Genomic DNA, 53,388 nt, shown 5'->3' on the forward strand with positions numbered 1-53,388 from the left:
CGTCGGACCGCTCCTCGCCGGTTTCGATGGCCTCGGCCTTGCGCAGCGCAATGTCGATATCCTCCACCGTGACCAGGCCCTTGCGCACCAGCACCTGATTGATCGAGGCGACGGCCATCAGCAGGCCTTCGAGTTGCAGATTGGCGACGTTCATGGCTGTTGCTCCCATTTGGCTCACGCTCAACGCATGAGCCGCTGTTACGATCCGGACGGGGATGAAAGCGATAGGCGTCGGCCGACCTGCGCTACTCTTCCATCCAGCGGCGGCCATATTCGGCCCACAGCGCCTTGACCTCCCGGCTGCCGAGGCGCGGGGCCGAGCCGTCGCCATAGGCGATCGAAACGCCGCTGATGTCGTAATGGGGATGGGCGTCGATGACGAAGCGGATCGCCTCGCCGAGCGGCCTTCTGCCGATGACCGGATCGGCCTGGCCTTGGCCGACGCTGCGAACGCCCGAAACAGTGGCTGGCGCTTGCCGCATCCTGAACACGGATGCCATGGCTGGTTTGTCCATCCCGCTCTCCCCCGAGTTGGGGTGGAATGATTCCATAAGAGCCAGCTAATGACCAGTCGCTAGACGGCCTGTCGAAGGCTGCGTCTTGTATCCTGCAGCCGGTTGAAGGACTGTTCAGGCCAGCGGATCCGCCGCCGGCGGCCTGGCGGGAAGGCCGAGCCTTGTCCGCTCGCCGTCGGCAAACTCCTCGGCCGCTTCCTGGGCCATGAACAGATGCTGGGTCACCGTGCCATTCTCGGCAACCAGCACCGCCCATTGGCGGCGGTCGACACGTTCCACCCGAACGTCATTGGGCTCTCCGGCCACCACGATCGTCCTCCAGCAGGCGTACGGCACGGAGGGGGCGTGCCTTTACGCCTTGGTCTTGCTCTTGGCCGGTGCCTTGGCGGCCGGGGTCTCGGGTGTCCTGATGCCGAGCCCGAACTCCTTTGCCAGCTCCGATCGTTTGGCGGCGTAGCTGGGCGCCGTCATCGGATAGTCGCCGGGCAGGTCCCATTTGGCGCGATAGGCTTCCGGCGTCATGCCATGGGCGGAGCCGAGATGACGCCGCAGCGACCTGAACTTCTTGCCATCCTCGAGGCAGTAAATGAAATTCGGCGTTACCGAGCGCTTGCGGTTGACCGCGGGCTCAGGCGCAGGTTGCGGCGGAGCAACGGGATTGTCCACGGCCGCGAGCGCTGCATTGACGCTCTCGATCAACGCCGGCAGGCTATCTGGAGGCACTGAATTGTTGCGCACGAATGCCGCGACGATATCGGCGGTCAGATTTATATTTCGGATTTTGTCCTCAGACATGGCTTCTTTTGCCCCCTTGATGCCAAAGGGCAAATTATCAGACAACATCCGCCGACGGCATGGCACTTTAGAACATATGCATATGACTTGACGCCGGATGTGGTAGCGCTAGCATCGCCGAGTCTCCGATCGATGTCGATGTAGGAATTCTTTCCTGACATATCTTGACCGGTGAGGGCAGCTATGCTATGATCTGTTCACGGTGCTGATTTGCGCCAGCAACCCGCCGCCGAGGCGGGTTATTGTTTTAGGCCGGCTTGGAAGCGATGACGGCCAGTGACGCGAGTTTTCCCTCGCTCAGGCTGCTTATGTAGTTTTTTCGCCGATGCACGAACTCGGCGCCGAGCACGATCTCATTGGCCTGCTGCTGGGCGGGCGAGGGCACGATGCCGGAATTTGCCCGTTTCAACGCCAGCTCGACATGATCGCCGGTTTCGTCGATGACATCGTCGACCCGGAATCCGGCTGAAGCAAACAGGGCCTTCAGGGTTTCGCGGTCGACGAGATGGCTGGCCACAGGCGACACCGCCCAAGGCAAGGGATAGTGAGGCTCGCCGTCCGCCAGCACCGCCTCGGTCCAGACAAGCCTGGCCTTCGGCTTCAGTACGCGCCACGCTTGCCCGATGACCGCCGCCTTGTCGGCGATATTCATGCCGACATAGAAACAGATCGCCGCGTCGAATGTGTCGTCCGCAAAAGGCAGCCTTGTCGCATCGGCCTCATGGAAACGCACTTTGTCGCCGAGGCCGCAGAGCTCGGTCAATCGGCGGGATGCCTCGACGAACGCCTGCGTCAGGTCGACGCCGTCGACGCTGCACCCATAGGTCTCGGCAAGGAACCGGGCTGGGCCGCCAATGCCGCTGCCGATGTCCAGAACCCGATCGCCGGCGGAGGGCGCAAGACGCGCGGCATGGTCCTGCGTGGCGATCAGCTCGCGGCCATGAAGCTGGTCGAACGGATAGAGTTGTTCGGCCGCGAGGCTGCCGGCCCTGGCGTCCGGCACAGCCGACAGGATGCGCTCGACGATGCCGCCGCTGCCATAGTGACTGGTCACATTGCTCATTGCGCTCTCCGACGAGACGCAGCATCCCATCGATGCTGCCCTTGCGCAATGCGCGGCCGCGCCAAGACGCGGCTTTGACCGAAGTAGGAATTATTTCCTTTTTTGCATTGACGGGTGAGGGCAGCTTTGCTATGATTTGTCCATGGTGCTGATTTGCGCCACCGACCCGCCCACGAGGCGGGTTTTGTTTTCCTGATGCCCACAACGTGCGGATATCGGATGTCGGCGGGACAGCACCCCCCTCTGGCCTGCCGGCCATCTCCCCCTCAAAGGGGGAGATCGGACTGCCGCCTTGCTTTCGCCAATCGTCGGCGCTGCAAATTGGTCGCGACCCTGGAGCTGCCAATCTCCCCCCTTGAGGGGGAGATGTCCGGCAGGACAGAGGGGGGCGTGAAGGAACGCTATCCTCGGTTCATTCTGCCTTATCCGCGAGGCCTCCCTTGTCCAACCGCTATGCCACCATCATCACCGACGATGACGGCCGCGAGGTCGTCAGCGCCATTGGCGTGTTCGAGGGCGCTGCCCCGCAGGCGCGCATCGGCCGTATGGAGCCGGTCGTGCCGGGCGTGCTGATCGGCATGGTTCGCGGTGGTCCTGTCGATGCCATCGGCGGCTTCGGCTTTCCGCGCGGCGCGCACGACGCAAGGGCGATCGCCAGGGCAAGCCTGAAAGCCGCGTCTGCCGGAAAGCGCCACGCGCCGGCCGCTGATGCAGCCCGCAAGGCCGCCCCAAAACGGTCAGGGCCAAAATCGGCACGGCGCAAGTCCGGCAAGATCAAGTCCGGCAAGATCAAGGGGCCGGCGAAGCAGGCAGCGACTGCCGAGCCCGCCGGGATCTCGGATCATGGCTGACCGGACGGCGCCGCGTGCGCGCCCTGACCGCAAGGCGCCTGCCGCCGCCGCTGCCAAGCCGAAGCGGACGAAGAAGACGCTTGGCGATGATTTCCTCGACGCGGTGCGCGCCGACTTCCGCGCCCATGGAGCCGGCGTCATTGCCGCGGTCCGGGCCGACAAGCCCGACCAGTATCTGAAGATCGTGCAATCGGTGCTGCCCAAGGATCTGGCCAAGGATTTGCATGTTTCATCTGACAATCTGGAAGCCCTGAGCGATGACGAGATCCGCCGCCGCATCCGCGGCCTCGAAGCCGTCCTCGGGCCGTTTGGCGACCAGCCTGAAGGCGCGCCGCCACTATCTGGCGCTGCTGCAGGAGCTGGACCGCAGGCGCAGGACTAACCAGCTTGCCGCCTACCGGCCTTATCCCAGGCAGGCGCGGTTTCACGCCGCCGGCGCGCAGAACCGGGAACGTCTGTTCATGGCCGGCAACCAGCTCGGCAAGACCAGGGCCGGCGGCGCCGAATGGGCCATGCATCTCACCGGCCGCTACCCCGCGTGGTGGCAGGGCAAGACCTTCGACACCCCCGTCAGGCTATGGGCTGCCGGCGTGACGGGGGAGGGCACGCGCGACAACCCGCAGCGCGTGCTGGTCGGCCCGCCGCAGCAGCAGGCGGCATGGGGCACCGGCATGATCCCGGCCAACGCCATCCTGCACACGACCATGGGCCGCGGCGCCCCGGGCGCGCTCGACAGCATCGTGGTGCGCTGGGGCGGCGGCGGCGACGTGCAGGCCGATGAATCGGTGCTTTCGTTCAAGAGCTATGAGAAGGGCCGCGAAAAGTGGCAGGGCGAAACCCTGCACGGCGTCTGGTTCGACGAGGAGCCGCCGCTCGATATCTATTCCGAAGGCCTGACCCGCACCAACGCGACGGGCGGCATCACCATCGTGACGTTCACGCCGCTGCTGGGCATGAGCGACGTGGTGCTGCGTTTTTTGTCGGGTGAGGTGCGCGCTCTTCCTCCCCCCCTTGTGGGAGAAGGTGGATCGGCGCGATAGCGCCGAGACGGATGAGGGGTGTTCCAGCGGAGTGACGCGTCGGCGTTCCCTGGAACACCCCTCATCCGTCGCCTTCGGCGACACCTTCTCCCACAAGGGGAGAAGGGAAGACCCGCCGCGTCCGGCCCAAAAATATCGTGCGCGAACAAAGCCATATCACGGCATCCCGAATCAATCCGGCAGGCCCCATGACCCGTCACGTCACCTTCATGACCATCGATGACGCCGAACATTATTCGCCGGACGAGCGAGCCGCGATCATTGCCGCCTATCCCGAGCATGAGCGCGAGGCGCGGGGCGCGCGGCGTTCCGGTGCTGGGCTCCGGCCGCATCTTTCCGATTGCCGAGGAGCTGATCGCCTGCGAGCCGTTCCGGCTGCCGCGCTACTGGCCGCGGATAGGCGCGCTCGATTTCGGCTGGGATCATCCGTCGGCCGCCGTCGAGCTTGCCTGGGATACGGAGGCCGATGTCGTCTATATCTCCAAGGCTGCCCGCGCCTCGCAGCAGACGCCGGCCATGCAGGTGCTGGCGCTGAAGCCGTGGGGCAAATGGCTGCCCTGGGCATGGCCGCGCGATGGCCGCCGCGAGACGCTGGAAGGCGCGGGCACCGCGCTTGCCAGACAATACGCCGCGCACGGGCTGAACATGCTGTCGGGCCACGCCCGCTTCGCCGACGGCTCGGTCTCGGTCGAGGCCGGGCTGATGGAGATGCTCGACCGCATGCAGTCCGGCCGCTTCAAGGTGTTCTCGTCGCTGCTGCCCTGGTTCGAGGAATTTCGGCTTTACCATCGCAAGGACGGCAAGGTGGTGAAACTGCGCGACGATTTGATGGCCGCGACGCGCTACCGCAAGCTGACGCTCGCCTATGTCAGTGGCGCCGGCACTTTGCCGACGACGGCCAACGGCATCTGGCTGATGTTCGACCGGGCCGGCGACAGAGGCGCCGACGGGACGGGAGTAGGAGATTTTTTGGGGCCTGCGTCTTCGGCAACCGACAATATTGTCACTTTCGCGGGCACGACGGGCAAGGTGGGGAAGGATAGTGGGATCGCGGTGTCCAGCCTGGCGCCGAAGGCCAGCCCGACATTTACCGGAACGCCAACGGGGCCGACCGCAGCGCCTGGAACGAATACCACGCAATTGGCTACAACGGGGTTCGTCAAGGCTGGGTTTGATCTGAAACTTGATAGCCGACCCAACCTTGGTGTCGTCGCGCAGACGATCACCGATTGGAACAACGCCCTGGACAATGGCTGGTATGTGGCCTCGGCGGCGGCTAATGCGCCAGACGGCGTAAACTGGTTCCTGGGGTTTGTGGAAGCGCACGGAAGCACTGGCTACCGGACGCAGACGGTGCATGATTTCGTCAACGACACTACGGCGGCAGACCAAAAGCTATGGCGGCGCAGGCAGGCTGGCGGTGCCTGGGGAGGATGGATCAAGCTGCAATGGTCGCAGGCCGAACAGGATGCACGCTATGTCCAGTCGTCCGCGGCGTTGCTTCAGAAGTGTTATGAAAGCCCGCAACAGACCATCACATCCGGCGGGTCGCTGACGTTGGCTCATGGGCTGGGGGTGAAGCCGAAGCTCTATGCGGCCTTCATTCAATGTACTACGGCTAATTCGGGGTATTCGGTTGGTGACGAGATTCCCATTAACCCATCTCTCAATACAACTGATGCGACCGCTCAAGCTATTAGCATCGTGCCAGATGCCACCAATTTGAATGTACGGATTGGTAATGCTGCTGGCGCACTTAAAGTCCTCAACAAGGCTGGAACAGGTTTTAACGACATAACAAACGCTAGCTGGAAACTCGTTTTGAGAGCGTGGGCCTAGCTTGCGAAATGTGAGCAACGGTCTAAACGTTGGAACATGCATATTACTATTGCAGTGCAAGGCAAAATTCCCTGTCGAGGCTACGGCGGCACCCAGCGGCAAATCGATTGGCTCGCCAGCGCACTCGCATCTCTCGGACATAAAATCACACTGATTGCCGGAGTGGGCTCCACCCATCCGCGTTGCGAGGTCCGGCAGGCCGCGTCAGTAGTGGAATGTCTGGGGGCGATCCCTATCAATACTGACATCGTGCATTTCAACGGCTGGTATGATGTAGAAAGCCCGTATCGTGCGCTTTACACTCTGCACGGCTATGTTCCAAACGCCCCGAGAAAGGGGCAAAATTACAGCTTCGTCAGCGCCAGTCACGCGCATCATCATGATCGAGAAACGTTTGTTTACAACGGTTTCCCTGTGGATGCCTACCGGCTGGCAGATCGGAAAGGTGAGCGGCTGTTGTTTTTGGGCGGTATCGCGAGGGCCGGGAAGGGCCTCAACCGGGCCGTCGATCTGGCGAAGAAATTTAACTTCGAACTCGATATCGCGGGTGGCTCGAGGTGGAAGTTGCTCGGGCGCAGCCAAACCCGGAAAGAGTCTCTGTTCTTCAAGAGCTTATCGCCGCGCTACCGCTTCCACGGCACTGTCGATGGCGAGGAAAAGCTCCGATTGCTCGGCGAGGCGTACGCCTTCCTTAACCCGATCTCCTGGGCAGAGCCGTTCGGCATGGCGGCGGTCGAAGCAATGCTGTGCGGAACGCCTGTGCTGACCACTCCGTGCGGTGCGCTTGCCGAAACGGTCGATGCAGACAGCGGGCGTTTCTTCGAAACCGATGACGAGTTTGCTCACGGTCTCAATGAGATCAACAGCATTTCCGCGCGAACATGCCGTGAATCGGCAGCCGAAAGATTTCCGATCCAGAAAGCCGCAACGGCCTATCTGGAACTCTATAAACGCATCCTTGACGGCGAAGTGCTTCCGTGAGCCCGCTTTAGCCGCTCCATCCAAAATTCCTCTCCCGTGAGGAAGCGTTATAGCCGGCCAACCGACATGCCGTCGGCACAGTCAGGATCAACAGGACACTCGTCTCCTGTGCGTGATCTGTGACTGGCTAAAGTCTCCGAGCTAAATTCCACAATCTCCTGAGGTTACCCATGGACCGCAACTTCGCGCGGGCGCTTGCGCTCGTCCTCAAATCGGAAGGCGGCTGGTCCGACAATCCGGCCGATCCCGGCGGCGCAACCATGAAGGGCGTGACGCTGGCCAATTTCCGCCGCTACGTGAAGGCGGATGCGACGAAGGACGACCTTCGCCATATCACGGATGCTCAGGTGGCGACGGTCTATCGCCGCTTCTATTGGGATGCCACTGCGGGCGCCGAGCTTCCCGGCGGTGTCGACTATGCCGTCTTCGACTTCGCCGTGAACAGTGGGCCGGGCAGGGCGGCTAAATATCTGCAGGCGGCAGTTGGCACCGCACAGGACGGCAGGATCGGCCCGGCCACGCTCAAAGCTGTCGGCGCCAGGCCACCGGGCGCAGTCATCGACGATCTTTGCGATGCCCGCCTGGCATTCCTGCGGCGGCTGCCGACCTGGCGGGTTTTCGGCAAGGGTTGGAGCGATCGCATCCGGTCGGTCCGTTCCCAGGCGCTGTTGATGTCGGCACTACAGCCCGCGGCACCTTTGCCGGGCACCCCGCCCCAGCCATCAGCGCTCTCGCCGAAGCCCGGCAGTGCGATGCCGCCGGTGTCTACCGGCGGGCGCGTCAGTCCCGTCGAACGCCTGCCGTTCTGGCGTGCGCTGCTTCAAATCCTGAAATCGATTTTCGCAAGGAGTTCGACATGATCGCCGTCTTCATCCGCATCGGCTTGCGGTACGGCGCCGGTGTTCTGGTCGCGCGTGGCCTGCTCGGCGCCGACGACGCGGCGGCATTTTCTTCCGACCCCGACATTCAAGCTGGTCTGGAGATCGCCGCCGGTCTCGCCATCGCCTCGGTCACCGAGACCTGGCACTGGCTGGCCCGCAAATCCGGCTGGGAGCACTGACATGGAAGGGTTTCAACAACTGCTCATCGCCTATCTCGAAGCCGCGAAACCCTATGCTATCGGCTTTGCCGCCGGGCTTGTCGCCGGGTGGCTGCTGTGAGCGCGCTCCTCGCCGTCCTGCTTGGCAACAAAGCGCTGCTGGGCTTCCTGGCATCGGTCATCGCCGCCCTTTGCTGGGGCGCTCACCAGCGGCTGGCCGGCGCCAGGGCCGAGCGCGGCAAACTGGCGGCCGCTGAGGCCGCGGCGCGCGCGGTCGCTGAGCAGGTGCAGAACGACGTCGGCGCATTGCCGGCGGACGCTGTTCGAAAGGAGCTGAAATCATGGGCAAGGGACTGATGGTTGCGCTGCTTGTGGCGCTTGCCGGGTGCACGACTGCTTCGGGCGGCTTCTGCGCGATTTCGAGCCCGCTGCGCCTGTCGGCCAAAGCCGTCGACGTCCTGTCGCACGCCGAGGCGAGAGCGCTCTTGGCGCACAACCGCAAGGGACAAAAGCTCTGCGGATGGAGGCCTTAGCCGATGCACGACCTCTTCGACATGCTCGGCATCAAGGGGCCGGTCGTCGCCGCCGGGCTAGCCGGCGGCGTGCTGAGAGCACTGTCGCGCCATCGCTACAAGCTGCGCGAGATGATTGCCTCGCCGATCTGCGGGGCGCTGGCGGCTGCGTATCTGACGCTGCCTGCCGTCGCCTGGTTCAGGGCAACCGGCATGCCTATCCCCGATCCGGCCGACGACACCACGACGCTCGCCGCCGCCTTTTTGATCGGCGTCTCGGCCATGTGGATTTCCGACATCGTCTTCGAGGTCATCGTGCGGCGGTTCGGCTCGGCCGGCAACGAGTGATGCACTTGAGATGCTGGAAGAAGCCAGCGACAATGCCTACCTAAGGAGCAATCCAATGGAGGTATGATATGGCGACGTCTACCGAACGTGCAGTCCTTGCCGGCGGCTGTTTCTGGGGCATGCAGGATTTGATCCGGCGCTATCCCGGCGTGATCTCTACCCGCGTCGGCTATAGCGGTGGCGATGTGCCCAACGCCACGTATCGCAACCACGGCAGCCATGCCGAAGCCATCGAGATCGTTTTCGATCCGGCCAGGATCAGCTTTCGCACATTGCTCGAATCCTTTTTCCAGATCCACGATCCGACCACCAGGAACCGCCAGGGCAACGATGTCGGAATGAGCTATCGCTCGGCGATCTTCTACACCAGCGACGAGCAGAAGCGCGTCGCCGAAGACACCATCGCCGATGTCGATGCCTCTGGACTGTGGCCGGGCAAGGTCGTCACGGAGCTTGCGCCGGTGGGCGATTTCTGGGAGGCGGAGCCAGAGCATCAGGACTATCTCGAGAAATACCCCAACGGCTATACCTGCCACTTTGTCAGGCCGGGCTGGAAGCTTCCGGTCCGCGAAAAGGCTGTTTCGTAGCGCAGCCTCTATCGTCTGCTTATCTGGCGGTCGAACTATTCTTCCGCGCGATCGGTATGCCGGCCGCCTTGTTGAGGTGGCCGTGCTCGGGCTGCCCATAGATGAACGCGCCGCGGACGGTTTTGCCATCGACCTCAGAGCCTGAGAACGCGACGGCCTCGATCTTCTTTGTTCCGGTCAGGCTCTGGTTTCGAAGATAGGCGAAGGTTCGCACCGCTTCTCCGACAATTCGATCGAGAAATGGTTTTGGCCGCCTCCCGGGCCGTCGCACGAGGCTTGGAAAGCGCTCTCGTCCCGAAACAAAATGGTGCTGTGCGCAAAGCGCCGGCATGATCTGATAGATTCGATTGAGCGAGCAGGTCATGAATCCTGGGTGAAAAAGAACGAAGTCGACCTCTCCTCTCAGATGCATGGTCCTGCGCAGCAATCTTTGCGCTGCCGATCTGGAGATGACATAGCCTGCGGCGCCCGCGTGCAGGCCATAAAGTCTGGCAAGCGAAAACCCATCATCGAGAGCGACTTCCTTGCGTCCGACCCTCACTTTGGCAAAATGCGTTTCCAGCTTGATCACATCGGCATCGCGCGGCACCCATCGATCAGAAGCAAGCAGCGAGCCGGCGCCCGCGCCGAAAACGACGTCGTCCTCGAAAACCGCGCCATATTGATCCGCGGCGTTCGCAACGATCTCCCAACACGAGCGGTGGCTCAGGAAACAGCAAACCTCAGCAGCGCTCAGCGGGCTTTTGGCGACAGAGCAGCAATCGGGGCAATCAATGGCGGAGACACGCTCAAATGGTACTCCGATCCTGCCGAACTCGGACGCGACATGCGCCAGCCGATCGCGAGAACGATCAAGATTGATCACCAGACACCTCATCAGCGCCCCCCTTTGTCCGGTGATCAGTGAATATCACGTTCCCGTGATTGCACAAAATTTGCTTACGTGCGGGGCAGTGGGTAGCGGCGTACGGTGCCCCGGTTGATTTTGGAGGTTGGGTGGACATTGACGGCGTCCCCCGCGTGGCGCGAGCCTTTACCGTGCGCGCCTAGACGAGTCGCCCTAGAAGCCGAAGAATTGCCGACCGATCACGTATCCGAGCGCGACGACCACAAGGGGAAACAGGGCGGGCGTCAGCCGACCAAGAGCGGAGGTCTTTGGCTGTTGTCTGGAGATGGTCCTGGGTGCATTGCCGAGATTCTTGGTCATCCGGTATAGTAGCAAGCGCTGATTAACGATTCCGTAACCCGATCGAGGCCGCCGCGGCTTTTCGCGTTTCTGGCGCGACCTTGACAATGCCCAGCTCATGACGCAACTGGGCCGTCTTTGAGAGCATTGTGAGGCAAGGTCAATGCGGCTGATTCAACGTCATGTCGATTTGGTTTGCATCGGCGCTGGTTCGGTTGCCGGCACCGGTCGCCCACAGGACGAAGTCCTGCACGCTTCGGTCGGTCCCGAAATGCCTCGGGTCCATTTTCCCGCGACCCCTACACACCGCATCCTTGGCGGCGAAGCGCTTCCTTGACGACCGGCGATCCAATCCTCTTCGTCGGCTTCCCCGCGGTCGGCGACTTCGTCCGTTGCCATTCCGCCATCCAGATCATCGCTGCGCGATTTCCTGATCGCCCCATAGATGTCGTCACCTCGCCCGTTGCAGCGCCGCTGGCGCGCCTGATGCCGCATGTCAGGAAGGGCTGGGCGCTTGCCAAGCGTCATCAGCGCCCCGGTTTTGGCGAGCGCAGCCGCCTGGTTGGCGAGTTGCGCAAGGAAAATTACCGTACGGCCTATCTGATGACCAGCAGCACCAAGGCGGCGCTGATGGCGTTCATGGCCGGAATAGAGGAGCGCATCGGCTATCCGCAGGAGTTGCAATTCGGCCTCCTCAATCGCTTCCCCGCCGGCTGGTTGGCCCATCTATGGGCCTTCGGACCCCGCAAGACGCGGCTGTTCGAGGAGGTCTGCTCGATTGCCTCGCTTGGCGAAAAGCCGGCTGCGGGCGCAGAGTGGCCGGCGCCCCGGCTTGTGGTCGATCCGGCCGAACTGGACGAATGGCGCCAGCACAAGAAGATCGATGCCGACGGACCGGCACTGGCGCTCTATACTGCCGACATTGAGAATTTCCGCTCATGGCCCGTCGAGCGCTTCATTTCGATCGCCAGAGACCATCATGATCGCGGCTGGGCAATCTGGATTGTGGGCGGACCGCGCGAGCACGCCGGTGCCGCAAAAATCCGCGCCGCCATTCCTGAGGCAATCGACTTCACCTCGACCCCGTCGATTGCTGACGCGATGTGCCAGATCGCTGCGTCAACCATGTTCCTCGGGGTTGATGGCGGGATTTCCCACGCCGCCGCTGCCCTGAACGTCCCATGCGCGCTCATCTACGGGCTGAATCGCCCCTATGTGCATGGGCCCGTAAACAACCATGTTCGCTTTATCGAACCGCCGCTTTCGACGCCCAGCTGGGTCAAGGACACGCGCGGCGTCAGCGAAACTCGGGTGAGGGAGGTTCTGGCTGACCTCTCAGCCGGTATTGCCAACTGACCGGTGGCCTCGCCGGCCCCAAGCGTCTGATCAAACGCTCCGTGGGGCAACCATAGCCCCGTTTCGGGTTTACCCCTTGACACTACCCCTTGGCCCTGCGGTTTTCGGGCTCGTGATTGCCGACCCAGTGGGCACGGATGCGGTCGCTGGCTTCAAGGTAGGCCATGTCGATGAGGTAGGTCAGAAGCTTCTCGCCGTCGGCTTCGGCTTTCTGCCGAAGCTCCCGCAGCATCCCTTGCGCGAACTGCAGGTTCTCCATTTTGCTCGGCTGGTCCATTGGTGCCCCCCAATGTCTGCGCATGAACTTTGCGCTGACTATGCTTGCATGAAGATTGCCGTGAAGTGGATATTGCACGTGCGGACCGCGATCCTGCGAAGGCGCTGGCTGCATGAAAACCGCTCCATCCGGCTTCAAGATTCGCTACACTAGGTGACGGAAACAAAATAAACAAAGCGTTCTTTTGTACAAGACAGGAAGGTTCCTTCAGTTCACACCACGAGATACTTGGACAGCATAGTTGACGTAACGATATTGCATGGTCTTAAGCTCTCGTTTCCAAACAAAACGTAGCATCGTTGCAACCACAAGACGAATTCCAGCTGACCGGGCCGCTACGTAGTCAATCGCCGGTTACAAACGGCACCGGGTCTCAGCCCAGGGCTTTGGCCAGCCCATCGTTCCACGGCAGCGCAGGCCGGATGATCTACCGCCCGCCTTGGCTTGACGCCAAGGCGGGCTTTTTGCGTTTGGCTTCTACCGGGTGAAATGTTGTCGGACCCGGTCCTGTCGGCATCGGGCGGTTTCGAGAACGATTTCCTGCCCGCCGGCTGTCTGCGCCGCTCGCGCTAGGCCGACTTGCGTTGCGGCAAGCTAGACGGCGTCTCGACACCGTCAGAAATTGGTTCGGCTGTCCGGTTTGTCGGCTCCTCATCGACCCGGTCGTGCTCGAATTGCCGGGCAGCAGGCAAGGGTTGCAACCAGTGCTCACGGCGATTGACCCAGAGTTCATAGCTGGGCTCCAGCCCTTCGGTGGGCACCTCATCGAGGCTGCCAATTGTCACTTCCACCTCATTCTCCCGAACCAAAGGCACCCGGCCGCCGCAGGTGGGACAAAAACTTCTGTCGCCGTAGCTGTTGACGATACCCGTCGTTTCGAACGCCTCGAGCGGCCACACTCCAAACGTCGAAAAAGCCGACCCGCTAGCCTTGCGGCAGTCCTTGCAATGGCAAAGGCCAATCCGAAAGGGATCTCCCGTCACCGAAAACTGGATGCCGCCGCACAGGCAGCTGCCGCTCCGCCTTGTATCATTGGGCATGACCGCTCCTCCATCTGGTTGGGCATCACACCGCTACATCTTGCAGCGCCATGCGCACAATCAATTCACGCGCGGCGCAACGGTTCCATGTCGCCTCGCGCAATGCATTGTCTGGACCCGGCAGCGCCATGGCGACGACCGCCGCAAGGCTGCTGGATATGTCAGTTCGGGAAATCGAATACCGGTTCCCGGCACGAATAGACACGGCACTGGCCATCACGTGTCGGAACGGAGGCAGCGACCGGCACCTCCGGCCAGTCGCACTCGTTGCCGTATTGGCGGACATAGCGATCATAAGTATTCCGGCCGGTCGTCAACACCGCCGAGTGATGGCTCTGGATGAGGCGCTGCGTCTCCTCGCAGGTCATCGAACGCGTGTCGGGTCGGGCGTAGGCCGTGCTTGTTGCGGCAAACAACGCCGTTCCGATGATCCATGCGATTGTTTGGGATGTCATGGCGACCCTTATCCTAAAATACGGCCAGGTATTTCAACAGCGAAATGATGCCGATAATGATGACAACGATCTGCGCGATCTGCCTCGTGCGGCCATCGAGCGGCAGACGCTGGACGAGATAGAGCACCAGGATGATCACCAGGAAAGTGATCAGAATGCCGATAAGTACCGATGAAGCCATGTCCCTCACTCCGTCTGGCTACGTCTGAGAAGAGTACGCAGCGGCAAACGCTCTGGCCCTTGATTGGTTCCTGTCGATGCGAAGCCATCGGCGCAGCGTAAAGGCCGCGAAACAACGTTCCGCGGCCTTTGAAGCTGGATGCCGATCAGGGCCTGTTTGCCGCAATGTTGTCGTTTGCCGTCGGCGACACGGTTTCCAGGCGACTTGTTGCTGGCGTCAGGCTGGGCTAACGGGAGAACCGCCTCGGGTTGACGAGCTTCCGACAAATACGGCCTGAGTTGCGCTTCGTTGTCGACATTTGCGCGAGCCCTGAGATCCGGCGCCGCCCGGCGGGTGATCACCTTTTCGCAGGAGAACAATTGCCGTCCCAAGGGGACGACGGGAACCGAAACCTCGCACGTGCATCTCAGCTACCGCGGAACGGGCAAATCGAGCAGGTGAGGAATTTGGGGTAGGGGAATACGTCATCCAACATGCGGGGATTGGAATCCCAGGTGTCGGGCCCGCCAGTTTGTTGGGAGCGTTGCCCGTTGCAGCCTACACCATCGACACACGGGGCCGCATCACGTTCTACAACGAGGCCGCCGAACCTGAGTGGGACGACGCGCCGCGGTTTTGGCTCCGTCGTCCTCCAGCGGGTTGCACCACAAGCGCTTAGCGGCACCGGACAACTGGAATTTGGGGAACAAGGCGTCGTCTGGACGCTCCAGGCGCCGCTGCGCTCAGTCCAAATCTCTCTCGCGGATTTTGTCGATTGAAAGAGCGGGTCGCGCCTTAGGACAATCCCAGCAGGGGAGCGGTTTGGCCGCCTGTGGTGTCGGAATTGCCGATGCCAGGCAGTTCGTGCTTATCGTCGGCAAGCGAAGTCAATCTCCCCGCCTCGACGGAGGTCAGTCCGTCCAACTCCATCACCGCGCCGTAGAGTTGGGCCGTCTGCATCACGAGCCGCTCGACGTCTTCAAGGGCGACGTTCTCGTCCAGGTTACGCAATCGTATGTCCTCGGCAACCACCGCAATATTGACCATTCCGCGCGAGCGCAGCGCGCCCAGGACCCGTGAATTGAGATCCTCTCGTAGCCGAGCCGAATATCCGTAGCGCATGGAAACCTTCCTTTCAGGAGCCGGTTGTCCCGTCGTGATCAAGATGCGCCAACGACCTTCAGATGGCAAGAAGAATATTAAATATTATCAAGTAAATCAACATGTTAGCAGACTGCGCGGGTTGTGCTATCGGCGTGTCTTCCTCATCGTTGGTCTTGTATGTGAGTCACCCATCAGCCTCTCTTGACGCGCTGCACGGGGACCCCTAGCTATACTGCAATTGAGACACATACTAACTCACCATATTTTTGGTCTTGACGGTTGGAGGCGCGAATGGCCGAGCTGGAACGACCCGAGCGACTGCAGATCATGCTGACAGCCGAGGAATTGGCTGCCTTGGAAAACTGGCGCTTCGAAAAGCGCATGCCAAGCCGGTCCGCGGCAGTGCGGGAACTGCTGCGGCGCGGCCTGGATGCGGATGGATTCCTGACTGCGGGACAAGGAACAAAGTCTCAGGACTTTGGAATTCTGGGCAGCAGTGTGACTGGCGACGGCCAGTCGGGCGAGTAATTCGACGGCGGTTAGCCAACAATCGCTTTTTCTGGAAGTGCCGCTACCAATTTATTGCGGTGGCGGAAACGCAAAGCGGGTCGGCTCTCGGCAGGGTACTGGTCTCAGCAGGGTACTCTTGGCGTATGGTTGCAAAGCCCGCTCCGGTTCGCCGGAGCGGGCTTTTTGCGTTTTCCCGACAGGAAATAGTCGCGATCGCTTCAGACACGCTCAAGGTTCTCTTCGCACCCCATGCACGCGACGCTGTGACCGGGGCAACTGAGCCGGTGTGTTCCTCCGGGGCAGCAATGGCCGTTCGAGCTGGCCCACCGGGCACAGACAAACACCTTGCGGGTTCCGTGGCATTGTGGACATTCCATCGGACGCGCCAGCAGAGCCTCGTTCTCCGAGACACGGCATTCCCTCTCAAGAACCTGGACCATCTGAAACCCCAAGGCCGAAATATGGCTAAGCTATCCATACCCGGAAAGCCTAAATTAGAATTAAATTACATACGCCACGAGAGCCTTCCGAGGGGAAGTTCGCGGATGGCAATCTCAGGCCACCGGCAGTCCGCCGCGCGTGTCTCATTCCCAATCTCGGCCGTCTCAAGATCAAGCTCCGGTTGCTCCCGGCATCGGTCAACCCGCGATTTTGCCCACCGATTTTCGCATTCGGATCGTTATAGGCTTTCGCTTTGCTGGAGCGGCGTTAAAGCTGCCCGGCAAATGCCCGAGCGGGAACAGTCCGTTCCTGCGTCGGTTCGTTTGGACAAGGATGTCTGCCAATGACATTGATGGGCGCAGCGGCACTTTTGATCCTTGTCCTGACTTATGCCGGCGTCGCAATCGGGCGTATTCCAGGCCTCCGTCTCGACCGGGCTGGGATCGCCTTGCTGGGGGGGGCGGCGATGATCGCCATCGGCGCACTCAGTATGGAAGATGCCTATCGCGCCATCAATTTCGACACCATTACGCTGCTGCTCGGCATGATGATCGTGGTGGCGCATCTGAAGGTGTCCGGCGCCTTCCGGGCGCTTGGCGCCTACGCTATCGAGCATGCGCACGCGCCTTTCGTGCTGCTGGTGATGGTGACGCTGTTGACCGGCGTGTTGTCGGCGTTCCTGGTCAACGACGCCATCTGCCTGGTCATGGCGCCGATCATCGTCCACGTCACCCGTGTCATCAATCGCAATCCCATTCCCTATCTGATCGCCACCGCCACCGCGTCCAACTGCGGCAGCGTCGCCACCATCACCGGCAACCCGCAGAACATGGTCATCGGCGCGCTGTCGGGAATTTCCTACCCGGCTTTTTCGGCCGCCCTGGCGCCGGTTGCCCTCTTCGGCCTCGTCGCGGTCGTCGTCATCGTGCGCATCGTCTACCGCGCCGAATTCGCCCGCACCGCCGATCTCAACCCGGAAGTCTATCGCGGCCGCATGCTGCCGGGACAGGTGCTGAAGGCGGTGGTTGTCTGCATTGGCCTGGCCATCGCCTTCTTCGCCGGCGTACCGGTTGCCAAGGCAGCGCTCATCGGCGGCGCCATCCTGCTGCTCACCCGCGCCATCAAGCCGGCACGCATTTACCGCGAGATCGACGGCCCGCTGCTGTTCATGTTCGCCGGCCTGTTCATCGTTGTCGCCGGCGCCGAAAAGACGCTGCTGACGCCCGACATCATCGCCTCGGCCAAGAACCTCGAGCTGGACGACGTCTGGCGTCTATCGGGCTTCACCGCGGTGCTCTCCAACATCATGAGCAATGTTCCGGCCGTGCTGGCGCTGCGGCCATTCATACCCGGCCTTGAAAACCCCGGGCGTGCCTGGCTGGTGGTGGCGATGAGCTCGACGCTGGCCGGCAACTTCACCTTGCTTGGCTCGGTCGCCAACCTGATCGTCGCCGAACAGGCGCGGGCGGCCGGCACGCAGCTGTCCTTCTCAGCCTTCTTCAAGGTCGGCCTGCCACTGACGCTGCTCACCCTTGCCGTCGGCACGGCATGGCTGGCGGCTGGATTCTAGAGCAACTCCACGAAAAGTGTGAAGCGGTTTTCCGTCCGGATTGCGTCAAAACAAAGAGATAGAGTGTTTCGCCGTCTCCATTAGACGGTGAAACGCTCTAGCGGATAGTCGCCGATCCTAACCTTGCCCGAACCAGCGTTGCAGCGGCATGTCCGGCCGCCTCGACATAGTCGGGGTTGCGGTGGATCAGCATGATCGAGAACGCGCCGTCCATCAAAAGCACGATTTCGCGCGCCAGGGTCCGCGGCTCGTCGACGCCGTGGCCTGAGAGTTCGCCGGCCAACCAGGTCTCGAAATTCTGCTTATGCCGCGCCCCCGCTTTAACGGCGGGGTGTCCGGGCATGGAAGCGAGTTCGGCTGCCGTGCGCAGGAAGCCGCAGCCTCTCCATTTCGGGTGCTTCGCCACGCGCGCCAGATTGGTGAAAATCGCCTCGACCTTGCGCTCGACATCGCCTTCGGCCATCTCGAACCAGCCGGCCATCTGCTTGAGGTTCGGCTGGTCGCGACCGTCGAGATAGGCCGCGATCAAATCGTCCTTGCTCTTGAAATGATAGTAGAGCGTGCGCTTGGTCAGCCCGGCTTTTTCCGCCACTGCATCGACGCTGACGCGGCCGATCCCCTCGGCATAGAACAGCTTCGTTGCGGCATCGACAATGCGTTTGCGGGTAGGGCTCGGTGCTTCGCTCATACGCAAGTATACCGACCAGTGAATATACATACAACCGAAAGCCTGATCCTCTCCGTCGACAAACACACGGAAGGAAAAGACATGACCGAGCTTGTGCTCACCGAGGCCCGCAACGGGATCGCCATCCTCACACTTAATCGGCCGGAAAAGCTCAACGCCTTGAACTATGCGCTGATTGATCGCCTGCTTGCGCTCCTCGATGCCGCCGAGACCGACGGTGCCATCCGCGCCGTCATCCTCACTGGAGCAGGAGAGCGCGCCTTCTCCGCCGGCGGCGACATCCATGAATTCTCAGGCAGCGTGGCCATCGGCGTCGACGTTGCCCTGCGCGACTTCGTCATGCGCGGACAGCGGCTGACGGCAAGGCTGGAGGCATTCCGCAAGCCCGTCATCGCCGCCGTCAACGGCATCGCCTTCGGCGGCGGCTGCGAGATCACCGAAGCCGTGCCGCTCGCTATCGCCAGCGACCGCGCCTTGTTCGCCAAGCCTGAGATCAACCTTGCAATGCCGCCTACTTTCGGCGGCACGCAGCGGCTTCCGAGACTGGCAGGGCGCAAGAGGGCGCTCGAGCTGCTGTTGACCGGCGATTGTTTCCCGCCGCCGCGCGCCGTCGAACTCGGCCTCGTCAACCAGGTGGTGCCGCATGAGGAGCTGATGCCCGCCGCAATTGATCTTGCCCGGCGCATGACCAGACATTCTCCTGCAGCAATTGCCTCGATCCTCACAGCAGTGGCGCGGGGCCTGAACCAGAGCATCGCGGAAGGCTTGGCTGTCGAGGCCGAGCAGTTCGCCCGCATGGCACCGACCGCTGATCTGCGCGAAGGGCTGGATGCCTGGATCGCACGGCGCCAGCCGGGCTGTGACGGCTCGTGGACACACATCACCCGGCCGGATGAAGCCAGGCGAGCCTCAACGCAGCAGGACGGGCTTGCGGACCGGGATCAAGGCGCCGTCACGGCCACATGACCTTTCATGTTGGGGTGGAAGCGGCAGAAATATTCGACCGCTTCCGCCTTCCGCAGGTTCAGGCTCGCTGTTGTCTTCGGCGGGATCATCACTTCCCAGCCACCCTTGACGGTAGCCGTATGTGCGAACACGTCCTTGTTCACCCACTTGATCGTGTCGCCGACCTTCGCGTCGACGGTGGCCGGCGAAAAGACAAGTTTGTCGATGGTGACCTGGATGGTTTCGGCCTGCACGGGTGAGGTCCCGAAGACCAGCGCCAGTGCAATCCACAGCTGCCGTTTCGACATGGCCTGGTCCTTACTTCAGCATACCTGCAACATGCTCGGCGTGCTGTTCATGGCCCTGGAAAATCTTCAGGCCGGTCTCCAGCAGGCTCTTCAACTCGGTATTACTGGCCGATGGGATCAAAAGGGTTTCAAGCGCGCCGTCGACCTGTTTGTGGTAGGCGATCTCGTTGTCGACATAGGCTTTGTCAAAGGCTGCGCCGTCGAGTTTGGCGAGCTTCGCCCGCTCCTCGGCCGCAGCCTTGGTCAGCGCCTGGCTGGTTGCGTTGTCTTCCGGCGTCACCTTCAGCTTCTTTACCAGTTCCAGTGCCTGCGCGTTGACCGCTTCGTGGTCGCGCACCATGTCGTTGGCGAAATCCACGACCTCCTTGGTCTTCGATTTCTTGATCGCCTGCTTGGCGGCTTCCACATCGATGACGCCTGCCGTGTAGGCGATGTGGGCGATCTGCGGGTCCGTCGGCTTGTCGGCGGCTTGCGCGAGCGGGGCAGCGCCAAGCAGCAGCAAGGCAGCGAGGGCGGCGGTGTGTCGGGTAACCATGGCATCTCCTTCGCCCGGACGCGGGATCGCGCCGGGCCGTGTTTTTCAGTTGACGGTCATTGGATGCGCAGCGGCGGCAAACGTTCCCGGGGAAATCGGCCAAATCAGCCGATGATCAGCTCTCCAGGCCGAGCCGCTGCATGACGGCGCTGGTCAGCCTGTCGCAGCGCCGGCCGGCAAACGGGAAGGCGTCGAGCAGCACCGGCCCGATCTGGTCGTCGAGTGCCTTGCGTACCAGGGCGCGGGCGCGGTGTAGCCTTGTCTTGACGGTTTCCGGCCGCACGCCAAGCAGCTCGGCGGTCTCCTCGATACTGAGCCCCTCGATAACCCGCGCCACGAACACCGTCCGATAAACATCGGGTAGGCTGTCGGTCGCCCGTTCCACCAACTCGAGGATCTGCCGCTGCGCCATCGTCCGCTCCGGATCGTCGCTGGGATTGAGGGGGAACTGGATGATTTCGGCTTGCGGGTTTTTCGCCACCGTCCGCCGCCTTTTGCGCAGACGACCGAGCGCCTCGTTGATGACGATGCGCGACAGCCAGGTGGCCAATGAGGACTCCCCGCGAAAGGCATCGAGATGGGCAAAGGCTCTGACATAGGCCTCCTGGACGATGTCCTCGGCTTCAGCATCGTTGCGCACCACCCCGCGAGCGATGCGATAGAGCCGCTGATTATGGGTCTTCATGATGATGCGGAAGGCGTTGCCTTCGCGTGCCAGCGCGCGGCGCACGAGAAGCATCTCGCTTGAGGCAGCAGTGGGCATTGGTAGAGACATAGCAGGCATGGCCAGTTCCTCGATCCAATCCCCGTTCGAAACCTCGATCAAGACATTGGATGACATCGCCGGCAAAAGGTTCCCGGCCATTTTCGCCCGGCTCCGACGGCGCCTAGAATACTGCTTCCGCCAGCGGCTTGTCAGCAGCCTGCGCTCGTGCCGTTGCCGCAAGCAGATCGGTCTGCGTGATCAGGCCAAGGATGCGGCTGTCCCCGTCCACGATCATGACTGCATGGGTGCGGCCGTCGGTGAGCACCGGTAGCAGGGCCATGGCGGGCGTACCGGCGGCGGCGGTCGACGCTGTCGACGTAACGCTTCCGACGGCTTCGTCGGCTCGCGCCAATTCCCTCAATCCAACGGTGCCGACCAGCCTGGCGTCCTTGTCTACAACCGGCAGCGTGCGGATATTGTGGTCGAGCAGCAGATGACGCGCCCGATCGGCGGACGCGTGTTCATCGACCGAAATCACGTCGCGCGACATGATGTCCTCGCACAACATGGTTCGGTGTGCGCGCATCGTCGCTTGCAGTTCGACCTGTCGCAGCAGCTGTTCGAGATCGTTGCGGTCGATGTCGAAGGTCTCGTCGAGCGCAGCCAGCGCGGCATCGATGTCCTCGGCCCGGAAGCCGATGCGCTCCTGAGCCGGCGGATCGCTGGTTCCGTGCGTGCTTTTCGGGGCAGGGGCCGGCACATGCGGGTAGCTGCGTCGCGACAGCCTGTGGAAAGCATAGCCGAGCGCGACCAGCATCATGGAGTTCAGCGCCACCGGCACGAACGGAAACAGGAAGCCGGCACCGATCACGGCCGGCCCGCCGAGCACGGCGGTCAGTGCGGCGGCTCCGCCCGGCGGATGCAGGCAGCGCGAGAACGACATGGCGGCGATCGCCATCGCCACGGCAATGCCCGTGGCGAGAACGGGCTGATGGACGAAATGGGCCACGATCACGCCGACCAGCGCCGATATTGTATTGCCGCCGATGATCGACCATGGCTGCGCCAGCGGGCTTGCAGGCACCGCGAACAGCAGCACCGCCGACGCCCCCATCGGCGCCACCAGCAGCGGCACATGCGGGCCATTGCCAAGCACCAGCGCGCCGATCGCGCCGGTCAGCGCAATGCCGATCATCGCCCCGATGCAGGCGATGAGGCGCTCGCGCAGCGTCGCGCCGGCGAGAATGGGGACAAAGAGACGAAAGGCCATGGCAAGCTCAGTCCGGCTGGAATTGTGCGCGCAGCGCCTGCAATGGCGTTGGACCGACGATTTTGAAAGTCAAACCGATCCGAAAAAGCGCGCATTGGGGAAATAACATTGCGCTTGGCCGACCCATGAGCGGCTTTGCGACGTCGATCGCCTGCGAAAGTCGCTCGCCAATCCTTTCAACGGGTTGGGCGGACCAGCGGAATCAGCTTCGCAAGTTTGCTGGTCTCATGCCGCAGCGGCCGCTTCCAGCCCGCGCAGGATATCGGCCTTGAGGTCCTCGACATCCTCGAGTCCGATCTGCAGCCGGATCAGCGGGCCGTCATAGGGGCCCTTGGCGACGGTACGGTCGCCGAGGAAGACCGGCACGGCAAGGCTCTCATAGCCGCCCCAGGAATAGCCGAGACCGAAGATTTTCAACGCATCGAGGAAGGCATGCTGCTGTCTCTGGCCGCCGCCTTTGAGCACGATGGAAAAGATGCCGCTCGAGCCGGAAAAATCACGCTTCCACACCGCGTAGTCGGGGTGGCTGGGAAGCGCCGGGTGCAGCACGCGGGCCACGCCGGGCTGGCCTTCAATCCAGGTGGCAATCGAAAGCGCGCTCTTTTGATGGTGATCCAGCCGAACGCCCATCGTGCGCAGGCCGCGCAGGACTTGGTAGACGTCGTCGGGGCCGGCGCAGCAGCCCATCGTGTAGAACGTCTCGCAAAGCTGCTTCCAGCAGTTGGCATTGGCAGACACTGTGCCCAGCAGCACGTCCGAATGCCCGGCCGGATATTTCGTCGCCGCATGGATCGAGATATCGACGCCGTGGTCGAGCGGACGGAAATAGAGCGGCGTTGCCCAGGTGTTGTCCATCATGACGATGGCGCCCGTTTCATGCGCCGCCTTGGCGATCGCCGGAACGTCCTGCACCTCGAAGGTGTTGGAGGCCGGTGATTCCGTAAACACGACTTTGGTGTTCGGCTTGATCAAGCTGGCGATGCCGGCGCTGGCATGCGGATCGTAATACTCGACCTCGACACCCAGCCGCTTCAGCATCGTGTCGGCGAAATTGCGGGTCGGATGGTAGACGGAATCGACAATCAGGATGTGATCGCCTGCCGAGAGAAACGCCAGCAACGGGACGGTCACCGCCGCCAGGCCCGACGGCACGATTATTGTGCCGGCGGAGCCTTCCAGCGCGTCGATCGCATGCGCCAACGCATCGGTGGTCGGCGTGCCGCGTGTGCCATAGGTGTATTTCTGGCTGCGCGCCGCCATCACCGACGCATTGGGATAGAGCACGGTCGAGGCATGCACGATCGGCGGATTGACGAAGCCGAAATAGTCGTGCGGATTGTTGCCCGAATGGGCAAGCCGCGTGTTGATACCCATTTCGTTGCCGTCAGTCGCCATTGCTCTTCGCCTTGTGGTGAAAGCGCTAGCCATAGAGCGGCGGCATTGGCCGTGCAACAGCGGGCGCCCGCCACGCGGTGCCCTTTGCATAGGCCAATTCCCCCATGAATAGTCTGGAACGCGTGGCAATCCAGAGCCGCGGATTTCATGAGTGGATGTGGATTAGCGTCGACGGACTTTGCCGTTTTTGTTTGCGGGGCTTGCTGCTTTCCTGAGGGTGTTGTCCGCAATTCAGGCATTTGCGGCAATTGGTTTTCAAAGCTGTCGTGAAACGGTCATTTCCCTTGACCTCACAGAGATAATCGCCTTCGATGCAGTTCGTGAATGGGAGGGGCCGGGCGTCGATTACGATGCGAGGTTCCGGAATGAGCCGGATGGGAGCCGGGTTCACGCGGGAAAAGATCAGGATTTGCCTGAGGATCAGGGTTTACCTGAAAACAGAAAAGGGTCTGTGGGTTATGAAACATATTGCAATTGGCATTCTCGGTGCCGCTGCGCTTGGATGGATGGCTTCGGCCGCGTCGGCGACAACGCTCGATACCGTCAAGGCGAAGGGCTTCATCCAGTGCGGTGTCTCGACGGGCCTGGCCGGCTTCTCGGCGCCTGACGACAAAGGCGATTGGAAAGGCATCGACGCGGATTTCTGCCGCGCTGTCGCTGGTGCAGTCTTCGGCGATGCCTCCAAGGTCAAGTTCACGCCGCTCAGCGCCAAGGAGCGCTTCACCGCGTTGCAGTCGGGCGAGATCGATCTCCTGTCGCGCAACACCACATGGACCATCAATCGCGATACCGCGCTTGGCCTGAACTTCATCGGCGTCACCTATTATGACGGCCAGGGTTTCATGATCAACGCCAAGAAACTGCCTGGCGTCAATTCGGCTCTGCAGCTTTCAGGTGCGGCAGTCTGCGTGCAGAGCGGCACCACCACCGAGCTCAACCTCGCCGATTACTTCAAGGCGAACAAGATGGAGTACAACCCGGTCGTCTTCGAAAAGCTGGAAGAGGTCAACGCTGCCTATGACGCCGGCCGCTGCGACGTCTACACCACCGACCAATCCGGCCTCTATGGCATCCGCCTGACGCTGAGTGCGCCGGCCGACCATGTCGTGCTGCCCGAGATCATCTCCAAAGAGCCGCTCGGCCCTGCCGTACGCCAGGGGGACGACCAGTGGTACCACATCGTCAAGTGGACCTACTTCGCCCTGTTGCAGGCAGAGGAACTGGGCATCACCCAGGCCAATGTCGAAGAGATGAAGACCTCGGATAATCCGGAGATCAAGCGCGTGCTCGGTCAGGAAGCCGAAACCAAGATCGGAACCGACCTTGGCGTGAGCAATGACTGGGTCGTCAACATCGTCAAGGCAGTCGGCAATTACGGTGAGATGTTCGAGCGCAATGTCGGCACCGGCAGCCCGCTGAAGATCGCGCGCGGCATCAATGCGCTGTGGACCAAGGGCGGCCTGCAATACGCACCGCCGATCCGCTGATCGAAATGTGATCCGGAAGGCAGATCATCTGCCTTCCGGTTTCTCTTTCCAGGGGATGAGCAATGGCGTCGCAGGAAGTTCTTCGCGAGGAGCCGAGCCGCGGTTCCTTCATCAACGATCCGAAAGTCCGCGGGTTTTTCTTCCAGGCGGTGGTTGTCATCTTGCTGGTGGCGGGCGTCTGGTGGATCGTCCACAACGTCATCGTCAACCTGCAGCGCCTGCATATTACTTCCGGTTTTGGCTTCCTGAACAACCGAGCAGGCTTTGACATTCCAGTCAGGCCCATCGCTTATGATTCCGATTCGACCTATGGCCAGGCCATTGTCGTCGGGCTTATCAACACCATTATCGTCGCCGTTGCCGGGATTATCACCGCGACCATCATTGGCTTCATTGTCGGCGTCGGCCGGTTATCGCGCAACTGGCTGGTTCGCAAGATTTGCACGGTCTATGTCGAGGTGTTCCGCAATATCCCGCCGCTGCTGGTGATCTTCTTCTGGTATTCAGGCGTGCTCGCGGTACTGCCGGCGCCTCGCGACAGTTTCAATTTGCCGTTCGGCTCTTTCCTCAACCAACGCGGTTTCTATTTTCCGCGCGCTATCTGGGGCGACGGCTCCTGGCTGATGTTTGTCGCCTTGCTTGTCGGCATCGCCATGGCTTTTTTTGTCGCGCGCACGGCACGCCAGCGGCAAATGGCAACCGGCCAGCAGTTTCCCGTATTCTGGACTTCGGCGGCGCTGATCGTCGGCCTTCCGCTCCTGGCCTATGCGCTGAGCGGCTTTCCCTTGAGCTTCGACTTTCCAAAACAATCGACCTTCAACCTGACCGGAGGCTTTCAGATCGGGCCGGAGTTCCTGTCTCTCTATTTGGCGCTGTCCTGTTACACGGCCTCCTTCATCGCCGAGATCGTGCGCGCCGGCATTCTCGGCGTCAGCAAGGGTCAGACCGAAGCGGCTGGCGCCCTGGGGCTGCGGCCGGGATCTATCCTGCGGCTTGTCGTCGTTCCCCAAGCCATGCGGATCGTCATCCCGCCGCTGACCAGCCAGTATCTCAACCTGACCAAGAACTCGTCGCTGGCCATTGCCATCGGTTACCCCGACCTGACGGCGATCGCCGGCACAGTGCTGAATCAGACCGGTCAAGCGGTCGAGGGTGTGCTGATCATGATGGTCGTCTATCTCATCATCAGCCTGGTGACGTCGGCGGTGATGAATGTGGTCAACGCCAGGATGGCGCTGGTGGAGAGGTAAGGCCATGCAGGAACATGATACCTCCTGGGTGCGGACCGAAATGGCACTCGCTCAACAAGCCCCGGCCGGCGTGCGGGGGCCTTTGGCCTGGGTTCGCAAGAACCTGATCGGTTCGGTGGGCGACGTCATCCTGACTGTAGTGGCTATTGCGCTGGTGGTGATGATCGTGCCGCCCATCGTCAACTGGGCCTTCATCAACGCCCAGTGGACGGGGGCGGACCGGACTGTATGCGCCACGGTGGCGCAAGGCGGCATCCAGCCGGACGGCTGGTCAGGCGCCTGCTGGGCCTTCGTCAACGCGAAGTTCGGGCAGTTGATGCTTGGCCGCTATCCCCTGGAAGAGCGCTGGCGGCCGATCCTGGTCGCCGTCCTGTTCGTGGCGCTGCTGGTGCCGTTGCTGATGCCACGTGTGCCGCGCAAGGGGTTGAACGCCATTCTTCTATTCCTGGCACTGCCGATCATCGCGTTCGTGCTCCTGGTCGGCGGCATCTTCGGCCTGCCGCATGTGGAGACCCAGCTATGGGGCGGGCTGCTGGTGACGCTGAGCCTGTCCTTTGTCGGCATTGCCGTGTCGCTGCCGATGGGCATCGTGCTGGCGCTCGGCCGGCGCTCCAAGATGCCGATCGTCAAGACACTGTGCGTGGTCTTCATCGAGTTCGTTCGCGGCATCCCGCTGATCACCGTTCTGTTCTTTGCCAGCGTCATGCTGCCGCTGTTTCTGCCCGCCGGGGTTTCGTTCGACAAATATCTCAGGGCGCTGATCGGCGTCTCGCTGTTTGCCGCCGCCTATATGGCCGAAGTGGTGCGCGGCGGCCTGCAGGCGATCCCCAAGGGCCAGTATGAGGGTGCGGATTCGCTTGGCCTGGGCTACTGGCAGAAGATGGTGCTGATCGTGCTGCCGCAGGCACTGAAGCTGGTCATCCCCGGCATCGTCAATACCTTCATCGGTATGTTCAAGGACACAAGCCTCGTCATCATCATCTCGATGTTTGACCTGCTTGGCGTCGTCAAGCAGAACTTCTCGGACGCCAATTGGGCGACGCCACAGACCGCGAGATCCGGTCTCATCTTTGCAGCCTTCGTCTTCTGGCTGTTCTGCTTCGGCATGTCGCGCTATTCGATGTACACGGAACGCCGGCTCGACACCGGCCACAAACGTTGATGCATGTCGCCCAAAAGTGTTTAGCGGTTTTGGGACAACGGCATGCATCATAGCTAAAAGACAGAACAAAAAGGGGAACCTGCCATGGTCATAGAAAACGCCGTCAGCGCCGAAGAGATCAAGGTCGATGCCAAGAAGATGCACATCTCGACCACCGATGTCGCCATCGACATCATCGGCATGCACAAATGGTATGGCGAGTTCCATGTGCTGAAGGACATCAACCTCAAGGTGATGCGCGGCGAGCGCATCGTCATCTGCGGTCCTTCGGGCTCGGGCAAGTCGACCATGATCCGCTGCATCAACCGGCTGGAAGAGCACCAGAAGGGCAAGATCATCGTCGACGGCAAGGAACTCACCAACGATCTCAAGAAGATCGACGAGGTGCGCCGCGAGGTCGGCATGGTGTTCCAGCACTTCAACCTGTTCCCGCATCTGACCATCCTGGAGAACTGCACGCTGGCGCCGATCTGGGTGCGCAAGACGCCGAAGAAGCAGGCCGAGGAAATCGCCATGCACTTCCTCAAGCGTGTCAAGATCCCCGAACAGGCCAACAAATATCCGGGCCAGCTGTCGGGCGGCCAGCAGCAGCGCGTGGCGATAGCGCGTTCGCTGTGCATGAACCCGCGCATCATGCTGTTCGATGAGCCGACCTCGGCGCTCGATCCAGAAATGATCAAGGAAGTGCTGGAGACGATGGTGGGCCTGGCCGAGGAAGGCATGACCATGCTGTGCGTCACCCACGAAATGGGCTTTGCCCGCAAGGTCGCCAACCGGGTGATCTTCATGGATCAGGGCCAGATCGTCGAGCAGAACACGCCGGCCGAGTTCTTCGACCATCCGCGCCACGAGCGCACCAAGCTGTTTCTGTCGCAGATCCTGCACTGAGCATTTTCATGCGAAGCAAAAGAGCCCTGCCGTAATGCGGCCGGGCTCTTTTGCTATCTGGGGTCGGGGTTGATCTTCTCCATTGAAACACAAAGCCGCCGCCGCATGAGAAAAGCCCTGCGTTTCGTGGCCATGCTGATTATCGTGGTCGCGCTCGCTGCCACGCTCGGCACGCTGGTGCCGCGTCCGCTGTGGCCGGCGTCAGCGGCGGGTGAGGGCACGCGCCATATTCTGGTGCTGGAGAATCCGATCCACACCGACATCGCCATTCCCGTCGATGACGAGGTGCGCCGGCGCTTCCATTTCCTGGTCGCTGCCGGCATCCCTGTCGACGCCCCGGAAGTGCGCTACATCGTCTTTGGCTGGGGCGGCCGGGCCTTCTATCTGGAGACGCCGAGCTGGTCGCAGCTGAAGACAGTGCCCGTCCTCAAGGCGCTGACACTGGACGCCTCGGTCATGCATGTCGATATCGCCGGGGCCATCGCCGAGCCGCACCCTGCTGTCACCGGTTTCGACATCGATGAGGAACGTTTTGCAGCGCTGCTCGACTATATCGACGCGAGTTTCCAGCAAGGGCCGAATGGTCCGATCGTCATCGAGAACGCCGCCTATTCCAGCTTCGACCGCTTCTTCGAGGCGAACGGCCATTTCAACGCGCTTGTCGGCTGTAACACCTGGACAGCCGCCGGCCTGCGCACCGCCGGCCTGCGCACCGGCTGGTGGAACCCGCTGCCGGCCTCGCTGGGCTTGTCGATGCGGTTTTATAACTAGCAGTCCTTCATCGCACCGCGGGGACAGCACTCCCCTCTGGCCTGCCGGCCATCTCCCCCGCAAGAGGGAGATCAGCCGTTTTGCCCGCGCTCCTGCTGCAACGCCGGCGATTTTGGCGAAGGCGACGGCGACATCCAATCTCCCCCCTTGCGTGGGAGATGTCCGGCAGGACAGAGGGGAGTGGGAAGGATCGCTACGTTGACGATCTAGACTGCCGAGTGTCCGCTCGCCATCCATAGAGCCAGTCGAGGTCGGCGGCGAGCTTGTCGGGCGAGCGCATGGCCAGGAACAGATTGCGGGCGATCGCCACCGGGCCGGCAGCATGCCAGGCGAGGCGGTTTACGGCCCCACGACGCGCGGCCTTGGCGACACGCGGCCGCCGAAGATTTTCCCAGATTTGAAAACTTCTGGGCAGATCGCCAGGGAAATCGGCGATAGCGTCGGCAAGCGTGATGGCATCCTCGATCGCCATTGCCGCGCCCTGTGCGGCAAACGGCGTCATCGCATGCGCGGCGTCGCCGATCAGCGCGATGCCCTGCGGGCTCGTCCACCGCTGTTGTTCGACGGTATGGATCGGAAAGGCCGTCCATGGGCCGGCCAGTGCCACGAGCTTCGTCAGGCCCGGCGCGGTGCCGCGCAGGGCAGCCGTGAGGATCGCGGGATCGGCATGGCCCGACCAACCTTCGGCCATGCGCTCACCCTTGGTGAAGGCGGCGAGATTGAAGGCCTGGCCTTTGCTGACGGGGTAGGCGACCATGTGGAAGCCAGGATGCAGGAACGTGGTGACGCAGTCGGCGGCGCCGATCGCGGCAAAGGCTTCTCCGGCCGCACCGTCGGCTGCGATTGTAGCCCGCCAGGCGAGTTCGCCCGAAAAACGGCTTTTGACGAAGTCCTCGCCTGCGAGTTGCGCCCGGACCGCCGACCAGACGCCGTCGGCGCCGACCAGCAGTTTGCCGCGTGCCTCGATCTCGCGGCCGTCCACTTCGGCGGTCACGGCGACATATTGCGCGTCTTTGACGATGCCGGTCACGCGGGCGCCGGTGATGAGCTCAATCTGCGACCGTTCAGCCATTTGCCCCAGCAGCGCTGCCTGCAGATCTGCGCGATGGGCGACAAGATAGGACGACTGCCAGCGCGCTTCGGCGGCGTGCCCGAGCGGTACCCGCGCCAGTTCGCGCAGCGTCCCGGCGTCCTTGAGCACGACCGCTTCCGGCCGCAACGCTGCGGGCAGCAGTCGGTCGAGCACGCCGAGTTTTCCAAGAATGCGTGTTGCGTTGGGCGAAAGCTGGATGCCGGCGCCGGCCGCTTCGAGGTGCTGTGCCTGTTCGATAAGCTTTACCGGATAACCCCGTCCGGCGAAGGCAAGGGCAGCGGTCAGCCCGGCGATGCCGGCCCCGGCGATTATGACCTGCCGGGACCTGATGTCTTCCATCGGGCTTGTCGCGGAAGGATCAGGCGGCCTGGTCGATATAAAGGCAACCAGCCGGCAGCGTTTCCGTCGCCCTCAGCTTCGCCGAATAGCGGTAGAGCGTCGAGCAATAGGGGCAGACCTTTTCATTGTCGTCGCCCATGTCGAGGAACACGTGTGGATGGTCGAAGGGCGGGTTGGCGCCGGTGCACATGAATTCCTTGACGCCGATGTCGATTGCCGGATGGCCCGCATCGTTCTGGAAGTGGGGAATGGAACCGCCTGCCATCGTCGTCTCCTTGATCTCGTCGAAAAGCATCTGGAACATAACAGGCCTGTTTGCAAGATCGATGAAATGAAACTGTCGCAAAAGCCTGTCAGAGGATACGGTGAGCCGGTTAAGTGCATGTCCCTGAAATCGGAATGGTTTTCGCCGAAGGGCCATGCGTCACAAAAGCGTGTTAGAGGCATGGCACGTCCAGCGGCGCTCCAAGGGACGGTTGGCGGGGAAGAGCAGGAACCATGAACGAACTGAAGCCGGTGCAGAGCGAATTCATCAATGTCGAGGTGGCGAGCCCCGAGGGCGGCAACCCCGATCGGTTCGTCAACCGTGAGTTCTCCTGGCTGCAGTTCAACCGGCGTGTGCTCGAGGAATCACAGAACGAGCACCATCCGCTGCTCGAACGCGTCCGTTTCCTGTCGATTTCGGCCGCCAATCTCGATGAATTCTTCATGGTCCGCGTCGCCGGCCTTGCGGGCCAGGTGCGCGAAGGCATTGCGCTCAAGAGCCCCGACGGCCGCACGCCGGAGCAGCAGCTGGAACAATTGCTGCGCGAGGTCGAGCGGCTGCAGGAGGACCAGCAGAACAGCCTTTCGGCGCTGATGTTGCTGCTCAACAAGGAAGGCATTGAGAGCATCACCCGCGATGCACTGACCAAGGATGAAAAAGTCTGGCTGGAAGACCATTTCCAGGACCAGGTTTTCCCGGTGCTGACTCCACTGTCGATCGACCCGGCGCATCCGTTTCCGTTCATTCCCAATCTCGGCTTCTCGATGGCGCTGCAATTGCGCCATCGCAAGAATGGCGAGGAGATGAGCGCGCTTCTGCGCCTGCCGGTGGCGCTGAAGCGCTTCATCCGTCTGCCCGACCGCAAGCAGCACGTTCGCTTCATTCCACTGGAGGAGGCTGTCGGCCTCTATATCGGCAAGCTGTTCCCCGGCTATGAGGTCAAGGGTTCAGGCACCTTCCGCATCATCCGGGACAGCGATATCGAGGTCGAGGAAGAGTCGGAAGATCTCGTGCGCCTGTTCGAGACGGCGCTGAAGCGCCGCCGCCGCGGTTCGGTCATCCGCATCGAATTCGACAAGTCGATGCCCGGCGAATTGCGCGAGTTCGTCGCCGGCGAGCTTGGCGTCTCTTCGAGCCGCATCAGCGTTCTGACCGGCCCGCTGGCGCTCAGCCAGATTTCCGAGATCGTCGCCGTGCCGCGCGACGACCTGAAGTTCACCCCCTACAATCCACGCTTTCCCGAGCGCATCCGCGAGCATGGCGGCGACTGTTTCGCGGCCATTCGCGAGAAGGACATCGTCGTCCACCACCCCTATGAATCCTTTGACGTGGTGGTCCAATTCCTGCGCCAGGCGATGGCCGACCCGGAGGTGGTGGCGATCAAGCAGACGCTCTACCGCACCTCCAACGACAGCCCGATCGTGCGCGCCTTGGTCGACGCGGCCGAGGCAGGCAAGTCGGTGACCGCCCTGGTCGAGCTCAAGGCGCGCTTCGACGAGGAGGCCAACATCCGCTGGGCGCGCGACCTCGAACGCGCCGGCGTCCAGGTCGTGTTCGGCTTCCTCGAACTGAAGACCCATGCGAAAATGTCGCTTGTGGTGCGGCGCGAGGACGGCAAGCTGCGCAACTATGTCCATCTCGGCACCGGCAACTACCATCCGGTGACCGCGCGCATCTACACCGACCTGTCCTTCTTCACCACCGATCCGACGATCGCGCGCGATGTCGCCCAGCTGTTCAACTTCATCACCGGCTATGCCGAGCCGACCGATGAGATGCGGATCGCCATCTCGCCGTTTACGCTGCGCAGCCGTATCCTCAAGCACATTGCCGACGAGGTCGCCTACGCGCTGGCTGGCCGTCCGGCGCGCATCTGGATGAAGATGAACGCGCTCGTCGATCCCAACATCATCGACGCGCTCTATGACGCCAGCCGTGCCGGCGTCGAGATCGATCTCGTCGTGCGCGGCATCTGCTGCCTGCGGCCGCAGGTGCCCGGCCTGTCGGAAAACATCAGGGTCAAGTCGATCGTCGGCCGCTTCCTCGAACACAGCCGCATCTACTGCTTCGGCAACGGCCATGGCCTGCCGTCGGACGAGGCGATCGTCTACATCGCCTCGGCCGACTTGATGCCACGCAATCTCGACCGCCGCGTCGAGACCATGGTGCCGATCACCAATCCGACGGTGCATGAACAGATCCTTGGCCAGATCATGCTGGGCAACATCATGGACAACCAGCAAAGTTTCGACGTATTGGCTGACGGAACCTCCCGGCGCGTCGTGCTGGAGGAGGGTGAGGAACCGTTCAACGCGCAGGAATATTTCATGACCAATCCGAGCCTGTCGGGACGGGGTGACGCGCTGAAGTCGCATGCGCCCAAGCGCATCGCGCAGTTCAAGCGTCGCAAGAAGAACACCGGCTGATGATTTCAACGTCCCAAGGCCGGCTGCAGGATCGCCGGCCGCTGTCCATCATCGACATCGGCTCGAACTCGATCCGCCTTGTCGTCTATGAAGGGTTGGCGCGCTCGCCGACCTTGCTGTTCAACGAAAAGATGCTGGCCGGCCTCGGCCGCGGTATCGTTTCGACCGGCAAGCTCGATCCCGAGGCGGTGACGCGCTCGATGGAGGAGTTTCGCCGTTTCCGCGCGCTCTCCGATCAGGCGGGTGCGGAGCACATGTTTGTGCTGGCAACGGCCGCGGCCCGCGAAGCGATCAACGGCCCCGATTTCATCCACCGCGCCCAGGATGTGCTCAAGACCGAGATCCGCGTGCTCACTGGCCGGCAGGAGGCGCATTATTCGGCGCTTGGCGTCATTTCGGGCTTCCACCCCGCCAATGGCATTGCCGGTGATCTTGGCGGCGGCAGCCTGGAGCTTATCGACATCAATGGCGAGGCGATCGGCGACGGCATCACGCTGCCGCTGGGTGGCCTGCGGCTGCAGGACATGGCCAGGAATTCGCTCGCCCAGGCGGCAAAGATCACCCGCGACGAACTGGCGCGCGCCAAATTGTTGAAGGGCGGGCTGGGACGGCCCTTCTACGCCGTTGGCGGCACCTGGCGAAACCTTGCCCGGCTGCACATGGAAATGACCAACTACCCGCTTGGCGTCATGCACCACTATGAGATCGGTGTCGAAAGCGCCGCCAATTTCCTGAAGCAGGTGGCGAAAGGCGAGATCGAGAAGGTCAAGGGCATCGAAGGTGTGTCGAAGAACCGCCGTTCGCTGCTGCCCTATGGCGCGGTCGTGCTGCAGGAGATCATGGCGGCGATGCAGCCGTCGAAGATTATCGTCTCGGCATTGGGCGTGCGCGAAGGGTTTCTCTATTCGCTGCTCGACCCTGCCGAGCAGAAGGCCGATCCGCTGGTCTCCGCTTCGGAGGAACTGGCGCGGCTGCGGTCGCGCTCGGTCACCCATGCGCATGAGCTTGTCGAATGGACGGACAAGACCTTTGCCGCCTTCGGCATCGACGAGACGGAGGATGAGGCGCGCTATCGCCACGCTGCCTGTCTGCTGGCCGATATAGGCTGGCGCGCACACCCGGAATATCGCGGCAAGCAGTCGCTCAACATCATTGCCCACGCCTCCTTCATCGGCGTCGATCACCCCGGCCGTGCCTTCCTGGCGCTGGTCGGCCTGTTCCGCCACGAAGGCGTGTTCAACGATGCGGCGCCGGAAATCCGCGGCCTGGCGACGCCGCGCTATCTCGAGCGCGCCCGCATCCTGGCGGCGGTGCTGCGCGTCGTCTATCTGCTGACTGCGGCCATGCCCGGCGTCATGCCGCGGCTGAAATGGGAAAACCGCGGCAATGGCACGTTGGCGCTGGTGCTGCCGGCCTCACTTTCCGATCTTTACGGCGAACGCCCGGCCGGACGGCTGGCGCAACTGGCGCGGATCACCAACCGCCGGCTGGTGCTGGCGGTCGAGGGTGGGCAGAGCGTGTCGGTGAAGTAGGCGCGGCCTGACAGCAAAACCATGTCGTCGTCGGCCTCGCGTTCGAGGACCGGCTTCCTCAATCCGTCGCTGCTTCGCACCGCCACCTTCCCCCTCCGGAGGGAAAGGAAGGGAGCCTCGTTGGAAAGCGTTGGCGGCAATAGGCTCGCGCCCTTCCTCTACCGCGTCGATCGGGGAGAGGTGGCTCGGCGAAGCCGAGACGGAGTGGGGGTCGACCTGCCTCGGCGAGGAATCAACCTGGGACGATATTTGACGATATCAGACCGCGGCGCGGCGCCCATCGATCGACCAGGCCCCGGCGCCGGCCATGGCTAGCGCCAGGAATCCACCGGCGATAGCAATATCCTTCATCAGCATCTGCTGGTGCAGGAAGGTGAGCATCGGGTCATCGCCGCCCTGGCCGTAGTGGCCGATGGAGCCTGCAACGACGCAGAAAGCGGCAAGAAGTATCGCAACGACCGGCGTCTGAAAGCCGACCAGTACCAAGAGACCGGCAATCAACTCGAACAGCCCGGTGCCCCAGGCGGCAAGCGTCGGCAATGGCATGCCGAGGCCGGCGAAATAGCCGGTCGTCCCGGCAATGTCGGCGAGCGCGTGGTAGCCGGAGGGAACGAGCAGGACGGCGAGCAGCAGCCGGGAAATCAGAAGCAATGCATCGCGGGGCATGGTCATCTCCGATGTCTGTCCGCCGGCTGTTTCGAGACCGATCCTAGCAGGGATGGGTCGAGCGTGCGCTTGGGCAGACAACGAAAAAGCGGCGTGGAAAATTCCACGCCGCTTTTTTCAGGCTTGGGAAGGGAAAGCTCAGCCGCGCTTGGCGTCGATCGAGTAGGTGCCAGGGCCTGAGGAAGCCAGCAGCAGGAAGCCGCCGGTGATGGCGACGTTCTTCAGGAAATGGATCATCTGGTTCTGGTCGGCCCAGCCGGTATGGGCGACAAAGGCCGAGGCGATGGTGAAGACCGCGAGCACCCAGGCGGCGATGCGGGTCTGAAAGCCAACGAGCACGGCAAGGCCGCCGAGCAATTCGATCAGGCCGACGACAATGGCCGTTACGGTCGGCACCGGCAGGCCCATGGCGCCGAAATAGCCGGCGGTGCCGGAAATGGCGGTGAGCTTGCCGAAGCCGGAAAGCAGGAAGATGGCGGCGAGCAGGATGCGGCCGAGCAGGATGGTGGTGGAGCTGTTGGACGCGATGCCGGCGCCGGCAGCGGAAGTGTTGATGGACATGGTGGCTCTCCGAAAAGGGTTGATGTCCCGTCAGATAGACCAAGCCGACTGTTCACCAAAGCCGCCAGTCCGGCGACACATTGTTCACAGGACGTACATTTCGGGATCGTTCGACCGACGCAAAATTCTTGTCGCGGCCAGCAGCGGCGGGAGCAAATTGTCCCGCCACAAAATTCGGATTTCTAGTTGACGCAATCCCCAAGAAGAGGGCTGCGCGCTTCCCGGGGAAACGCAAGGCACTTTCCCTGGAATCGCTTAACCCGGATGCGTCATGTCCTCCGGCCGCACCAGCCGGTCGTAGTCTGCCTCGCTGACCAGCCCAGTGGCCAGTGCTTCCTCGCGCAAGGTGGTGCCCTTCTTGTGCGCGGTCTTGGCGATCTTGGCGGCATTGTCGTACCCGATCGTCGGCGCCAGCGCGGTCACCAGCATCAGCGAGCGGTCGAGCGCGGCTTTGATGTTGTCTTCGCGAGCCTCGATGCCGACGACGCAATTGTCGGTGAAGGAGATCGAGGCGTCGGCCAACAACTGCACCGACTGCAGGAAGTTGTAGGCCATCAGCGGGTTGTAGACGTTGAGCTCGAAATGGCCCTGGCTGCCGGCGAAGGTCAGCGAGGCGTTGTTGCCGAACACCTGCACGCAGACCTGCGTCAGAGCCTCGCATTGGGTCGGGTTGACCTTGCCCGGCATGATCGAGGAACCCGGCTCGTTTTCCGGCAGCGACAGTTCGCCGAGGCCCGAGCGCGGGCCGGAGCCGAGGAAGCGGATGTCGTTGGCGATCTTGAAGAGGGCGGCGGCCGCCGCGTTGATGGCGCCATGCGAGAACACCATGGAATCATGCGCGGCGAGCGCCTCGAACTTGTTCGGCGCGGTGACGAAGGCGATGCCGGTGATTTCGGCGATGCGCGCCGCCACCGTTTCGGCAAAGCCCACCGGCGCGTTGAGGCCGGTGCCGACGGCGGTGCCGCCCTGCGCCAGTTCCTGCAGGCCGGGCAGCGTCATCTCGATGCGCTTGATCGAAGAGGCCACCTGCGCGGCGTAGCCGGAAAATTCCTGGCCCAGCGTGAGGGGTGTCGCGTCCTGCGTATGGGTGCGGCCGATCTTGATGATGTGGGCGAAGGCGTTCGTCTTGACCTCGAGCGCAGCGTGCAGATGCTTCAGCGCCGGCAGCAGATCGTGCACGATGCGCTCGGCGCACGCGATGTGCATGGCTGTCGGGTAGGTGTCGTTCGACGACTGGCTCATATTGACGTGGTCGTTAGGGTGCACCGGCTTCTTCGAGCCCATGACGCCGCCCAGAAGTTCGATCGCCCGGTTGGAGATCACCTCGTTGGCGTTCATGTTGGACTGCGTGCCCGAGCCGGTCTGCCAGACGACCAGCGGGAAATGATCGTTCAGCTTGCCGTCGATCACCTCTTGCGCCGCCTCGATGATCGCCTTGCCGACTGCCGGATCGAGCCGCTTCAACTCCATATTGGCTTCCGCCGCCGCTCGCTTGACGATGCCGAGCGCACGCACGATCGAGGCCGGCTGCTTTTCCCAGCCTATCCTGAAATTGCCGAGGGAACGCTGCGCCTGCGCGCCCCAGTAACGGTCGGCGGCAACCTCGATGGGGCCGAACGTGTCGGTTTCGGTTCTGGTCCTGGCAGCGGTCACTTGTCTCTCCGACGATCGAATTTGGCAACGGCGTATCGCGTTGCACAATGGCCTTCAAGCAGAGATTGCGGCCGGCAGGCAGTAAATCGGTTGAAGCAGTAGCGCCGTCCTTCGGGATCCTGCACCCTCCACTTTCGTCTGAAGGAAATTGCTCCTCAGTGCGGCTTGATCCCATAAAGTGGACGGAAACTTGCGGATTTAGCTCGATAAGATCATGTCGAGCTGGCGGATTGCTCTACGCAAACTTCCCCCAGGATCAGCAATGCGCAATTCACGTCTACCTACGAGCGACGCTGCCACACAAACTACCATCCGTGCCGGCGTCTCACTGGCAACAGCAGCGATGAGGTAGCTTATGCACTTGTCCTTCTGTTCAGTTTCCCGACCAAAATCCGGCATCGCATCCGGATCGAGCTTCGGATCGCGAAGCCGAGAATTTCAAGTCCACCCTGGGAGCGCCTCCACATGGCCTCGGAGATTTCCAAGATGCATGGCGGCAAGGTCGAAGCCGTCTCGACGTCGCAAGTGACGCTCTTTGTCCTCCGTATTTTGCTGAAAGCGCGCCTGATCGCGGACCGTCAGCTCGGAACCTTTTTCCTCCAACGGCGCAGCTTTGTCCTGAGATAGGATCTATAGCCGAACGGAAGTGTTCGCCGTCCGGAAGGCGTGCTTGTCCGCGCCTCCAGACGCTGGCGCACGACGCTCATCAGTCTGCAGAACGCGGGTGTTTCCAATGATTGCACCCGTTTGACGAGATTGTCGGGCAATGGCTTTGAGCGCCAGTCGAAATAAGCCTCGTAGTCTTGCGGCGTTGCGATCAGGTGCTGGAGATAGGCTGCAAGATCGCTGGCGCTGGCGAAGGCACTGGCGTCAATAAAGGAGTGCTCCGGAACGAACTCGTCCACATTGGGAGCGCCAAGGTAGATCGGCACCGTGCCCGCCATGAACGCGTCATAGATTTTCTCGGTGACATAGTCGGCCTCGATCGAGTTCTCCATGGCCAGGCAGAATTTGTGCCGCGCAATGGTTTCGATCTTGGTCTTCGAGCCCAGATCGGGGCCAGAGACCGATCGGTTGTTGCGATATCGGCCATAAGAATCGATCTTGATGTGGCGCGCCAGTTCGTTCGCCAAATCGACACGGCCGCTATAATTCAGGCCGGCCGACTGGAAGAGTGCGACCGGCGCTTCTTCCGTTTTCGGCACGATTGGTCTGGCCAGCGCATCTTTCCACCACACCGCACGCGGAAGGTAGGGTACCCAGACATCGGACCGGGATTCATGCGTCATGATGATATCGAAGTGCCGCATGAATTTGGGGTCGGCAAGTCGCTTGTAGTTTTGGCCGCATTCCATCGACCAGGCGACCCAATATTGACCAGGGTATTTGTAGGCATCGCCAACTTCGCGAAAGTTCGGAATATGGAAGACGACTGCCGCGGCCTCGGAAATCCGTCGTTTGTCCAGTGTCCACCGCCCGGGCATTTCGCACTGTATCGACGCGATATCGACGGGTTTGCTGAAGAACGTTGTGTAGAAGAGGATCAGTGGATCGATAGACGGCATGGCACCACGAATGTCTGAAGCATTGCTCAATCTGCAGACAGACGCGGTATCGGAAGTTTGGTCAAGTGCTCCGCTTGTTCGAGGCCGAGGGCCGTCCAAACGGTCACCCCGCCGTATACCCGCCATCGATCGCGAAAATGCCGCCGCTGGTCCACGCCGCCTCGTCGCTGGCCAGATAGACGGCGATGCCGGCAAGATCGCTGGTCTGGCCGATGCGGCCGAGCGGGTAGCTGCGCTCGACATAGGTTTTCAGCTCGGCTTGCGCTGCCGCCGGCAGGTTGTCGATCGACTTGCGCCGCATGGCGGTGTCGACCGTGCCGGGCGCAATCGCATTGACCCTGATGCCACGCGGACCAAGCTCGAAGGCCAGCGACTTGGTCAGCGAATTCAGCGCGCCCTTGGACAAGGAATACAGGCTCGACGGCCGCTTCGGGATCATCTTGTCGGCGAAGTAGGACGAGATGTTGATGACGGAGGCGTTGGCGCCGAGATGCGGCAGCAGCCGCTGGGTAAGGAAGAACGCCGCCGTCACATTGAGCGCGAAGGATTGCTGGAATTGGTGCTCGGTGACGGTCTCGAAAGGCACCAGATAAGCGACGCCGGCATTGTTGACGAGGATGTCGAGCGGGCCGGTTGCTTTCGCGCGATCGACCACGGCATCGATGCCGGAAGAGGTCGAGAGATCGGCCGACTGGGTGCCGACGTTGCCCGCCGCCGCAAGTGTCTCGCGGGCGGTCTCGAGCTTGCTGGTGTCGCGGCCGATGATCAGCACGTCGGCGCCCTCGCGCAAGAAAGCTTCCGATATGGCCAGGCCGATGCCGTCCGAGCCGCCGGTCACCAGTGCTCGCTTGCCAGAAAGTCTCATTGAATGCCAAGTCGCATCGAATGCTCTCGCTGTTGCCCGCGTCACGAAGCAATGCCGATCGGCGAGGGCGGTCAAGCCGCCGGCCTATCGCTCAGTATGAACTTCGGTTGGCCGCGTGCCGATCCGGTTACCGCAGCAGCGACTGCGACGTCGGCGTCAGGCGCAAGGTTTCGGTCCGCCACGTCACATCGGCCGCTTGCCATTGGGGCGAAGCGGCAACTGCGGCTTCGTAACTGGCATGCGCCTCGGGACTGTCGAAACCCGTCACCGCGATAAAGACGTTTTCGCTCAAGCGCACCGGCAGGCGGGGAAAACTGTTTTCAGCGTGCTCGGTGATGAAGGCGCCAAGCAACCGTCCGCCGGCGCCGATAAGGACCGGAACGGCGTCCGTTTCGAAATTGCCGGCGAAATCGGCTTCGGCGCCAGACCGCAGATGATGAATCTGGATGGCAACGATAGCGGTCAAGCGATTGTCTGCGCTCAGCTTTCCATCCGGCGGCATGGCGCCTCGCTGCGCGCCTGACAGATCGAAGCCGGCGCCTGGCCATGCCGGCTTCAAGAGCAGCACATCGTCGGAATCGATCATCGTCGCATTGGCGGCGTCGCGGTGCGCCGTCCACACCGGCCCGTCATAGAAGGCGGTGAGCGCCTGCTTCCGCGCTTCCATGCCATCGAAGCCGCGCAGCCAGACGAATATGTCGGGGCGGTCGAGGTCGCGGAACTGTCCGATGATGGTCATGCCGGCGTGTTCCTGGCCTTCGATGAACCGACTGTCGAAGATGTCGATCAGCGTCTCGCGCCGGCCCGGCTTCAGCGTGTACTGCCGCAACTCGACGACAGGCGAAGCGAGCAGGCTTGCCGTCGCAGGCGCATTCAGGGGTACGGTCATTGTGTCGTCTCCAAAAACAGGATGATCATCCGGTTTATAAAACAGACCGGTTGTCCTGTTTTGTCAATCTGCTATCGTTGGCAAATGTCAGCAGAGATTGCTCGGGCTCCGAAAGGGCCGCCGCGAAAACGCACCAACGATCCCGAAGGGCTGCGCAACAAGGTGCTCGATGTCGCCGAAGCGTCGTTCCAGGCGCGTGGCTATCATGCATCCGCCCTTGGCGAGCTGATGACGACCGCAGGCGTCAGCGGCGGCGCGCTGCATCATCATTTCCCGACGAAGAAGGCGCTCGCTCTGGCGGTGATCGAGGAGCGCGTGGCAGCGGCCCTCGATGAAACCTGGATCAACCCTGTACGGGCGGCAGGCTCGGCGCGCGAAGGCGTGCGCGCGGTGTTCGAGGCGGTGGCGACCGAGCTTGAGCAGCAAGGCTTCGTGCGCGGCTGTCCGCTTAACAATCTGGCGCATGAACTGTCGCTCGCTGACCCGGATTTCCGCGCCGCTCTGGACGATATCTTTGCCGGATGGCGTCAGGCGGTTGCCGACAAGGTGCGAGCCGACCAGCAGTCGGGGAGGGAGCAGGGCACCGACCCCGAGCGCTTTGCGGCACTCGCCATCGCCGCCTATTCCGGCGCCATGTCGATGGCCAAGGCGGCACAGGATGCCAGCGTGCTGCGCGATTGCCTGGCCGAACTTCAGGGCAGCTCAAAGCCGCCAATCCCGAGCAGAGCGAAGCGGCGTCGCAGGATCCTGCTGCGGCCGGGAGAACCTTGAGGCCGGAACTGCGCTGTTCTAGTTGGAAAGCGGCTTGATCGTGTCGTAACCGTTCACCGATTCCGCGCTGGTCCCTTCGTCGTAGCGCCGGGCGAGAGACGCTTGCAGATCGGGCGCATAAAGCGCGGTAAATGTGTCCAGCGTCTCGCCGGCGCCGTTCTTGAAGGTCTCCGTGACCGCCAGCACGTTGTATTTGCAGCCGCCGACGTTAAACGTCTCCTTGCCCTTGACGACCAGGCTCAGTGTCTTGGTGCTCTTCGGCTGCTTGTTCGGTGACAACTCGACGAATTCGATCGTGCTCTTGGCTCCCGTCTTCAGCGGAAACAGTTTTCGCAGATCGGAAAACGGAATCGTCGCCACCCGTCCGGTATCGCTGTCGCGAAACACTTCGACCAGGCCGGCAAACAGGAACTGTGTCTGCGGCGATTGCGATTCGTAGTTGTTGGCGACGGACACCATGCCGCCGGCCACCGGCCGAAACTCGCTGCGGACGCCAGGCATTTCCAGAACGAAGCCGGCCTTGGCCGATTTTGCGTCGACACAATCGGCGGCATGCACCGCAGCCGCCGGCAGCAACCCAGCCAGCACCACGCCTATCGAAACGGCTCTCATGAAATCCTCCCCTCTGCTTGTATTTGCTGCGCGCCAGCATGACCCAAGAAATGCCAGAGCCTCAGTGCCGTGTCGACCTGCCATTCTTGGCAACTGGACGGTGGGGCGCCGGCTGTGCTGAATTTCAGGTCATGAATCGCAAGCTCGTCCTCTCCCGTCGCAATTTCCTCGCACAGGCAGCCGGCCTTGCCATGGCTGGCATGCTGCCGCGCGCCGCGCTTGGCCAGACCGGCAAGCGCATCCAGCCCATCGACGCCACCTTTCTGTTCATCGCCGATGTCCATGCCTGCCGCATGTCGAGCGGCCTCAGCCCCAACTGCCTGGAGGAAGGCAAGACCGATGCCGCGCTGTTGCGCAATGTCGCTGTCCTCAATGGCTTGGCCGGCCGGCAATGGCCAGTCGAGATCGATGGCGTTGCAACCCGCCTGCGTTCGGCCGGCAGCCGCATCGATGCGCCGCTCGGCCTCGTTGTCGGCGGCGACATCACCGACGATGGCGGCGGCCAGATCACCGAGCCCAGCGAAGGCACGCAACTGTTGCAGTTCAGCCAGCGCTATCAACAGGGCGTCGGTCCCGATCGCGTGCACATGCCGGTCTATGTCGGCCTCGGCAATCACGATCTCGACCAGAACGGCTCGCCGCCGCACGTCGACTGGTACCGGCGCGAATTGCGCGACTATGTCGAGGTCAACCACCGCCCCGGCGTGTTCTTCAAGCCCCCGGTGCCGGCCACCGAATACGATGTCGACACCGACTGCTATTCCTGGGACTGGGGCGGCCTGCATCTCGTCCAGACCCACCGGTTTGCCGGCGACACCGGCCACGGCGCGGTGAGCAGCCTGCCGTGGCTGAAGCAGGATCTGGCGACCTACGCGGCGGATGGCCGTCCCGTCATCCTGTTCCAGCACTATGGCTGGGACACTTTCTCGGTCGAGCGCTGGGACCCGGCCAAGCGCACCTATGACGATGACGGCGCAGGCGCGCCGCATTGGTGGAGCGAGGCCGACCGCCAGGCGCTGCTGGCGGCGCTGAAGGGCTACAATGTCATCGCCATCTTCCATGGCCATCAGCACGAAGTGCCGATGATCTACAAAAGCGATGGCCTCGACCTGTTCAAGCCGAAGGCCGCCTATATGGGCGGCTTCGCGCTGGTGAGGGTAACCGGGGACAGCATGGACGTAGTGCTGGGCGAGGCGGCCGGCGACCACGGCGAGGTCAAGTTCACCAGCGCCTTCAGCAAGAGCGTCAGCCTCTGACAAGAAAAAGGCGGCCTTGAGCCGCCTTCCTCATTGCCTGCGAGATCGGGTCAGAGCGCCTTTTTGATCTTGTCCTTCACGTCGCCATAGACCTTCTGCACCTTGCCGGCGGTCTTGTCTGCAGTGCCTTCGGCCTGAGTCTGCCTGTTGCCGGTCGCCTTGCCGCCGGCCTCCTTGACCGAGCCCTTGGCCTGCTTGGCCACGCCGGCAACCTGATCCTTGTTCACCATCTTTACATCTCCTAGGATTTCTGGGGATTCCTTCGCAGGAGGCAAACGGGCCGGCTTGGCTTAGGTTCCCTGGGCGGCCGATCATCGTCGCATCTGGTCGCTTATAGGTCGCCGAAACGCTTTGCCGCGTCGTATCGTGTGACTAGTGTGACGAAATTTTGGGGAGACCGCCTTGGCTGAATTTACGCTCATCATCGCCAACAAGTGCTTTTCGTCCTGGTCGCTGAGGCCATGGGTGGCGATGAAGCATCTGGATATCCCGTTCGAGGAAGGTTTCGTGCGCCTGCGCACGCCCGAAACCTTTGCCGCTCTGGCGAAAGTCTCGCCCACCGGCCTTGTGCCAGTGTTGAATCACAATGGCAGGATTGTCTGGGAAACCCTTGCCATCCTTGAATATCTCGCCGACCTGTTTCCGGAGAAAAAGCTTTGGCCTCAGGATATCGGCGCCCGAGCGCTGGCCCGCTCGGTGGCGACCGAGATGCATTCCGGCTTTCGCGAGGTGCGCTATGGCTGGCCGATGAATTTGCGCCGGCCGAAGGGCCACAAGCCGCTCGACGCCGAAGGCGAAATGCAGCGCGCGCGCATCGAAACGATCTGGCGCCAGTGCCGGGAACAATACGGCAAGGGCGGCCCCTTCCTGTTCGGTCATTTCACCGCGGCCGATGCCATGTATGCACCTGTCGTCACCCGCTTCGACACCTATGGCGGCAAGCTCGCGCCCGACACGCGCGCCTACGTCGACGCCGTGTTGGCAACGCCGGCGATGCGGCACTGGTATGCGGAAGCAGCGAAGGAGACTTGGCCGGAACCCGGCCCGGACGAATAGGACCACTAATGACATACGGTGAGTGACCGATGGCCAGCAATGATGGACCGCGTGAGACTACCGCGCCAACAATCTTCCACTGCCGGCTGATCCCGCCTCGGCCGGACTTCGCCTTCACCCTGACGGAGGAGGAGAGGGAGTTGATGGGCCGGCATGCCGACTATCTGCGCGGCAAGCTTGCCGAGGGCACCATGATCCTGGCCGGGCCGGTCGCCGACCCGGCCGACCCTTGGGGTCTGCTGATCCTGCGTGTCAGCAGCGAAGCCGAGGCAAGAGCGGTCACCGACGGCGATCCGGTGTCGAGCTCCGGCCGCGGTTTCCGCTACGAGATCCTGCCGCTGATCAGCGCGATCCTGTAGGCCGCCGGCGTGAGTTTAAGGAAAAGTGTGAAACGGTTTTCCCTTGGGAATTGCGTCAGACAAGGGCACATACAAGAACGCCTCTCGCACCGTTTAATGTGCGGGAGGCGTTCTTTTGCCAGCATTACCGAGATTGTTCTCTGAATTGCTGACACCACGGAAATGCGCCGGCTTGCCGATTGGTTCCGGGGCGTTGAATATTTTGGAACGCCTTGAGCTCCGCCACCTCGTCAGTTGAGGCTTATGCCTCAGGCATCCTCAGGTTGAATTTTGGCTCCGGCCAAACCAGAAATTGACTCGGCGCTAAAAGAAGTCTATAAGAAACATGTCGATATTTGTTTGACCGACTTTTGTTATCCGCGCATGATGCGCGCCTTTGACGAACTTCCCCATCAAAAATCGAGACAAAACGCTGTTGTGCAGTCGCACGATGGTGAACGAATATTTGCCAGGGAAAGGGTTCTTCATGGCCACCGGCACAGTGAAATGGTTCAACGCCACCAAAGGTTTTGGTTTTATTCAGCCTGACGACGGCTCCGCCGACGTTTTTGTCCACATCTCGGCCGTAGAGCGCGCCGGCATGCGTGACATCGTCGAGGGCCAGAAGCTCGGCTACGAGATGACCCGCGACAACAAGTCGGGCAAGATGTCCGCCGACCAGTTGAAGGCGGCCTGATAAGGAATTCGGCCTTCCGGTGACCACGGATGTACTGGCACCGATGAAAGGCTGAAAGGAGCGCCTTGCGCATCCAACTGGATGCGCGGCGCTTTCATGGAAGGTCAGGCGGTGCCTGGCCTTTTTCATTTTATGCGTCATGCCGCTAAAAGTGCGCCGCACGCCGGCCGGAACGTGCTAAGGGACGATCCAGCAATCTGAACCGCCCATATTGCCCCGATGCCGTATCGCATTGGTCGTGACCGAAGCCCGGTCTCGCTCTATCGGCACCAGGCTCCCGACAGGAGAAAGTTTTGACCACTCAATCCAAGACCGCCGAACAGGCCGGCTCGCTGTTCAGCAAGACGCAAACCCAGTCGATGTCACTCAACCGCATCCTGTCCGAGCGTGATGCCGTCAGCGAGGCGCGCGAAGCCAAGACCGCGCGCTTGCGCGAACTGCGCAAGGAAAAGGAAGCCGACGACATGGCAGCGGCCGCAGCCCTTGCGGCGCTGCCGAAGCGGGCAGGCAAACGCTGATGGCCACCAAGCGCGTACCGCCGACGCCGATCGATGCCGATGCGACCATAGCGTCCATGGTCCCGGGCCTGGACAAGCCGGTCGAATATGTCCGCCGTGTGCTGGAAAAGCTCGAGCGCTGCAAGCGCGCGCATGGCGATGCCCAGGTGCGCGTCGGCGTGCGCGGCCGTGCCGAAGCCCCGAACTATCTGGTCGAATATGTCCGCGAGGACAAAAAGACCCAGGAGCGCGTGACCTACCAGGATGCCGCCTATAGCGGCAGCACGCATCGCGAATTGGCGGCGCACCACATTGCCGAGGCGAGGAACTGGTCGCCCGAGGAAATGAACATCACAGCGGTCTCGGCGCTGATCGGCCGCTTGCGCAATCCGCGCGCACCATCATCCCGCTTTTCCGACGAGGACTGACATGGCCATAAAGTTTTCCACCAAGGACCAGCCGGCAGCGCCGGCTGCTGCCACTGCAAAGCAGGCCAATCCCGCTGCCGCGCCGAAGGCCGCCGAACCGTCGGCGACCGATCTGTTCGAGGCGCCAGCCGCCACGCCCAAGGGCAAGGCAGGCAAGAAGAAATAGCGCCTTGCCGCACCAAGCCGATCGCAATCTCGCAGCGCCTGGGCTGGTCGCGTTGGCCGCCAGGGATATCCGGTCGTCAAAACAGGACGACCAGCCGGTTTTCGATTGCCAGAGCTGCGGCGCCTGCTGCTCCTACTCGGCCGAATGGCCGCGCTTCTCGACCGAGGACGATGCGCAACTTGACCGGATTCCGGAAAAGTTCGTGTCCGCCGACCTGTCCGGCATGCGCTGCGAGGGCGTGCGCTGTTCGGCGCTTACGGGCGAGATCGGCAAGCACACGGCCTGCGGCATCTACGAGATCCGCCCGGACGTCTGCCACGCCTGCATGCCTGGCGGCGACGATTGCCTGATGGCGCGCAAGGCGCACGGGATGCCAACGATCTAGCCGACGCCCACCTTGCCTCATCCCACATCCCCCGATAGCTTCGACCACGGGCAGGGCGTTGGAGGAACCATGAGCATCGAATTCCTGTTGACGTCGCTGATCGTCGTGGCTTCGCCCGGCACCGGCGTTCTCTACACGCTGAGCGCCGGCCTTTCGCGCGGGGCGCGCGCCTCGATCACTGCTGCATTCGGCTGCACGCTTGGCATCATCCCGCATATGGCCGCCGCCATTACCGGCCTGGCGGCGCTGCTGCACACCAGTGCTGTCGCCTTCGAGACGCTGAAATATCTCGGCGTCGCCTATCTCCTCTACATGGCCTGGAACACGCTGAAGGAGAAGGGCGGCCTGAGCGTCGATGAAAACGCGGCACCCCGCTCGGCAGCCAAGGTCATCACCTCCGGCATCCTGATCAACATCCTTAACCCGAAGCTGTCGATCTTCTTCTTTGCCTTCCTGCCGCAATTCGTCAGCACGACCGAACCGAACGCATTTGCCAAGATGCTGGAGCTCTCGAGCGTCTTCATGCTGCTGACCTTCGTCGTCTTCGTCGCTTACGGCATCTTTGCCGCCTCGATCCGGAGCCATGTCGTGTCGCGGCCGATGGTGCTGACCTGGATGCGCCGCACCTTCGCCGGCGCCTTTGTCATGCTCGGCGCCAAGCTGGCGCTGGCTGATCGATAGAACAGGAGCTGCCAGGCCTCGGCCTACTCTTCGTCGTTCCGGATCCGGTCCGGATGCCTAGACGCAGGCCGAGGGCGGAAGGCCGATCATCTTCTTGAAGGCGCGGCTGAACGCTGCCTCGGATTCGTATCCGATTTCAGCGGCGATGCTGGCCATGTTGCTGGAGCCGGCGCTGAGCAGCTCCGAGGCGATCTGCATGCGCCATTTGGCGAGATAATGCATTGGCGGCATGCCGACCAGCCTGGTGAAGCGTTCGGCGAGCACGCTGCGCGACAGCGCGGAGTCCTTCGCCAGCGCCTCCACCGTCCAGTTATGCGCCGGCCGGTCGTGGATCAGCGCCAGTGCCCTCGCCAGGTGCGGATCGCGCAGGCCAGCCAGCCATCCCGTGGTTTGTGGCGGCAGCGATTCCAAGTAACGGCGCAACACGTCGACAAACATCAGTTCGCTCAGTTTGGTGAGCACCGTTTCACTGCCTGCGCGCTTTTGCGCCACCTCCGTGACAACGCTTCTATCCCTTGACGTAACCCATCGCCTCGACGATCAGCCCGTCCGCGACACGCATCAGGTTGACGCCGCGGATGGAGTTGCCGTCGGCCATGAAGTAGCGCCAGCGGATCGTCGCCCGTTCACCGGCGACGAAGGTTTCCTCGAGGTCGAAGCGCGTGCCGGGCTGGGTGGCGATCGCCGACCATAGGTCAATGCATGCCTCTTTGCCGGCATGGCGGGCGCCGTCCGGCGCCGGCACGGTGTTTTCGATAACGCAATCCTGCGCCACCAACTCGGCAAGCGCGGACGGATCGTGCAACTGGAACACATCGTTGAAGCGACGCATGATCTCGGCCGTCTGGCTAGAGTGGTCGCCCGGATGAATGCTCGTGATGCTGTCCTGGCTCATCTCATATCTCCTGGTTTTCATTGTTCCGTGGCAGTGGTGGCGGCCAGCTCGGCCTTGAGGGTGATGGTTGTAACGCCGGCCAAAGCGCGAGAGACAAGGCAGGTCGTCTTCGCCGTCTCCGCCATACGCTGGAATTCGGCAGGCTGAAGGCCGGGAATCTCTGCTTCCGTTTCGAGCTCGATGCGGGTGATCGTCGGCCCGGCCGCGGTCGCGCCGAGATGCACCTTGGCGACGGTGCGGATGGTGCGGGCGACGTGGCCTTCCTGGCCGAGGATGAAGGTCAGCGCCATCGAGAAGCAGCCGGCATGTGCTGCCCCGATCAGCTCTTCGGGATTGGTGCCCGGACCGTTCTCGAACCGCGACGGAAAGGAATAGGCGCCTTCGAAGACGCCGCTGCCAAGCCGCAGACGGCCGCCGCCTTCCTTCAGCGTGCCTTGCCATTCTGCGGAAGCTTCACGGATGGTCATGGTCGTTCTCCTGGTTCGGGGTTGAAAAGCGGGCAATTGGGTCAGGCGCAGTCGATGACAACCTTCCCGAACACGTCGCCCTGCTGGAAGTGGCGGTACGCTTCGGGGGCTTCGGCAAAGGGGAAGACCCTGTCGATAACGGGCTTGAGGCGATGCTGCGACACGGCGCGCAGCATGGCTTCGAGATTGCTGCGGCTGCCGACGAACAGGCGGCTGATGGTGGCGAGGCTGCGCTGATAAAGCGCTGCCGGCATCTCGATCGATCTGCCACTGGCGTCCTGCAGCGTCAGCAGCACGATGTGTCCATAAAGCGTGCTGGCAATCAGCGACTGCGCGAAGGTGGCCGGGCCGCCGGTTTCGACGACGAGGTCGATGCCGCCTGTCTGCTCGCGCGCCCAGCCGCCCCATTCCGGTATGTCGGTGCTGGAGACAACGAGGTCGGCGCCCAGCGCCCGCAGCCTGTCGGCCTTCTCCGCGCGCGATGTGATGGCGACAACCCGGCAGCCGAGCAACTTGGCGAACTGCAGAGCAAACAGCGAAACGCCACCCGAACCGATGGTGAGAACCCATTGACCAGGCTTCGGTATCCGGGTCCCCGTCACCGCGTTCCAGGCCGTCACGCCGGCGCAGGTCAGCGTCGCCGCTTCGTGCCAGCTCAGATGATCGGGCAGTCGCGCCGCCCATTGTTCGTCGAGCATGGCAAACTCAGTCAGCATGCCGTCCAGCGTACAGCCGAGCTGGTCGATCAGACCGGCATTGATGCGGCCATCGATCCAGCGGGCGAAGTAGCTGCCTGTGACGCGGTCGCCGACGGCAAAACGGGTGACGGCATCGCCGATTGCGACGACGTCACCGGCGCCGTCGCTCAGCGGCACGATGCCTTGCCGCGGCGGCAACGGATAGGTGCCGCCAAGGATCATCGTGTCGCGCCGATTGAGCGAGGCGGCGCGGACTCGCAGCACGATCTCATGCGGTTTCGGTTCCGTCCGCGCCTCGTCGCGCATGGCCAAGGATTCGGTTCCACCAAACCCTTCAAGACGGTAGCTGCGCATGTCACTCTCCTAAATAATATATAGACTGATCTACATATTATATAGACCGATTGTCATATTCATGGCAAGGCCTATAATGCGTCACTGCTGACAGAGGTTGACATGGCCAACGACACCCGCACCCGCATACTCGAGACCACAGGCCTGTTGCTCAGGCAGCGCGGCTATCACGGCACCTCGCTCAACGACATTCTGGGCGCCAGCGGGGCGCCGCGCGGCTCGCTCTATTTTCATTTCCCAGGCGGCAAGGACCAACTGGTCATCGAGGTGACGCGCAACAGCGTTGCCGACGTCACGAAAAGGCTGGGCGAAGCGCTGGCAGCCGAGAGCGATCCTGCAGTGGCCGTCCATCACATCTACCAGTCGGTCGGGCGCATGCTGGAGGACAATGATTTTTCGCTGGGTTGCCCCATCGCGCCGGTGGTGCTGGATTCACCCACCGATGTGCCGGAACTGGCGGAACTCTGCCGATCGGCTTTCGAGCAATGGATCGGCTTGCTGCGACAGGCCTTTGTCAGGGCAGGAGTGCCCGAACGCCGGGCGCATGCCCTGGCACTGCTGGTCGAATCCTCGCTGGAAGGGCTGATGGTGATTGCGAGGGCCACCCGCGGTCGTGGCCCGGTGCTGGTGGTGGCCGACGAGGTGGCGGCGCTTGTCGAGCAGGCGGTGCTTGCAGGCAAGGTTGCGCGGCAGGCGGACAGCGCCGCCTAACCATCCGCTTTCCAAAACAAAAAGGGCGCCTCTCGGCGCCCTTTCCGTATGCATAAGCCGGATAGCTTGGATTAGAAATCCATGCCGCCCATGCCGCCCATGCCGCCGCCGCCCATGCCGCCAGGCATGCCGCCGCCGGCCGACTCCTTCTTGGGAGCCTCCGCGATCATGGCTTCGGTGGTGACGAGCAGGCCGGCGACCGAGGCCGCGTCCTGGAGAGCGGTGCGAACGACCTTGACCGGGTCGACGATGCCCATGGCGATCATGTCGCCATACTCGCCGGTCTGGGCGTTGTAGCCGTAGGTCGCGCCCTTGTTGTCGAGGATCTTGCCGGCAACGATCGAAGCTTCAGCACCTGCGTTCGAAGCGATCTGACGGGCCGGAGCCTGCAGTGCACGACGTACGATGTTGATGCCGGCAGCCTGGTCGGCATTGACGCCGGTGACCTTGATGTTGGCCGAAGCGCGCAGCAGTGCGACGCCGCCGCCTGCAACGATGCCTTCTTCCACGGCCGCGCGGGTCGCGTTGAGGGCGTCATCGACGCGGTCCTTCTTTTCCTTGACTTCGACTTCCGTCGCGCCGCCGACACGGATCACCGCAACGCCGCCCGCCAGCTTGGCGAGACGTTCCTGCAGCTTCTCCTTGTCGTAGTCCGACGTGGTCTCTTCGATCTGCTGCTTGATCTGGGCAACGCGGCCCTGGATCTCGGCCTTCTTGCCGGCGCCGTCGACGATGGTGGTGTTCTCCTTGGAGATCGACACCTTCTTGGCGCGGCCGAGCATGTTGAGGCCGACGTTCTCGAGCTTGATGCCGAGGTCTTCCGAGATGACCTGGCCACCGGTGAGGATGGCGATGTCTTCCAGCATGGCCTTGCGGCGATCACCGAAGCCCGGCGCCTTGACGGCGGCGATCTTAAGGCCGCCACGCAGCTTGTTGACGACCAGCGTGGCCAGAGCCTCGCCTTCGACGTCTTCCGAGATGATGAGCAGCGGCTTGGAGGTCTGCACGACGGCTTCGAGAACCGGCAGCATGGCCTGGAGGTTGGAGAGCTTCTTCTCGTGCAGGAGGATGTAGACGTCCTCGAGCTCGGCAACCATCTTGTCGGCGTTGGTGACGAAGTAGGGCGAGAGATAGCCGCGGTCGAACTGCATGCCTTCGACGACTTCCAGCTCGGTCTCGGCGGTCTTGGCTTCTTCAACCGTGATGACCCCTTCATTGCCGACCTTCTGCATCGCTTCGGCGATCATGGCGCCGACCGACTCGTCGCCATTGGCCGAGATCGTGCCGACCTGGGCAACTTCCTCGGAGGTCTTGATCTTCTTGGCAGCCTTGCCGAGAGCCGCGACGACTTCGGTCACGGCCAGGTCGATGCCGCGCTTCAGGTCCATCGGGTTCATGCCGGCGGCAACCGCCTTGTGGCCTTCCTGGACGATCGACTGCGCGAGGACGGTCGCGGTCGTGGTGCCGTCGCCGGCGATGTCGTTGGTCTTCGAAGCAACTTCGCGGACCATCTGCGCGCCCATGTTCTCGAACTTGTCTTCAAGCTCGATTTCCTTCGCGACGGTGACGCCATCCTTGGTGATGCGCGGTGCGCCGAACGACTTGTCGATGACGACGTTGCGGCCCTTGGGGCCGAGCGTGACCTTCACCGCGTCGGCGAGGATGTTGACGCCGCGCAGCATGCGCTCGCGGGCGTCGCGGGAGAATTTTACGTCTTTAGCAGCCATTTTTTAGCTCCTGGCAGGGGGCTTGCGATCAAGCCCGAAATTAGTTGACGGTGAGGCCGATAATCAGCCGATGATGCCCATAATGTCGGATTCCTTCATGATCAGAAGGTCTTCGCCATTGAGCTTGACTTCGGTGCCCGACCACTTGCCGAACAGGATGCGGTCGCCGGCCTTGACGTCCAGCGGGACCAGCTTGCCGGCTTCGTCACGAGCGCCGGAGCCGACAGCGATGATCTCGCCTTCCTGCGGCTTTTCCTTTGCCGTATCCGGGATGATGATCCCGCCGGCGGTCTTGGATTCGGATTCGACCCGGCGTACGACCACGCGGTCATGAAGCGGGCGGAACTTCGACTTTGCCATTTTTTCTTCCTCGAATGAGAACGGTGAGAGCTGTTCCTCGATCCGGCGGTGCCGGATGTGCGTTAGCACTCACCTGGGGAGAGTGCTAACGTCGCGCTGAAATAAGCTCGTGGCTTTCGAGAGTCAAGGCGAACGGTGAGCACAATTGTGCCAATTGGAGCCGTGCCGCGATCCGACGGCAGACCCTACCGGCGCCGCGGCGATTTAAGCACCAGAAGCGGACAGCGTTCAGCCAGCCCATAGGTCCCTGTCGGCGCGAGGCGGACACTGTCAAAAAACCGGCTCGCCTCTTCGACCAGCGTCGCCGCCGGGGCGAAACTGTAGACAGTCTGCGAATTCGCATAGACATCGATGGTGCCGA

At 62.2% G+C, this 53,388-nt stretch carries 65 protein-coding genes and 2 pseudogenes (2 of these 67 only partly in view); 33 read left to right on the plus strand and 34 right to left on the minus strand.

The window, feature by feature from the left end:
* From NKJ78_RS00275 to NKJ78_RS00295, 5 genes are all read right to left on the minus strand, one after another.
* On the minus strand, positions 1–154 hold the 5' portion of the coding sequence (locus tag NKJ78_RS00275) for a hypothetical protein (protein ID WP_352460559.1). The gene continues 152 nt to the left of window position 1, outside the view; the window shows 154 of its 306 coding nt (coding positions 1–154); the start codon lies at positions 152–154; its stop codon lies off the left edge, out of view.
* Between the two features lie 91 nt (positions 155–245).
* Positions 246–515 carry a hypothetical protein gene (locus tag NKJ78_RS00280; RefSeq protein WP_023697755.1) on the minus strand — a complete coding sequence of 90 codons (270 nt, stop codon included), beginning with the start codon at positions 513–515 and terminating at the stop codon, positions 246–248.
* 114 nt (positions 516–629) lie between these two features.
* The gene (locus NKJ78_RS00285; protein WP_023689866.1) at positions 630–824 is read right to left on the minus strand and encodes a hypothetical protein; all 195 of its coding nucleotides are present in this window, start codon (positions 822–824) and stop codon (positions 630–632) included.
* A 42-nt stretch (positions 825–866) separates the two neighbouring features.
* On the minus strand, positions 867–1,310 hold the full coding sequence (locus NKJ78_RS00290; protein WP_352460560.1) for a Ros/MucR family transcriptional regulator: 444 nt from the start codon (positions 1,308–1,310) through the stop codon (positions 867–869).
* A gap of 247 nt (positions 1,311–1,557) precedes the next feature.
* Positions 1,558–2,373 (minus strand): class I SAM-dependent methyltransferase, encoded by an 816-nt coding sequence (locus tag NKJ78_RS00295; RefSeq protein WP_352460561.1) that lies wholly within the window; start codon positions 2,371–2,373, stop codon positions 1,558–1,560.
* A 440-nt stretch (positions 2,374–2,813) separates the two neighbouring features.
* Between NKJ78_RS00295 and NKJ78_RS00300 the strand changes: the two genes are divergently transcribed.
* From NKJ78_RS00300 to msrA, 11 genes and pseudogenes are all read left to right on the plus strand, one after another.
* On the plus strand, positions 2,814–3,224 hold the full coding sequence (locus NKJ78_RS00300) for a hypothetical protein (RefSeq protein ID WP_023832798.1): 411 nt from the start codon (positions 2,814–2,816) through the stop codon (positions 3,222–3,224).
* Positions 3,217–3,606, plus strand: a complete 390-nt coding sequence (locus NKJ78_RS00305; RefSeq protein WP_023693740.1) for a hypothetical protein — start codon at positions 3,217–3,219, stop codon at positions 3,604–3,606. The genes NKJ78_RS00300 and NKJ78_RS00305 overlap by 8 nt, the downstream gene beginning before the upstream one ends.
* A pseudogene (locus tag NKJ78_RS00310) lies at positions 3,533–4,208 on the plus strand (terminase large subunit domain-containing protein); the annotation flags it as partial. The gene NKJ78_RS00305 and the pseudogene NKJ78_RS00310, both read left to right, overlap by 74 nt.
* Positions 4,209–4,458: 250 nt before the next feature.
* A pseudogene (locus NKJ78_RS00315) lies at positions 4,459–5,110 on the plus strand (phage terminase large subunit family protein); the annotation flags it as partial.
* Between the two features lie 1,029 nt (positions 5,111–6,139).
* Positions 6,140–7,084 carry a glycosyltransferase gene (locus tag NKJ78_RS00320; protein ID WP_031253300.1) on the plus strand — a complete coding sequence of 315 codons (945 nt, stop codon included), beginning with the start codon at positions 6,140–6,142 and terminating at the stop codon, positions 7,082–7,084.
* Between the two features lie 170 nt (positions 7,085–7,254).
* The gene (locus NKJ78_RS00325) at positions 7,255–7,944 is read left to right on the plus strand and encodes a glycoside hydrolase family 108 protein (protein WP_023739180.1); all 690 of its coding nucleotides are present in this window, start codon (positions 7,255–7,257) and stop codon (positions 7,942–7,944) included.
* Positions 7,941–8,144, plus strand: a complete 204-nt coding sequence (locus tag NKJ78_RS00330; RefSeq protein WP_023689878.1) for a Pam3-gp28 family putative phage holin — start codon at positions 7,941–7,943, stop codon at positions 8,142–8,144. The genes NKJ78_RS00325 and NKJ78_RS00330 overlap by 4 nt, the downstream gene beginning before the upstream one ends.
* A gap of 96 nt (positions 8,145–8,240) precedes the next feature.
* Entirely contained in the window at positions 8,241–8,480 is a 240-nt protein-coding gene (locus NKJ78_RS00335; protein ID WP_023684348.1) for a hypothetical protein, read from the plus strand.
* Positions 8,465–8,656, plus strand: a complete 192-nt coding sequence (locus tag NKJ78_RS00340; protein ID WP_023739181.1) for a hypothetical protein — start codon at positions 8,465–8,467, stop codon at positions 8,654–8,656. Before NKJ78_RS00335 ends, NKJ78_RS00340 begins: the two co-directional genes overlap by 16 nt.
* 3 nt (positions 8,657–8,659) lie before the next feature.
* The gene (locus NKJ78_RS00345) at positions 8,660–8,983 is read left to right on the plus strand and encodes a hypothetical protein (protein WP_023689880.1); all 324 of its coding nucleotides are present in this window, start codon (positions 8,660–8,662) and stop codon (positions 8,981–8,983) included.
* A 68-nt stretch (positions 8,984–9,051) separates the two neighbouring features.
* Complete coding sequence (msrA, locus tag NKJ78_RS00350) at positions 9,052–9,570, plus strand: peptide-methionine (S)-S-oxide reductase MsrA (protein ID WP_023671461.1); 519 nt, start codon at positions 9,052–9,054, stop codon at positions 9,568–9,570.
* Positions 9,571–9,589: 19 nt separating this feature from the next.
* Here msrA and NKJ78_RS00355 read toward each other — a convergent pair whose 3' ends face one another.
* Positions 9,590–10,435 (minus strand): glycosyltransferase family 25 protein, encoded by an 846-nt coding sequence (locus NKJ78_RS00355; protein WP_050593141.1) that lies wholly within the window; start codon positions 10,433–10,435, stop codon positions 9,590–9,592.
* Between the two features lie 654 nt (positions 10,436–11,089).
* On the opposite strand from NKJ78_RS00355, the gene waaF reads away from it, so the two are divergent.
* Positions 11,090–12,112 carry a lipopolysaccharide heptosyltransferase II gene (gene waaF / locus NKJ78_RS00360; RefSeq protein WP_023739185.1) on the plus strand — a complete coding sequence of 341 codons (1,023 nt, stop codon included), beginning with the start codon at positions 11,090–11,092 and terminating at the stop codon, positions 12,110–12,112.
* Between the two features lie 82 nt (positions 12,113–12,194).
* On the opposite strand, the gene NKJ78_RS00365 is transcribed toward waaF, so the two are convergent.
* From NKJ78_RS00365 to NKJ78_RS00385, 5 genes are all read right to left on the minus strand, one after another.
* Complete coding sequence (locus tag NKJ78_RS00365) at positions 12,195–12,389, minus strand: hypothetical protein (RefSeq protein WP_023671466.1); 195 nt, start codon at positions 12,387–12,389, stop codon at positions 12,195–12,197.
* A 569-nt stretch (positions 12,390–12,958) separates the two neighbouring features.
* Complete coding sequence (locus NKJ78_RS00370; protein ID WP_023739187.1) at positions 12,959–13,429, minus strand: GFA family protein; 471 nt, start codon at positions 13,427–13,429, stop codon at positions 12,959–12,961.
* 161 nt (positions 13,430–13,590) lie between these two features.
* Positions 13,591–13,884 carry a hypothetical protein gene (locus NKJ78_RS00375; protein ID WP_023739188.1) on the minus strand — a complete coding sequence of 98 codons (294 nt, stop codon included), beginning with the start codon at positions 13,882–13,884 and terminating at the stop codon, positions 13,591–13,593.
* A 13-nt stretch (positions 13,885–13,897) separates the two neighbouring features.
* On the minus strand, positions 13,898–14,065 hold the full coding sequence (locus tag NKJ78_RS00380; protein ID WP_023694668.1) for a Thivi_2564 family membrane protein: 168 nt from the start codon (positions 14,063–14,065) through the stop codon (positions 13,898–13,900).
* Positions 14,066–14,839: 774 nt separating this feature from the next.
* A complete protein-coding gene (locus NKJ78_RS00385; protein ID WP_023712723.1) occupies positions 14,840–15,166 on the minus strand; it encodes a hypothetical protein in 327 nt (108 codons plus the stop codon).
* A gap of 273 nt (positions 15,167–15,439) precedes the next feature.
* Between NKJ78_RS00385 and NKJ78_RS00390 the strand changes: the two genes are divergently transcribed.
* Both NKJ78_RS00390 and NKJ78_RS00395 read left to right on the plus strand, forming a co-directional pair.
* A complete protein-coding gene (locus NKJ78_RS00390; RefSeq protein ID WP_023671471.1) occupies positions 15,440–15,676 on the plus strand; it encodes a hypothetical protein in 237 nt (78 codons plus the stop codon).
* Positions 15,677–16,442: 766 nt separating this feature from the next.
* The gene (locus tag NKJ78_RS00395; protein ID WP_352460562.1) at positions 16,443–17,669 is read left to right on the plus strand and encodes an anion transporter; all 1,227 of its coding nucleotides are present in this window, start codon (positions 16,443–16,445) and stop codon (positions 17,667–17,669) included.
* 97 nt (positions 17,670–17,766) lie between these two features.
* Here the strand turns inward: NKJ78_RS00395 and NKJ78_RS00400 are convergent, their stop codons facing one another.
* The gene (locus NKJ78_RS00400; RefSeq protein WP_023739191.1) at positions 17,767–18,357 is read right to left on the minus strand and encodes a TetR/AcrR family transcriptional regulator; all 591 of its coding nucleotides are present in this window, start codon (positions 18,355–18,357) and stop codon (positions 17,767–17,769) included.
* Positions 18,358–18,438: 81 nt separating this feature from the next.
* Here NKJ78_RS00400 and NKJ78_RS00405 point away from each other — a divergent pair, with 81 nt between their 5' ends.
* Positions 18,439–19,323: a crotonase/enoyl-CoA hydratase family protein gene (locus NKJ78_RS00405; protein ID WP_023739192.1), complete on the plus strand. Its 885-nt coding sequence runs from the start codon at positions 18,439–18,441 to the stop codon at positions 19,321–19,323.
* On the opposite strand, the gene NKJ78_RS00410 is transcribed toward NKJ78_RS00405, so the two are convergent.
* The 5 genes from NKJ78_RS00410 to NKJ78_RS00430 all read right to left on the minus strand — a co-directional run bounded on the left by NKJ78_RS00410 (position 19,299) and on the right by NKJ78_RS00430 (position 23,516).
* Positions 19,299–19,610 (minus strand): cupredoxin domain-containing protein, encoded by a 312-nt coding sequence (locus NKJ78_RS00410; protein WP_023739193.1) that lies wholly within the window; start codon positions 19,608–19,610, stop codon positions 19,299–19,301. The genes NKJ78_RS00405 and NKJ78_RS00410 overlap by 25 nt on opposite strands.
* A 10-nt stretch (positions 19,611–19,620) precedes the next feature.
* Positions 19,621–20,145: a DUF4142 domain-containing protein gene (locus tag NKJ78_RS00415; RefSeq protein ID WP_023705691.1), complete on the minus strand. Its 525-nt coding sequence runs from the start codon at positions 20,143–20,145 to the stop codon at positions 19,621–19,623.
* 115 nt (positions 20,146–20,260) lie between these two features.
* A complete protein-coding gene (locus NKJ78_RS00420) occupies positions 20,261–20,929 on the minus strand; it encodes an RNA polymerase sigma factor (RefSeq protein WP_023705692.1) in 669 nt (222 codons plus the stop codon).
* 103 nt (positions 20,930–21,032) lie between these two features.
* Positions 21,033–22,121: an HPP family protein gene (locus NKJ78_RS00425; RefSeq protein WP_023739194.1), complete on the minus strand. Its 1,089-nt coding sequence runs from the start codon at positions 22,119–22,121 to the stop codon at positions 21,033–21,035.
* A 225-nt stretch (positions 22,122–22,346) separates the two neighbouring features.
* Complete coding sequence (locus NKJ78_RS00430; protein ID WP_352460563.1) at positions 22,347–23,516, minus strand: cystathionine beta-lyase; 1,170 nt, start codon at positions 23,514–23,516, stop codon at positions 22,347–22,349.
* Positions 23,517–23,974: 458 nt separating this feature from the next.
* Between NKJ78_RS00430 and NKJ78_RS00435 the strand changes: the two genes are divergently transcribed.
* The 5 genes from NKJ78_RS00435 to NKJ78_RS00455 all read left to right on the plus strand — a co-directional run bounded on the left by NKJ78_RS00435 (position 23,975) and on the right by NKJ78_RS00455 (position 29,074).
* Positions 23,975–25,003 carry an amino acid ABC transporter substrate-binding protein gene (locus NKJ78_RS00435; protein ID WP_023671480.1) on the plus strand — a complete coding sequence of 343 codons (1,029 nt, stop codon included), beginning with the start codon at positions 23,975–23,977 and terminating at the stop codon, positions 25,001–25,003.
* Between the two features lie 62 nt (positions 25,004–25,065).
* Entirely contained in the window at positions 25,066–26,253 is a 1,188-nt protein-coding gene (locus tag NKJ78_RS00440) for an amino acid ABC transporter permease (protein WP_023671481.1), read from the plus strand.
* 4 nt (positions 26,254–26,257) lie between these two features.
* Positions 26,258–27,415, plus strand: a complete 1,158-nt coding sequence (locus NKJ78_RS00445; protein WP_352460564.1) for an amino acid ABC transporter permease — start codon at positions 26,258–26,260, stop codon at positions 27,413–27,415.
* Positions 27,416–27,499: 84 nt separating this feature from the next.
* Positions 27,500–28,303 carry an amino acid ABC transporter ATP-binding protein gene (locus NKJ78_RS00450; RefSeq protein WP_023671483.1) on the plus strand — a complete coding sequence of 268 codons (804 nt, stop codon included), beginning with the start codon at positions 27,500–27,502 and terminating at the stop codon, positions 28,301–28,303.
* Positions 28,304–28,408: 105 nt separating this feature from the next.
* Positions 28,409–29,074: a TIGR02117 family protein gene (locus NKJ78_RS00455; RefSeq protein ID WP_352460565.1), complete on the plus strand. Its 666-nt coding sequence runs from the start codon at positions 28,409–28,411 to the stop codon at positions 29,072–29,074.
* A 193-nt stretch (positions 29,075–29,267) separates the two neighbouring features.
* Here NKJ78_RS00455 and NKJ78_RS00460 read toward each other — a convergent pair whose 3' ends face one another.
* Complete coding sequence (locus tag NKJ78_RS00460; RefSeq protein ID WP_352460566.1) at positions 29,268–30,506, minus strand: FAD-dependent monooxygenase; 1,239 nt, start codon at positions 30,504–30,506, stop codon at positions 29,268–29,270.
* Between the two features lie 19 nt (positions 30,507–30,525).
* Positions 30,526–30,771: a zinc-finger domain-containing protein gene (locus tag NKJ78_RS00465; protein WP_023705697.1), complete on the minus strand. Its 246-nt coding sequence runs from the start codon at positions 30,769–30,771 to the stop codon at positions 30,526–30,528.
* A 233-nt stretch (positions 30,772–31,004) separates the two neighbouring features.
* On the opposite strand from NKJ78_RS00465, the gene NKJ78_RS00470 reads away from it, so the two are divergent.
* Positions 31,005–33,197: an RNA degradosome polyphosphate kinase gene (locus NKJ78_RS00470; RefSeq protein ID WP_023700662.1), complete on the plus strand. Its 2,193-nt coding sequence runs from the start codon at positions 31,005–31,007 to the stop codon at positions 33,195–33,197.
* Complete coding sequence (gene ppx / locus NKJ78_RS00475; protein ID WP_023697723.1) at positions 33,197–34,729, plus strand: exopolyphosphatase; 1,533 nt, start codon at positions 33,197–33,199, stop codon at positions 34,727–34,729. Before NKJ78_RS00470 ends, ppx begins: the two co-directional genes overlap by 1 nt.
* Positions 34,730–34,987: 258 nt before the next feature.
* On the opposite strand, the gene NKJ78_RS00480 is transcribed toward ppx, so the two are convergent.
* The 6 genes from NKJ78_RS00480 to NKJ78_RS00505 all read right to left on the minus strand — a co-directional run bounded on the left by NKJ78_RS00480 (position 34,988) and on the right by NKJ78_RS00505 (position 40,928).
* On the minus strand, positions 34,988–35,395 hold the full coding sequence (locus NKJ78_RS00480; protein ID WP_352460567.1) for a DoxX family protein: 408 nt from the start codon (positions 35,393–35,395) through the stop codon (positions 34,988–34,990).
* A gap of 138 nt (positions 35,396–35,533) precedes the next feature.
* On the minus strand, positions 35,534–35,956 hold the full coding sequence (locus NKJ78_RS00485; protein ID WP_023697721.1) for a DoxX family protein: 423 nt from the start codon (positions 35,954–35,956) through the stop codon (positions 35,534–35,536).
* Positions 35,957–36,211: 255 nt separating this feature from the next.
* The gene (fumC, locus tag NKJ78_RS00490; RefSeq protein WP_352460568.1) at positions 36,212–37,609 is read right to left on the minus strand and encodes a class II fumarate hydratase; all 1,398 of its coding nucleotides are present in this window, start codon (positions 37,607–37,609) and stop codon (positions 36,212–36,214) included.
* Between the two features lie 578 nt (positions 37,610–38,187).
* Positions 38,188–39,273, minus strand: coding sequence for a glycosyltransferase family 10 domain-containing protein (locus NKJ78_RS00495; RefSeq protein ID WP_352460569.1), 1,086 nt, complete (start codon positions 39,271–39,273; stop codon positions 38,188–38,190).
* A gap of 4 nt (positions 39,274–39,277) precedes the next feature.
* On the minus strand, positions 39,278–40,039 hold the full coding sequence (locus tag NKJ78_RS00500; RefSeq protein WP_023727885.1) for an SDR family NAD(P)-dependent oxidoreductase: 762 nt from the start codon (positions 40,037–40,039) through the stop codon (positions 39,278–39,280).
* A gap of 127 nt (positions 40,040–40,166) precedes the next feature.
* Complete coding sequence (locus NKJ78_RS00505) at positions 40,167–40,928, minus strand: NIPSNAP family protein (RefSeq protein ID WP_023739200.1); 762 nt, start codon at positions 40,926–40,928, stop codon at positions 40,167–40,169.
* A gap of 84 nt (positions 40,929–41,012) precedes the next feature.
* On the opposite strand from NKJ78_RS00505, the gene NKJ78_RS00510 reads away from it, so the two are divergent.
* On the plus strand, positions 41,013–41,699 hold the full coding sequence (locus NKJ78_RS00510; protein ID WP_023739201.1) for a TetR/AcrR family transcriptional regulator: 687 nt from the start codon (positions 41,013–41,015) through the stop codon (positions 41,697–41,699).
* An 18-nt stretch (positions 41,700–41,717) separates the two neighbouring features.
* On the opposite strand, the gene NKJ78_RS00515 is transcribed toward NKJ78_RS00510, so the two are convergent.
* Positions 41,718–42,311 carry a hypothetical protein gene (locus tag NKJ78_RS00515; RefSeq protein WP_023739202.1) on the minus strand — a complete coding sequence of 198 codons (594 nt, stop codon included), beginning with the start codon at positions 42,309–42,311 and terminating at the stop codon, positions 41,718–41,720.
* Between the two features lie 131 nt (positions 42,312–42,442).
* Here NKJ78_RS00515 and NKJ78_RS00520 point away from each other — a divergent pair, with 131 nt between their 5' ends.
* Positions 42,443–43,567, plus strand: a complete 1,125-nt coding sequence (locus tag NKJ78_RS00520; RefSeq protein ID WP_352562287.1) for a metallophosphoesterase — start codon at positions 42,443–42,445, stop codon at positions 43,565–43,567.
* A 50-nt stretch (positions 43,568–43,617) separates the two neighbouring features.
* On the opposite strand, the gene NKJ78_RS00525 is transcribed toward NKJ78_RS00520, so the two are convergent.
* Positions 43,618–43,797, minus strand: coding sequence for a CsbD family protein (locus NKJ78_RS00525; protein WP_352460571.1), 180 nt, complete (start codon positions 43,795–43,797; stop codon positions 43,618–43,620).
* A gap of 172 nt (positions 43,798–43,969) precedes the next feature.
* Between NKJ78_RS00525 and NKJ78_RS00530 the strand changes: the two genes are divergently transcribed.
* The 8 genes from NKJ78_RS00530 (at position 43,970) to NKJ78_RS00565 (ending at position 47,815) form a co-directional block, all read left to right on the plus strand.
* Positions 43,970–44,623 carry a glutathione S-transferase family protein gene (locus NKJ78_RS00530; RefSeq protein ID WP_023689914.1) on the plus strand — a complete coding sequence of 218 codons (654 nt, stop codon included), beginning with the start codon at positions 43,970–43,972 and terminating at the stop codon, positions 44,621–44,623.
* Between the two features lie 29 nt (positions 44,624–44,652).
* On the plus strand, positions 44,653–44,982 hold the full coding sequence (locus tag NKJ78_RS00535; RefSeq protein ID WP_352562288.1) for a YciI family protein: 330 nt from the start codon (positions 44,653–44,655) through the stop codon (positions 44,980–44,982).
* Between the two features lie 466 nt (positions 44,983–45,448).
* Positions 45,449–45,658, plus strand: a complete 210-nt coding sequence (locus NKJ78_RS00540) for a cold-shock protein (RefSeq protein WP_023671502.1) — start codon at positions 45,449–45,451, stop codon at positions 45,656–45,658.
* 293 nt (positions 45,659–45,951) lie between these two features.
* On the plus strand, positions 45,952–46,176 hold the full coding sequence (locus tag NKJ78_RS00545; RefSeq protein WP_023712741.1) for a hypothetical protein: 225 nt from the start codon (positions 45,952–45,954) through the stop codon (positions 46,174–46,176).
* Positions 46,176–46,583 (plus strand): hypothetical protein, encoded by a 408-nt coding sequence (locus NKJ78_RS00550; protein ID WP_023671504.1) that lies wholly within the window; start codon positions 46,176–46,178, stop codon positions 46,581–46,583. Before NKJ78_RS00545 ends, NKJ78_RS00550 begins: the two co-directional genes overlap by 1 nt.
* 1 nt (position 46,584) lies before the next feature.
* Positions 46,585–46,749, plus strand: a complete 165-nt coding sequence (locus tag NKJ78_RS00555) for a hypothetical protein (protein ID WP_352460573.1) — start codon at positions 46,585–46,587, stop codon at positions 46,747–46,749.
* Positions 46,750–46,753: 4 nt separating this feature from the next.
* Positions 46,754–47,134 (plus strand): YkgJ family cysteine cluster protein, encoded by a 381-nt coding sequence (locus NKJ78_RS00560; RefSeq protein WP_023715196.1) that lies wholly within the window; start codon positions 46,754–46,756, stop codon positions 47,132–47,134.
* Between the two features lie 69 nt (positions 47,135–47,203).
* Positions 47,204–47,815, plus strand: coding sequence for a LysE family translocator (locus NKJ78_RS00565; RefSeq protein WP_023689918.1), 612 nt, complete (start codon positions 47,204–47,206; stop codon positions 47,813–47,815).
* Between the two features lie 57 nt (positions 47,816–47,872).
* On the opposite strand, the gene NKJ78_RS00570 is transcribed toward NKJ78_RS00565, so the two are convergent.
* Genes NKJ78_RS00570 through NKJ78_RS00585 form a run of 4 tightly spaced genes read right to left on the minus strand, consistent with a single transcriptional unit; the run spans position 47,873 to position 50,229 of the window.
* A complete protein-coding gene (locus NKJ78_RS00570) occupies positions 47,873–48,277 on the minus strand; it encodes a helix-turn-helix transcriptional regulator (protein WP_352460574.1) in 405 nt (134 codons plus the stop codon).
* 46 nt (positions 48,278–48,323) lie between these two features.
* Positions 48,324–48,710 carry a nuclear transport factor 2 family protein gene (locus NKJ78_RS00575; protein ID WP_023735849.1) on the minus strand — a complete coding sequence of 129 codons (387 nt, stop codon included), beginning with the start codon at positions 48,708–48,710 and terminating at the stop codon, positions 48,324–48,326.
* A gap of 17 nt (positions 48,711–48,727) precedes the next feature.
* Entirely contained in the window at positions 48,728–49,177 is a 450-nt protein-coding gene (locus NKJ78_RS00580) for an OsmC family peroxiredoxin (protein WP_023705715.1), read from the minus strand.
* Between the two features lie 41 nt (positions 49,178–49,218).
* Positions 49,219–50,229: a zinc-dependent alcohol dehydrogenase family protein gene (locus NKJ78_RS00585; RefSeq protein WP_352460576.1), complete on the minus strand. Its 1,011-nt coding sequence runs from the start codon at positions 50,227–50,229 to the stop codon at positions 49,219–49,221.
* 102 nt (positions 50,230–50,331) lie between these two features.
* Here NKJ78_RS00585 and NKJ78_RS00590 point away from each other — a divergent pair, with 102 nt between their 5' ends.
* A complete protein-coding gene (locus NKJ78_RS00590) occupies positions 50,332–50,940 on the plus strand; it encodes a TetR/AcrR family transcriptional regulator (protein ID WP_352562289.1) in 609 nt (202 codons plus the stop codon).
* A gap of 71 nt (positions 50,941–51,011) precedes the next feature.
* Here the strand turns inward: NKJ78_RS00590 and groL are convergent, their stop codons facing one another.
* The 3 genes from groL to NKJ78_RS00605 all read right to left on the minus strand — a co-directional run.
* The gene (gene groL, locus NKJ78_RS00595; RefSeq protein ID WP_023709705.1) at positions 51,012–52,667 is read right to left on the minus strand and encodes a chaperonin GroEL; all 1,656 of its coding nucleotides are present in this window, start codon (positions 52,665–52,667) and stop codon (positions 51,012–51,014) included.
* 63 nt (positions 52,668–52,730) lie between these two features.
* The gene (groES, locus tag NKJ78_RS00600; protein ID WP_006203049.1) at positions 52,731–53,027 is read right to left on the minus strand and encodes a co-chaperone GroES; all 297 of its coding nucleotides are present in this window, start codon (positions 53,025–53,027) and stop codon (positions 52,731–52,733) included.
* A 185-nt stretch (positions 53,028–53,212) separates the two neighbouring features.
* Positions 53,213–53,388 carry the 3' portion of a class I SAM-dependent methyltransferase gene (locus NKJ78_RS00605; RefSeq protein WP_352460577.1) on the minus strand. Its footprint extends 622 nt past the window's final position, so 176 of the gene's 798 nt are visible here — the last part of the coding sequence; its start codon lies off the right edge, out of view; the stop codon is at positions 53,213–53,215.

Origin of the sequence: Mesorhizobium sp. M0037, from assembly GCF_040323635.1 — a bacterium.
Taxonomy (GTDB): domain Bacteria; phylum Pseudomonadota; class Alphaproteobacteria; order Rhizobiales; family Rhizobiaceae; genus Mesorhizobium.

What these genes read in the sequence shown, in the direction of transcription:
- groL (WP_023709705.1), bottom strand. Translation starts at nt 52,667, where the DNA reads ATGGCTGCTAAAGACGTAAAATTCTCCCGCGACGCCCGCGAGCGCATG.
- NKJ78_RS00455 (WP_352460565.1), top strand. Translation starts at nt 28,409, where the DNA reads ATGAGAAAAGCCCTGCGTTTCGTGGCCATGCTGATTATCGTGGTCGCG.
- NKJ78_RS00385 (WP_023712723.1), bottom strand. Translation starts at nt 15,166, where the DNA reads ATGCGCTACGGATATTCGGCTCGGCTACGAGAGGATCTCAATTCACGG.
- NKJ78_RS00400 (WP_023739191.1), bottom strand. Translation starts at nt 18,357, where the DNA reads ATGAGCGAAGCACCGAGCCCTACCCGCAAACGCATTGTCGATGCCGCA.
- NKJ78_RS00505 (WP_023739200.1), bottom strand. Translation starts at nt 40,928, where the DNA reads ATGACCGTACCCCTGAATGCGCCTGCGACGGCAAGCCTGCTCGCTTCG.
- NKJ78_RS00325 (WP_023739180.1), top strand. Translation starts at nt 7,255, where the DNA reads ATGGACCGCAACTTCGCGCGGGCGCTTGCGCTCGTCCTCAAATCGGAA.
- NKJ78_RS00295 (WP_352460561.1), bottom strand. Translation starts at nt 2,373, where the DNA reads ATGAGCAATGTGACCAGTCACTATGGCAGCGGCGGCATCGTCGAGCGC.
- NKJ78_RS00575 (WP_023735849.1), bottom strand. Translation starts at nt 48,710, where the DNA reads ATGAGCCAGGACAGCATCACGAGCATTCATCCGGGCGACCACTCTAGC.
- NKJ78_RS00305 (WP_023693740.1), top strand. Translation starts at nt 3,217, where the DNA reads ATGGCTGACCGGACGGCGCCGCGTGCGCGCCCTGACCGCAAGGCGCCT.
- msrA (WP_023671461.1), top strand. Translation starts at nt 9,052, where the DNA reads ATGGCGACGTCTACCGAACGTGCAGTCCTTGCCGGCGGCTGTTTCTGG.
- NKJ78_RS00365 (WP_023671466.1), bottom strand. Translation starts at nt 12,389, where the DNA reads ATGGACCAGCCGAGCAAAATGGAGAACCTGCAGTTCGCGCAAGGGATG.
- NKJ78_RS00345 (WP_023689880.1), top strand. Translation starts at nt 8,660, where the DNA reads ATGCACGACCTCTTCGACATGCTCGGCATCAAGGGGCCGGTCGTCGCC.
- NKJ78_RS00470 (WP_023700662.1), top strand. Translation starts at nt 31,005, where the DNA reads ATGAACGAACTGAAGCCGGTGCAGAGCGAATTCATCAATGTCGAGGTG.
- NKJ78_RS00525 (WP_352460571.1), bottom strand. Translation starts at nt 43,797, where the DNA reads ATGGTGAACAAGGATCAGGTTGCCGGCGTGGCCAAGCAGGCCAAGGGC.
- NKJ78_RS00290 (WP_352460560.1), bottom strand. Translation starts at nt 1,310, where the DNA reads ATGTCTGAGGACAAAATCCGAAATATAAATCTGACCGCCGATATCGTC.
- NKJ78_RS00585 (WP_352460576.1), bottom strand. Translation starts at nt 50,229, where the DNA reads ATGCGCAGCTACCGTCTTGAAGGGTTTGGTGGAACCGAATCCTTGGCC.
- NKJ78_RS00425 (WP_023739194.1), bottom strand. Translation starts at nt 22,121, where the DNA reads ATGGCCTTTCGTCTCTTTGTCCCCATTCTCGCCGGCGCGACGCTGCGC.
- NKJ78_RS00320 (WP_031253300.1), top strand. Translation starts at nt 6,140, where the DNA reads ATGCATATTACTATTGCAGTGCAAGGCAAAATTCCCTGTCGAGGCTAC.
- NKJ78_RS00430 (WP_352460563.1), bottom strand. Translation starts at nt 23,516, where the DNA reads ATGGCGACTGACGGCAACGAAATGGGTATCAACACGCGGCTTGCCCAT.
- NKJ78_RS00445 (WP_352460564.1), top strand. Translation starts at nt 26,258, where the DNA reads ATGCAGGAACATGATACCTCCTGGGTGCGGACCGAAATGGCACTCGCT.
- NKJ78_RS00440 (WP_023671481.1), top strand. Translation starts at nt 25,066, where the DNA reads ATGGCGTCGCAGGAAGTTCTTCGCGAGGAGCCGAGCCGCGGTTCCTTC.
- NKJ78_RS00480 (WP_352460567.1), bottom strand. Translation starts at nt 35,395, where the DNA reads ATGCCCCGCGATGCATTGCTTCTGATTTCCCGGCTGCTGCTCGCCGTC.
- NKJ78_RS00375 (WP_023739188.1), bottom strand. Translation starts at nt 13,884, where the DNA reads ATGACATCCCAAACAATCGCATGGATCATCGGAACGGCGTTGTTTGCC.
- NKJ78_RS00450 (WP_023671483.1), top strand. Translation starts at nt 27,500, where the DNA reads ATGGTCATAGAAAACGCCGTCAGCGCCGAAGAGATCAAGGTCGATGCC.
- NKJ78_RS00380 (WP_023694668.1), bottom strand. Translation starts at nt 14,065, where the DNA reads ATGGCTTCATCGGTACTTATCGGCATTCTGATCACTTTCCTGGTGATC.
- NKJ78_RS00510 (WP_023739201.1), top strand. Translation starts at nt 41,013, where the DNA reads ATGTCAGCAGAGATTGCTCGGGCTCCGAAAGGGCCGCCGCGAAAACGC.
- NKJ78_RS00390 (WP_023671471.1), top strand. Translation starts at nt 15,440, where the DNA reads ATGGCCGAGCTGGAACGACCCGAGCGACTGCAGATCATGCTGACAGCC.
- ppx (WP_023697723.1), top strand. Translation starts at nt 33,197, where the DNA reads ATGATTTCAACGTCCCAAGGCCGGCTGCAGGATCGCCGGCCGCTGTCC.
- NKJ78_RS00420 (WP_023705692.1), bottom strand. Translation starts at nt 20,929, where the DNA reads ATGCCTGCTATGTCTCTACCAATGCCCACTGCTGCCTCAAGCGAGATG.
- NKJ78_RS00535 (WP_352562288.1), top strand. Translation starts at nt 44,653, where the DNA reads ATGGCCAGCAATGATGGACCGCGTGAGACTACCGCGCCAACAATCTTC.
- NKJ78_RS00500 (WP_023727885.1), bottom strand. Translation starts at nt 40,039, where the DNA reads ATGAGACTTTCTGGCAAGCGAGCACTGGTGACCGGCGGCTCGGACGGC.
- NKJ78_RS00565 (WP_023689918.1), top strand. Translation starts at nt 47,204, where the DNA reads ATGAGCATCGAATTCCTGTTGACGTCGCTGATCGTCGTGGCTTCGCCC.
- NKJ78_RS00590 (WP_352562289.1), top strand. Translation starts at nt 50,332, where the DNA reads ATGGCCAACGACACCCGCACCCGCATACTCGAGACCACAGGCCTGTTG.
- NKJ78_RS00280 (WP_023697755.1), bottom strand. Translation starts at nt 515, where the DNA reads ATGGACAAACCAGCCATGGCATCCGTGTTCAGGATGCGGCAAGCGCCA.
- NKJ78_RS00580 (WP_023705715.1), bottom strand. Translation starts at nt 49,177, where the DNA reads ATGACCATCCGTGAAGCTTCCGCAGAATGGCAAGGCACGCTGAAGGAA.
- NKJ78_RS00410 (WP_023739193.1), bottom strand. Translation starts at nt 19,610, where the DNA reads ATGTCGAAACGGCAGCTGTGGATTGCACTGGCGCTGGTCTTCGGGACC.
- NKJ78_RS00415 (WP_023705691.1), bottom strand. Translation starts at nt 20,145, where the DNA reads ATGGTTACCCGACACACCGCCGCCCTCGCTGCCTTGCTGCTGCTTGGC.
- NKJ78_RS00465 (WP_023705697.1), bottom strand. Translation starts at nt 30,771, where the DNA reads ATGGCAGGCGGTTCCATTCCCCACTTCCAGAACGATGCGGGCCATCCG.
- NKJ78_RS00395 (WP_352460562.1), top strand. Translation starts at nt 16,443, where the DNA reads ATGACATTGATGGGCGCAGCGGCACTTTTGATCCTTGTCCTGACTTAT.
- NKJ78_RS00370 (WP_023739187.1), bottom strand. Translation starts at nt 13,429, where the DNA reads ATGCCCAATGATACAAGGCGGAGCGGCAGCTGCCTGTGCGGCGGCATC.
- NKJ78_RS00435 (WP_023671480.1), top strand. Translation starts at nt 23,975, where the DNA reads ATGAAACATATTGCAATTGGCATTCTCGGTGCCGCTGCGCTTGGATGG.
- NKJ78_RS00405 (WP_023739192.1), top strand. Translation starts at nt 18,439, where the DNA reads ATGACCGAGCTTGTGCTCACCGAGGCCCGCAACGGGATCGCCATCCTC.
- NKJ78_RS00520 (WP_352562287.1), top strand. Translation starts at nt 42,443, where the DNA reads ATGAATCGCAAGCTCGTCCTCTCCCGTCGCAATTTCCTCGCACAGGCA.
- NKJ78_RS00515 (WP_023739202.1), bottom strand. Translation starts at nt 42,311, where the DNA reads ATGAGAGCCGTTTCGATAGGCGTGGTGCTGGCTGGGTTGCTGCCGGCG.
- NKJ78_RS00460 (WP_352460566.1), bottom strand. Translation starts at nt 30,506, where the DNA reads ATGGAAGACATCAGGTCCCGGCAGGTCATAATCGCCGGGGCCGGCATC.
- groES (WP_006203049.1), bottom strand. Translation starts at nt 53,027, where the DNA reads ATGGCAAAGTCGAAGTTCCGCCCGCTTCATGACCGCGTGGTCGTACGC.
- NKJ78_RS00555 (WP_352460573.1), top strand. Translation starts at nt 46,585, where the DNA reads ATGGCCATAAAGTTTTCCACCAAGGACCAGCCGGCAGCGCCGGCTGCT.
- NKJ78_RS00330 (WP_023689878.1), top strand. Translation starts at nt 7,941, where the DNA reads ATGATCGCCGTCTTCATCCGCATCGGCTTGCGGTACGGCGCCGGTGTT.
- NKJ78_RS00340 (WP_023739181.1), top strand. Translation starts at nt 8,465, where the DNA reads ATGGGCAAGGGACTGATGGTTGCGCTGCTTGTGGCGCTTGCCGGGTGC.
- NKJ78_RS00550 (WP_023671504.1), top strand. Translation starts at nt 46,176, where the DNA reads ATGGCCACCAAGCGCGTACCGCCGACGCCGATCGATGCCGATGCGACC.
- NKJ78_RS00485 (WP_023697721.1), bottom strand. Translation starts at nt 35,956, where the DNA reads ATGTCCATCAACACTTCCGCTGCCGGCGCCGGCATCGCGTCCAACAGC.
- NKJ78_RS00540 (WP_023671502.1), top strand. Translation starts at nt 45,449, where the DNA reads ATGGCCACCGGCACAGTGAAATGGTTCAACGCCACCAAAGGTTTTGGT.